Here is a 57,671-nt window from a genome sequence, read left to right on the forward strand (position 1 = left end):
AAGCGACAGCAGCCCGGACACGATAAATGGAAGTCCGGCCTGCGCGGTCAGCAGCGCGGCTCCGAGCAGCGGACCGACGATGCGGCCGAGGCTGTCCATGGACGAGCTGAGCCCGGAGGCGACGCCTTGGGATACGGTCGTCTTTTGGGTAATCAGCGAAGTTACGCAAGGCTTGATAAGCGAATTGCCGATGCCGAAAATACAAAGGTAAACGGAAGCCGCAATCCAGTTCTGGGCGGTCAGCAGCAGGAAAAAGCCTGCCGCGGAGATGACGAGTCCGACCGCGATATAACGGCTCTCCTGTCCCTGCTTAACTCGCCGCCGCACGATCCCGCCTTGCACGAGCGCGCCGACCAATCCGCAGAAGAAGAACATGAGACCGATCTTGCGCGGCGTGACGTCGAACTTGTCGATGCCGTACAGCTGCAGCGTGCCTTCCAATATAGCCAGCGAGAACGTGACGAAAAAGGCGAGCACGTACAGCTGCTTAAGCGGACCTTGGAAGGCGGTCCATCGGGACTCGCGCCTCTGCAGTCTGGCCGCTTCGCGCTTGTCCGCCGTGAGCGATTCGGGCAGCTTGAGCCAGGCGGCGAAAAAAGTGAGCAGCGAGAGCGCCGCCGCGGCGAAAAACGGCGTATTCAAGGAGAAAGCATTGCTCAGCTCGCCGCCGATAAACGGACCGAACGTAAAGCCCATGCCGATGCTCATGCCGACGACGGCCATTCCCTTCGTCCGGTTCTCCTCGGATGTAATGTCCGCGACGTAAGCGACGATGCAAGCGGTGACCGCGCCGGAAAATAAGCCGCCGAGCAGCCGCGACGCATACATGATCCACAGATTGCCGTCCGCAAGTCCGAACATCAGGAAGCTGACGGCGAAGCCGAGCACGCCGATCATGATGACCGGCCTGCGTCCGATCCGTTCGGATACGCCGCCCCATACGGGGGACAGCAGGAACGATACGAACGAATAAAGCGACAGCATGCCGCCCGTATGCCAGTTCGCCGACTCAGGGCTGGCGTCCGTGACCAGCTGCGGCAGGATCGGTATAATGATGCCGAATCCCACGAAAACGGTGAACAACATAAGTCCTACGATGATCAGCCTGCTTTTCACGTTTTTTTCTCCTTTAACCCTATTAAAGACCCGCGCCCGAATCGATCGGGAGCCGGCCTTCATCTTTAACTCATATGGTAGCACAACGCCCGGGCCGTTCCAAATGAAAGCGCATGACGTTTTGGTGACAGCTTAACGCGCCCGCCCGGCAGGCGCGGAGGGCCACGACGGCGCGTTTCCACGGCTTGTTTCAACGGTTGCAATCCCCCGCGGTTTTGCTATACTCATGCTTGTTCGCAATCTATGTTCGGCATTGAAAGGCAGTGAGGCAAAAGTGGACCACTCCCGCACGCCCTTGTTCGATGCGCTGCTGCGCCACAAGGAACGCAACCCCGTCCAGTTCCACATTCCCGGCCACAAGAAGGGTGCGGGCATGGATCCCGAATTCCGCAGCTTCGTCGGCCAGAACGTTCTGGACATCGACCTGATCAATATCGCGCCGCTCGACGACCTTCACCAGCCGGTGAGCGTCATTCTCGATGCGCAGCGGCTCGCCGCCGACGCCTTCGGCGCCGATGCGACGTTCTTCTCCGTCCAGGGCACCAGCACGGCGATCATGGCGATGATTCTGTCCGTCTGCGGCCATGGCGACAAGATCATCGTCCCGCGCAACGTCCACAAATCGATTTTGTCGGCGATCATCTTCGCCGGCGCGCGGCCCGTCTTTCTGTCGCCTGCGCGCGACCGCAATCTGGGAATCGATCACGGCGTGACGACCCAGTCGGTCCGCAGGGCGCTCGAGCGCCATCCCGACGCGGTCGCGGTGCTCGTCATCAATCCTACTTATTATGGCGTATGCGCCAACCTGAAGGAGATCGTGGATCTCGTGCACGAGTATGACATTCCGGTACTCGTCGACGAAGCGCACGGCGCGCTGATTCACTTCTCGGAGGAGCTGCCGTTGTCCGCGATGGCGGCCGGCGCCGATATGGCCGCGACGAGCATGCACAAGCTCGGCGGTTCGATGACACAGAGCTCGGTGCTTAACGTCAGAGGCGCGCTCGTCAACGTCAAGCGCGTGCAGACGATTTTGAGCCTGCTGACGACGACGTCGACCTCCTACCCGCTGCTCGCCTCGCTCGATGCCGCGCGGCGTCACCTGGCGATGAACGGCCGCGAGCTGGCTGCCGTCGCCGTGGCCAGAGCCGAGCGCGCAAGAGCGGAGATCAACGGGATTCCCGGCCTGTACTGCTTCGGCGAGGATATTCTGGGCGAGGAAGCGACCTTCGATTACGACCAGACCAAGCTGACGATTCACGTTCGCCACCTGGGCATCACCGGCTACGACGCGGAGAACTGGCTGCGGGACAAGCATAGCATCGAGGTCGAGCTGAGCGACATGTACAATATCCTGTGTCTCGTGACGCCCGGCGACGACGATACGACGATGGGCATTCTGCTCTCCGCGCTGCGCGAGCTGTCAGACAGCTATATGGGCAAAGGCGAGATCAAGGAGCTGGTCGTCGAGATCCCGCAGATTCCGCATCTTTCCCTGACGCCTCGAGACGCTTTCTACGGCGAGACGGAGATCGTGCCTTTTCGCGCGTCTGCGGGCCGGATCATCGCCGAATTCATTTACGTATATCCGCCGGGCATTCCGATCCTGCTGCCGGGCGAAGTCATCTCCCAGGACAATATCGACTACATCGTCGACCACCTCGAGGTCGGGCTGCCCGTCAAGGGTCCCGAAGACCGCAACGTCGAGTTCGTCAAAGTTATCGTCGAGGAGACCGCGATCTCTTAAGCGGACATAAAAAGAGCCAATCCTTCAAATGACGGCTTCGTCGCCCATTTGAACCGGATTGGCTTTTTTGTGCGAGTGTCAGTCCGCTTCCTGCGCGGCCAGCTCCTCGTACACCTTCATAACGCGTTCCCATTCTTCGTCGTCTTCGATGTTGACCAGAACTTCGTCCTCGCCGTCTTCCTCGATCCGGAAGATGACGCCGTCGTCGTCCGGATCGTTGCGGTCGAGGAGCACAGCGTATGCTTGGTCCCCGCTCTCGAACGTATACACCAGCACCATCTCGTGCTCGTTGCCATCCTCGTCGGTCACGACGAATACGGCTTCATCGTGCTCGTGATCGCAGTTTTCGTCATGAACATGATCGCTCATCGGAGAACCTCCGTTCATCGGTTAAATTAGTCTTCGCCCTATCCTATCACTAACCCGATACCGGGTCAAACGACGCGCCAAAAGCCGCGATCGCGATCGCGGCCCTTGCACAATTCCGCGCCGGGCGCGGCTTACTTGGCAAATACGGTCTTCTCCGACACGACCTGATACGAACCGCCGTCGGCCGACCTCATCCAGAAGCGGATCGTATACTTGCCTACGCTGCTGAAGTTATAGGTGAATTCCCCGCTCGTGAACCAGAAGTTGTCCTTGTCCGTCGGGAAGTCGTTTTCCTTGCTCGTGTGCGTCTCGATTTCTTTTTCGTCCCCGTAAGGATCCGCGATCGTAACCTTGAACGCATTGATCGACACCGTAAGATTGTCCACCTGCGAAAATACTTTAAAGCTCTTCTTTCCGCGTTCCACGCCACCGAACGGCTTGCTGCCGTCCATTAAAAACATATGCACGTTCGGCTTGACGATCGACACCTTCTTCGCCGAGTCGTCCCAAATGACAAGCGCCTTCATCAGGTCGGCCAGACTGCGGACGCCTACGTAAGCCTTGCCTTCCTCAAGCATGCCCTGGTCATCCAGCTCCTGCTTGTTGATGACGATCCGCACCTTTTGCACGACCGTGTCCGCGTATATCGCGGAGCCGCCGACCAAGGAGAGCGCGACAGTCAATATCAGAAGCCTGCGCAGCTTCATTACCTATCCCTCCGCTTTCGCCGCAAGTTGACAAACGATAATTTTGTTGTATGTAAACGTATATACCGCTGCGCTGCGCAAAAGTTGCGGTAAGGGGAGAGATTAAAGTTTCGGGACGATTCGACCGATATTCCGAAGTGTCGGCAGGACGGCTCGGAATATGCGGTTGCCCGGGAAATGCTCTCCCCTTCCGTTTATTTCCCCGTTCGCTTTACCCTTTTTTGGGCAGCGTAAGGATGCAGGGGATGCCCTTGCCGAGCGCGCCCGGCTTCGACATCCGTTCGAGGTACGCGATGCCCCGCGCGCAAGGCGTCTTGCATACGGCGCATACGTCGGACAAGACGACCTTCATCTGAGGCTGGACATGCTCGGCGTGCGCCTTTTTTTTGGCTCCGCCTTTAGCGCTTTTGCTCTGGCTGGCTGGCTTGCTCATCTCGCGCTTCTCCCCCGGCGTCCGTGTGCGGAGCGCCAGAATAATTTATGCATGCAAAAGCCCGGACGCCACCGCCGGTCCGGTATGGGATTTGACATCTTCTGCAACCTCATAAATTATGGTACAGTAATTTAGAATTTACGGTCGGGGGCTCGTAGGGGCTGGTCACGGGAGGCTGCTGATGGATATTCGGATGCTGGGTTGCGGAAGCGCGTTCGCCAAGGAGTTTTACAATAACAACGCCATCGTGTATGCGGGAGGCAAGAAGCTTCTGCTCGACTGCGGGACGACTGCGCATGTCGCCATGCGCAAACTCGGCATCTCCCTGCCCGAGCTCGACGGCGTGCTGGTTACCCATATTCACGCGGATCATGTAGGCGGACTGGAAGAGCTCGCTTTTCAAATGAAGTTCCAGTTCAAACGACGAATTCCGTTATATATCGCAGATACGCTTACGGGCATTTTGTGGGAGCATTCGCTTCGGGGCGGCTTGGAACAAGAAGGCTTGCTCTCGCTCTCCGATTATTTCGACGTCCGGCCGCTGCAGGAAGGCAGACCTTACGAGGTGCTCCCGGGACTGACTGCCGAGCTATTGCGAACGCCTCATATTCCGGGGAAGCTAAGCTACTCCATTTTATTCGGACCGTCTTTTTTCTACTCGTCCGACATGGTTTTCGAGCCCGACCTGCTCCGGCAGCTTGTTGCGGAGCGCGGCGTCAAGACGATTTTTCACGACTGCCAGCTCGAACCGCCCGGCGTCGTACATACTTGTCTTCCGCAGCTGCTGACGCTGCCCGAAGATCTGCAGCGCAAGATTTATCTGATGCATTACGGAGACGACCAGCCTGCGTATGCAGGCCGCAGCGGCGAGATGAGATTCGTCGAACAGCATCGTCTGTACAGCTTTTGACTTTAGAATCCGGTTAAAACAAGGAGGCGAACGTATTGACAGGCTTGTGGATCGGAGCTGCAATCATCGTAGCCGTCATCATCTGGCTAACGATCTGGGTAACGAAAAAGGCCTATTCCAAAAAATGGGAAGGCGATAACGACGAATAAACGTCCTCTTCTACGGACGGCGCGTACACGGTCGTTAACACGGGAGCCGTATCGTCGGGCTTGGGAAACAGGCCGCAGCCGGCAAGCGTTGCGGACGCTCCTGCGATCATCAACCATTTGGCCGTACAACGAGCGCGGCCCTGCTTGCGAACGTTCATCGGGGATTCCTCTTTTCTTCTATCGGATATCCCCAGTCTGTACCGATTGTACCGCTTCTATCCTTCGCGATCGAGCAGCCTTACGACCGCAAGCAGCACCGCGCCGATGAGTCCGAACAGCAAGACGAGCCATAACGTCAACAACGGGATATTGTCCATTCCCGGGAAGCGCCTCCGATTCTGTCCATACTAGCCTTAGATACCGGTATCACCAGTTTACGCGGCGATTGGGCGTATCATCCACGAACCGGCCAAAATTTTATTGAAATCAGTTGTTGACTTCGATCGCTTGTCTTGCTATTATATAAAAGTCCTTCCGATACGATCTGATAGCTCAGCTGGGAGAGCACTACCTTGACAGGGTAGGGGTCACAGGTTCGATCCCTGTTCAGATCACCATACTTATCCATGACAGAAGTCTAGCAGCCGCTAGGCTTCTTTTATTTCGTTCGACATCTCCAGCTGTTTTGTTCGTTACTCCTTCGCTCCCGCACACCTCCCCCGGATTCAATTTTCCTGTCATTTCTTTTCACCCCGTTTAAAGTCAGCCTCCCCTGCTCACAATAACAACCGAAGGAGGGAATTCACCATGTTAAAAACTTCTCGACGCAACGCGCTGCTCGCAGCGACGCTGCTGCTGGCGCTAGCCTCTCCCGCAATGGTCGGCAAGGCCAGCGCCGAGACACCAACCGGAGACGAGCCGTCGGTCTCCCGACAGGTTCAGACGCCGGCTTCAGCCGCGCCGATGCCTGGCGCAGAACGCGTCCATCGCGAGGGCCATCACCACGGCCGCAAGCATCAGCGCAGACTGAACGATATGGCCGAAGTGCTGGGCATGACGCCGCCGCAGCTGATCGACGAGCTCAAGAAAGGCAAGTCGATCGCTCAAATCGGCAAAAGCAAAGGCATGAGCGAGGATCAGCTGATCGGCAAGCTGCTCGATAAAGAACGCGTCCATCTCAAGGAACAAATCAACCGTACCTGGACGGCCGAAGCCAAAAAAAATACGTAACTTGGCCGGTTCCAAATCGCGGGTCGGCGCAAAGCCGACTCGCCGATTTTGGCCCTCGAATTTTTTTTTGAATAAACACTTTACACGACGTTAATCTTCCTCTATAATCAATCAAGTCGCCACCAAACATGATCTGATAGCTCAGCTGGGAGAGCACTACCTTGACAGGGTAGGGGTCACAGGTTCGATCCCTGTTCAGATCACCATACTTAACGACAACAGAGCTCTCGATTTCATCGAAAGCTCTTTTTTATTTTGAGTCGCAGGCCCGTATTGACAATCTCCGGAAAATGATACATTATGTATCCATCAACTTCCCGGAGGAGCTCGCCCGATGAAAAACCGATATCTGCAATTGGATGCGCTGAGGGGATTAGCCGCAGCGATCGTTGTGCTAGGACATGTGTACGCGGTTCATGCAGAGCATTCGGCAATGGCAGCTCTATTGTTCGAGTCCTCCTTCTCCCCTTTCGTTTTTCTCGTGAACGGCCATGCGGCTGTCATCTTTTTCTTTGTACTCAGCGGTTTCGTCCTCTCCCTCCCCATTCTCGGCAGCCGAAAGGTCGCCTACGGGGGCTATATCGTGAAGCGCTTTTTTAGAATCTATGTGCCTTACATCATAAGCATCGCGATAGCCATTCCTTTGCTGGCTTACGCCCCTAAGTTTCAAAGCGAGCTGTTCCCGCCCGCATACAATGCCAATTGGACGCATTCGCTCAACGTCAAAGAGATCGTCAGTCATGTGATCGCGATCGGCCCCTTCAGGACCGTCGATCTGAACGGCGTTATTTGGACGCTTGTACATGAAATGCGGATCTCGATCGTCTTCCCTTTCGTCGTCTTGATCCTGTTGGCCCGCAAATGGGGTACAACGTTGATCTTGCTGCCTGCGCTATCCGCAATGTCCGCCATGGCGATCTCTTACGCTCACATCGACGCAGCAGACACGCTTCATTATTTGTCTTTTTTTATACTGGGCATGCTCATCGCCAAATACAAAAGCGAGCTAATCGGATTCATCGGCGAACGTCTCGCACATATCCGTTGGGTTTTTTGGATCGCAGGTTTTTTCGTTTTTAATTACGGTTCCTTCATCGAAAAAAGTTTGGCGGGCACTCAAACGGCGTTTCCTTTCGGGTGGATGGCCGGAGACTACACATACGCAATCGGCGTGTGCGCCATTCTTGTTTTGTCCCTCTCGTCGCCCCGGGCGACCTATTGGCTTACGCGCAAACCGCCTGTTTTTCTCGGAAAAATATCGTTCAGCTTGTATTTGTACCACTTCCTGATCCTGCTTTCTTTCATGCATTATTTCTACGGCCGCGCCTCTTTTTATCTGCTGCTGCCTTCGGCAGTCGCCCTTTCCTTGGCCGTAGGTTACCTGGGCTATAAATATATCGAGCTGCCGTCCATCGCGCTTGGCAGACGAATTGCAGGCAAGCTGAACCGCGAGCCGAAGAACAGGGTCCGGCTTCGCAACGACGGAAAGGAAAATCAAGCGGCCGTCTGAGACCGTTGGAAATACGACACCATTTCAATAGGGCCGCTCGACGAAGGAAGCTCTCAAGGCTTCCTTTTTTGTTTGCTGCAACCTTTCTGCGCAACCTTACGTTTTAGTGGTTGACCGATCGGGAAAAACAATCCATACAAGGAGGACACGATCATGAAAAAATCGTACAAGAGCTTGTTTGTTCTACTCGCCGTCTTGCTGTTCACCCTGAGCGCAAGCGGCTCCGCGTTCGCCTTCAACGATATCGACAAGGATGCCGGCAAAAGCTACATCGAACAGCTTCAAAAGAAAGGCCTGATCAAAGGCGACGGCAGTGGGATGTTCAAGCCGAAAAGCGCGCTTACGGCGCAATCGGCCGTCCTGCTCATCGTGAACGGATTCGGACTCAACATCGACAACATCCGGTTTATCAAGGAGCCCAAGGCGAGCGACTTCTTTACGAAGGTCAAGGACGATGCGTATTATGCCAAAGCCTTCATCGTCGCGAACCTGAACGGCCTCGAGATCCCGCGCGACATCGACCCGAACGGCAAAGTCACGCGCGAGCAATTCGCGCACTGGATCTTCAAGGCGATCAGCAAAAAGGGCGACTATGCCTGGATCGAAATGTACCAAACGTTCAAAGACGAGGATAAAGTCACGAAAGGCTACATGGACAGCGTCCAAAAGCTGCTCGTCGGCAAAATCGCTTCGCTCGACAACGGGAAATTCCGTCCGAAGGATGCAATCACGCGCAGCGAAGCCGCGGTCATCCTCGCCAAGGCGCTCGCGTTCGTGAAAAACACGCAGCCCGTGCCTCCGGCAGAGCCCGAGCAGCCCGCTTCTCCGCTGACTGAAGTCAAGCTGACGAGCGAGGCTTACGGCAGCGAAGCGCTGAAAGTCACGATATCCGCCCAAGCTCCGCATCCGGGCTATGGCATCGAAATCGCGAACGTCGCTTTTAAGGATAAGCAAGCGATCGTCACCTATCGAATCGTCAAGCCCGACCCGGCGGCGCTTTACCCGCAAGTGATCACGACGGTCAAAGCGACCGTTTACGTAAGCAACGCCTACACCCCGGTTCTTGGCGGCGAGGCAAAATAATTGACGCAAAAAAAGAGCCGCCGGGAACATCTCCGGCGGCTCTTTTTTTTGCGTGCACAGCTTCAGCCGCGGCCGCCCGTATCGGCTTCCTCAGCGGACGCCGCAGTCTCCTGCCGCATGCGCTCCGTCTCCCCTGCCGTCAATTCGGGCACGCACCAATCGATCGGCTTAAGGCCGGCTTGCCGAAGGTAGTCGTTCGCCTTGGAGAACGGCCGGCTGCCAAGAAAGCCGTTGTGCGCGGACAAGGGGCTCGGATGCGCAGATGCGATTACGAAGTGCTTGCTTTTATCGATAAAAGCCGCTTTCTTCTGCGCATGGCTGCCCCACAGGATGAACACGAGCGGCTCTTGCCGCTCGTTCAGCGCCGCTACGACGGCGTCCGTGAACCTTTCCCAGCCTAGTCCCTTGTGAGAGTTGGCCTCCCCTTCCCGTACCGTCAGCACTGCATTTAGCAGCAGCACGCCCTGCTTCGCCCAATGCGATAGATTGCCATGGCTTGGAACCGGGCAGCCGAGATCGCTCTGAAGCTCCTTGAAAATATTGCGAAGCGACGGCGGCTGCCGCACGCCAGGCAGTACGGAAAAGCTGAGACCGTGCGCCTGTCCCGCGCCATGATACGGATCCTGGCCAAGGATGACGACCTTCGCATTCCGATAGGAAGTCAGATGAAGCGCCTCGAAAATATGGTGCATGTCCGGAAAGACCGTCCGCTCGCGGTATTCGGCCGCCAATTGCGTTCGGAGCGTCTTATAATAGGGTTTGTCCAGTTCGGGTTGCAGCAGGGGCTCCCAATCGTTCTTGAACACCGCTGGCATAGGCACGCCTCCTGATTTATGATAGCTATGAAGCGATTCTATTATATCAGAATCGATCTGTTCGCCCAAAAGGCAAAGGAGACGCGTCCCATGACTTCAATCTGCTGGTACGACAACGCATTCCTGCCCGAGGAGGAAGTGCGGATCTCGCCGTATGACCGCGGCTATAACTTCGGGGACGGCATCTACGAGGTATTCCGCGTCTATGGCGGCCGATTGTTCGAAGCAGAAGCGCACTTCGAACGGCTGCGGCTTAGCGCAGAAGGGCTTAAGCTCGCATTGCCCTGGGGAATCGAGGGACTGCGCGCGGCAATGAGCGAATTGGTGGAGCGGAACGCGCTGTCCGAAGGCACCGTGTATCTGCAAATTACGCGCGGAGTCGCGCCTCGCAATCATCTCTTCCCTGCCGGCGCCGCCCCCGTCGCGCTTGCGTATACGCGCGAAGTAGCGCGCCCCGTTCAAGCGATGGATCAAGGCATATCGGCCATCACGCTCGAGGATATCCGCTGGCTGCACTGTAATTACAAGACGCTGAACCTGCTTGCCAACGTGCTCGCAAAGCAAGAAGCGGCGGAACGCGGCGCCGCGGATGCCGTCCTGCACCGGAACAGCACCGTGACCGAAAGCAGCGCGTCCAACGTCATGATCGTCAAAGACGGCGTACTTGTCACGCATCCGGCGAACAACCTGATTTTGCACGGCGTCACGCGCGCCGTAACGCTTCGACTGGCACGCGCCGCGGAGATCCCTGCCGAAGAGCGCCCCTTCTCTCTGGACGAGCTGTACGGCGCCGATGAGGCGTTCGTGACGGGCACGACCGTGGAGATCACGCCGATCGTGTCCGTGGACGGCCGCAAGATCGGCGATGGCAGGCCCGGCCCGCTCACGCGCAGGCTGCAGCGCGAATTTTCGGCCGCCATTGGGCTGGAGCAATAATAAAAACGGCTCCGCCGCGCTTCCAGCGCGAACGGAGCCGTTCCAATATCGTTAACCGACCTCGATGCTGAACACGACATAACGGTTCAGTTGTTTTTCTTCCTTCTCCGCTTTGTCTACGACTCTGTAAGAATCCGCGCCCTCTTCCTGAACGACGAAGTACGATCGCTCATGCTCTCTGTACAATTTTTTGGCCAGATCGATCGCGTACTGCTTCATCATGCCGTAACACTCCATTCTTTCGGCGCTTCGCGCGCTTTCCCCGTTTTCCTGTCATTTTGAATTCAACGCCCATCCCCCGATTTCCTGCCAAAGCGGAAGGATATTTGGACAACCGAAAACGGCTGATTTCGTAATTCTTGTATTGCAATATACCCTAATGGGGTATAGTATAACAAGGTGGAAGGAGGTTCAAAATAATGAAAAAGACACTACTCATTCTCGGAGTTACTGCCACGCTCATGCTTAACGGTTGCGCGAGAGGCGCTAACGTGGAAGGCATGCAGGCCATGGACCATCAAGCGCACGCTCTTTCAACGGCCACGTTCGAGGGATTAAAGAAAGCATCCGCCCCTGCATTTCCTGTCGGAAGCAAGGTTACGATTCATTCGGATCACATGGAAGGGATGAACGGCGCCGAGGGTACGGTATCCGGGGCATTCGATACGACCCTTTACGCAGTAACTTACAAACCCGCAACGGGCGGCAAGACTGTCCATGATCACAAGTGGGTGATCCAGGAGGAGTTAAAAGATGCGGGCGAAGCGCGCTACGCGCCGGGCGACTCCGTCACGCTGAATGCGGACCATATGGAAGGCATGATGGGGGCCGCGGCCACAATCGATCTCGTCGTGAAAGGCACCGTCTATTCCGTAGACTACGATCCGACTACCGGCGGAGATACGGTTAAAAACCATCGATGGGTATCCGAAGACGAGTTGTCCGCCAGATAACCCGTCCCTGTTGTCATTTTAGTCCGAACGTTTTTCGTATCACGGAAAATAGCAAAGCGCCGAATGCGGCGGCCGCATTCAGCGCTTTGCAGTAACGCTATTTTACGATTGCTGGCATCCATTCGCAATGGATTCTACGATCAGGAGCGACCGCCCTTGCGGCCTGCCTCTTCGCGGCTCATGCCGTTCCGATCGTCGCTTTGGCTGCGGTTGTTGCTGCCGCCTCGGGCTTCGCCGCCCTTTTCGCCGATTTCTTGGTAAAATTCCTTGTCATGCGTCCTTGCTGTCGCTTCTCCACCCATACGTCCTGCTTCTTCGCGGCTCATCGTGTTGTTGTCGTCGTTGCGTGCCATTCAGAATCACTCCTTTGGGTTTGTCGGGCTTGCCTGCCCACGGTATATGTACCCGTACCCGATGAGTGTAAACGATAATGAGAGCTTTCTCAAAATAACAACGGCGATCGCTGTCGGTTAAACGAAAACGCTCCGCCTCAGCATTCGCGGGATTCGCGAACAACGAGACAGAGCGTGTTAGAAGTCTTAATGTAAAATTGCAATCGTACCGAAGACTTTCGTTGTCGACAACGTCAACCCAGTAGTCGGCGAAAAGCTTAATGCAGAGGACAGGGGTCGAACCCGTACGATGGTCACCCATCGCAGGATTAAGTCCTGAAACGGGCTTATTGGCTTATCCCTGTTCTTGTTTTGCTCCTCGACGGCTTCAAGCGCCAGGAGTCCCATTGTCATAGAAAACCACATGGCGTTTCGCCTTCTTAATACATGTCAAATTTCAAGCCTCCAATGCTAGATTAGTATCGATATCTAAGAATGGAGGACCATTTAAATGAAAAAATCGATCTATCGGCAGTTCACCATTGCAGCACTTGCGCTGATAATGGCATTCTCGAGCCTTCCTCTGGCCGCGAAACCGGCATCCGCCGCGCAAGCAGGACCACCGATGTTCCAGGATGATTTCGAAGGAACGAATGCTGCGGCTTGGACGATAGGCAGCGGCAGCTGGGTCACGGAGGAAGGCAATAACGAACCGTTGTTCTCGGACGACTTCGAAAATGGAAACGCTGCCAAATGGACAAACAACGGCGGCTCCTGGTCTGCGGTTCAGAACGGCACATCTATCTCGTACAGGCAAAGCGCCGGAGGAGCCTCCGAGTTGATCGCAGGGGACTCTTCATGGACGAATTACGTATACGAGGCGGACGTCAAGCTAGTAAACGGCGCTGGGGCGATGATGGATTTCCGCTATCAAGACAGCCTGCATTTTTACTATTTGTACATGAGCGAGACCTACATCAGACTCATGAAGCAGAACGGAAGCGCTCAAGACTGGATTTCAGCCTACGACGGCCCGTCGCTTCAGACGTCGGCAACCGTTGGGATTAAAGTCGAGGCTATCGGCAATCAATTCAAGATATACCGTGACGGAGAGCTTGTTCTCTCGACCGCGGACAACTCTGATCCATACCTATCGGGAAAAATCGGACTAGCCACATGGGCGACCTCGGTGGAATACGATAACGTATCGGTGTTGGATACGACGGCCAACCATGTATTCGTTCAATCCGACGACAACGGCGGTGAAGCCGTCTCGGGAGAACTCTCTTGGTCTAACTATTCCGTTCAGACGCGCCTCGCGCTCTCGTCGCTCAGCTCTGACGGTTCGGCGGGCATCCGCCTGCGACAACAAGATTCCGGCGACGGATATGACATGCGCTATTTATCCGACAGCGACGGCGGTAAGCTGCAGATCTTGAAGATAATAAACGGAGAAGAGACGATTGTCGCGGAAGCTCCGTTCTCCATGCAAACGGGGCGGTCCTATGTTTGGAAAGGCGTCGCGGCCGGCAAATATCTTGACCTTTACATCGATGGAAATAAATATCTTTCCGTGGTGGATTCGACCTATACCACCGGTAAAATCGCTTTAATGCTATTGAACGCAACGGCAAGCTACGACAATGTGATCGTTGAGCAAGTGTCCGTACCGATTATCTCCGACGGCAATACGACGTTCTACGTCAGCTCCAGCTTGGGCGACGACAACAACGATGGATTAAGCGAAGCGACTGCCTGGAGGACGCTGGAGAAGGCAAACGAAGCCGAGTTCCATGCCGGAGACAACCTCCTGTTAAAGTCGGGAGATCGTTGGAACGAACCGCTTATTCTGCAAGGCTCGGGCACGGCTGAATATCCGATTAAGGTTAGCTCTTATGGCACGGGAGATAAACCTGTAATCGCCTGGAATGCCCCTCATGGAGGAAGTGTCCTATCAGGACGCAACTTAAGCAACTGGGTGATTCAAGGATTGGCCTTGCAGATTATCCCCTCCTCGACCCAATCGTGGAGCAATATCACGGCGGGCATTCAACTCTATTACGATAACTCGAACGGTCACGGGAACGTACTTATCGACGGGAATGATGTGTACAGCTCTACCTATGACAGCAACACGAACGGCATCGTCATCTCGGCCTCTGTTCCGGGAACGGACAACAAGGAAGTAGCAAGAGACCTAACGATCTCCAATAACACGGTTCATGATATTGGCTGGTACGCGATAACGACGACAGGCTGGGATACGGAGAAGAACGAAGAATTGCGTTCGCAGCTTATGTACGGCAATGTCAAAGTTTCCGGAAACGAAGTGTACAACACGGCCAGCCAAGGTATCGTCGTGCAGAATGCGCACAACTCGGTCATCGAACGGAACGTCGTACACGACGGAGGACTCGGCACGGATACTTGGGGACCGGGAGGATTATGGTTTATCGCCTCTCGGGATTCGGTCATCAAGTTCAATGAAATTTATAACATGAAAGACGCCAATTCCGGATTTGACGGAGCTGGCCTTAACATAGATTGGTATTGCGACAACATCACCGTGCAATACAACTATTCGCACGATAATAAAGGCAACGGCATCACGACCATGAGCAATTACGGCACCAAAATCATCAACAACAAAGTCAAAGGCAACAAAGCGCAGCAATCGAACGGGAACGGCCAGATTGCCCTCGGCAACTTCACGGGAAGACCGGATCTCTCTTCCGGCCTGCACAACGTAGAAGTCGCGAGCAACACGATTCTCGTGGACGTCGACGGTACTTCGGCGATCAACAGCGCATCCAATCCCTACGGGACTTGGACAGGAATAACGATTCATAACAACAACGTTGTTATCGGACAAGGAATGCCGGATAACGAAGTGTTCAGCATCGCGCCGAATACGAGCATAAGCGCTATTGACGGGAACCGGATATACAGCGATTCTGCCGCATTCCGCTCGATCCTGCACGGGACAGAATATACCGACTTAGCCTTATGGCAAGCGGGTACGGGATACGATCTGAATAGCCAAGTGCTTCCGCAGGACCAAACCGCTCCTTCTTCCGTCAGCAACGTAGCCGCAGTAGCGGACGGATATGTGCAGCTTACTTGGGAGCTCGCGGAGGATCAAGGTTCAGGGATCGCACACTATAATATTTATAGAAGCGTGACGCCTCAGTTCGAACTGACTTACGCCAACATGGTAGGCGAATCTGCATCCGCTTCATTCGAGGATCGGGAGGATGTGCAAACGAACACAACTTATTATTATCGGGTAGAAGCGGAAGACCGGAACGGCAACGTCGGCGTCGCATCGGATACGGTTGGCATTACGACCGGGGCGACCGTCCTCACGCCCGAACAGCCGAAGTTGGTCGACTTCATGGCTCCTCGCGATCAAGATATCATCAGCTTAGCCAGCTTGATCGCGAAGCCTTACCTGTCGGGCATCCCGAATGTTCGCAGCGTTCAATTGTTCGTAGACGATCGACTGGCGCAAGAATCGGACTCGTTCCCTTACTCCTTCCTCCTTGAGGGATTAAAGAACGGCAAGCATCGGTTGCAGTACAAAGTGCATGATACGAACGGCGGAGTCATTGAGTCGGCACCGATTACTATTGACAAGCAAGTCGTCGCCCTCCGAAGTCTCTACGCGACAACGGCTCCGATCATTGACGGCGATCTATCGGATTGGGAAACCGCGGATTTCCGCATAGATCAACTCTCACAGGTTAATAACATCGACAGCGCGTTCTCCGATAACTGGACGCCTCAGAAGCTAAAAGCCGCAGGGAATACTCGCTGGGACGATACGAATTTATACGTGGCTGTTTCGGTAACCGAAGATGAGCACCATCTGTCCATTACGAACGCTGCCGATCTGTGGAAAGGCTCCAGCATTCAGATCGCGATCGATCCCGACCGGGGCAGCGCCCCTGGAAGCAAGGGCTATACCGAGTTCGCGTTCGGGCTAACGGACGACGGAAGCGCACTCGCCTATCGCTACCATGCGATCGGCGGCAAAGTTGCCGGAGCTTACTCTTCGGGGCAACTCTCGATCGTGCGCAACGAGTCGACCAAACTTACCGACTATGAAATCGCCATCCCTTGGAGCGAGATCATTCCTTCCGGCACTCCGATCGGAGACGGTTCTTCGCTCGGCATCTCCGTGCTGGCCAATTATAGCGACGGCACCCATGTGAATCCGGCTTCCGGCGACGCGCGCAACGGGTGGATCGAATATAATAGCGGAATCGGTGCTGGGAAGGCCCCCGGATTGTTCGGCTATTTATTACTCGGCCACCAGCTTCTTACGGCTCCTGCGATCGGCGGAACCGCGATGCCGGGAGGCAAAGTATCCTTGATATGGCCCGAAGTCGCCGGCGCAACCGGGTATACGCTGAAATACGGCACGGCCAGCGGCACTTACACCCATACACTCGAACTCGGCAACTCGACAGCCTCCGAGATTGAAGGACTGTCCATCGGAACGACCTATTTCTTCGCGGTCGAGGCTTACGATGCATACGGAGTCAGCGAACTCTCCAATGAGCTGCGTCTTACGCTTCATGCCGACGACATTACGATTCCGTCCGGAAACCCAGGGAGCACTGACCATTCCGATCCGACGGTTGCCGTCATTCCGGTGTCCACGATCGGAGATACTCCCCTTACTCTCGAAATCGGACAAGCGACGATCACCTTGTCGCCGTCCTTGCTGAAGGCGTGGATCGGACAATCGGATCAGTTGGAAGGAGCGACCATCGAAGTAAGAGCCGTACCCGTAACCGATTCTAAGAAGGCAAGCATCCCCACTTCCGATGGCCGAGCCATGCTCCGAGCCGCAAGTCAAATGATCGATATCCGTGTTAGCCTATTCACCTCCGAGGGAAAGCAAGCTGCTGTTGAACCCTACAAGGGCGGACTCTCTCTCTCGCTCTCGTACGATATAGATGCGAACGATGAGCTGCTCGGCATCTATGGGTACGACGAAGCCGCGAAACAGTGGGAATACATCGGCGGCGATATCGATCCGTCGCAGCATCGAATTACCGTCGATTTGCCGTATCTCGGTCTATACTCCGTCATTGAGTACAAGTTGACCTTCGAGGACGTCTCTTCGGGTCATTGGGCCGCACGTGCGTTGCAAGCGCTAGCCGCCAAGCATATCGTGAAAGGCGTGACCGATGCGAGATTCAATCCGTCAAGCGTTACGACCCGTGCCGAATTCGTCACGCTTCTCGTCCGCGCGCTGCATCTGCAAGCAACCAATGCGGATACCGTTTTCACCGATGTAAGATCGGATGCCTGGTACGCGGACGCCATCGCGGCAGCCGTGGAAGCCGGCATCGTGTTAGGCAAGGCTGATAATCGATTCGCCCCGCAAGAGCCGATCACCCGCATGGAGATGGCGGCCATGATCGTACGCGCGATCGGCCTCCCGACGACAAATGGCGAAGCCAAATACGCTGACGTTAACGACATCCCGCAATGTTCAATTCCATTTGTCGTCGCCGTATCGGAAGCCAAGCTCATGCAAGGCAAGGGAGACAACCGGTTCGCGCCGGGGCACGAAGCCACTCGTGCAGAGGCTGCTCAACTCCTCTACAACTTGTTGAACGACCATCGCAAATAAACAAAAACCTTCTCCAACCTCTTATGGTTGGAGAAGGTTTTTCTATTTTTAGGAAGTCGACTATTCTTTGATAACCCCGCAAGCCTTCAGCCAATTCATAGCCATGAACCAGTTGCCGGTCGAGTTCATGTGCACCTGATCGACGGTAAGCGTTCTCCTCCGTTGCTCTCGCAGGTAAGACGTGAATAATCGATTCTGCGGTACGAGTATCGCCCCGAACTGTTGCGCGACTTCCCTGATCGCTTGATTATAAGGCAGTAAACGCTCGTTTTTGCCATCGTCCGGATCCTCCGAGATAATCGTCGTCTCCATCAAGATGAACGATGCGTCCGTCCGTTTCTTCGTCTCCTCTAGCAGTTCGCAATACGTGTCCCGATACTTCGTTAAGCCGACTTCCTTCCATTCGTCGTTAATGCCGATCGATATCGTTAACCAATCGGGCTTCAACGCGATCACATCCTCTTGCCAGCGTGCATGCAGATCAAGTATCGTTTCCCCGCTTACGCCCCTGTTCTCGATCTGTAAGAAAACCGCCGGATGAGCGATCGAGAGATAATCCCTCGCCATCCGAACATACCCTCCTCCGAGCCCGTCGGGATCGTCCTTCCGTCCGCTATCCGTAATGCTGTCTCCGATAAATAAGAGCTTCTGTCCATCCTGAAAGTTCATCTGTATATCCTCCTCCTATGTCAAAAGTAAGGGACTATCCGCAGAATCTTGCGTCTGGAATAGTCCCTCGATAACGATACTCGTTGGCGTTCGATTAACGCCCTTCCGCTACGGCTTCTTTATTCGTTTCTTCGATCACCTTCGTGCCGCCTTTAGACAACCAAGCATCCTTGAATTTCACGAAATCCACATTGACGTCCTTGGATTCAACAATGAGCTTGATGATTTCTTCGTTAACGTAGTCATTCAACTGATTAGGAATGCTTGGATCCAACGCATCCTCGCTAATATTCAAGTAAGCCAACGGATTAGGTACGGCATAATCGCCTGTGGATTTAGACAAGGCCACGATGTCTTCCTTATTCGGCGTACTGTCGGGTAAATAATCCGTGTTCCAAGAAACGAGCGCCTTCAGGCTGAATGCCTTGTCCTTGGACTTCTCTTCATCCGACAGCAAAGGAACGATCTTGTCTCCTTCTTTCTTGTAATGCACGCCTTCGACGCCGTTGAGCATCAGATTCTGGCCTTCATCGGAGAGCAAGTAATCGAGAAGCTCCAGCGCTTTCTTTTGTTTCTCTTCGGAGATGCCGGCATTGATAGATGTTTCGCACCAGAAGTTATTGAAGCCGTCCATCCGTTGAATGCCCGATTTCCCCTTTAACGTGCCGACCCAGGTGAAAATGGATTTCGGATCCGCATCCGGACTTGCCTTTAAAAATTTATTGTAGATATCGTTGTAGAACGTTGCATTGGCATTGTGAATGATCATGCCGACTTTGCCCGTCACGAATTTCTCGATTTTCTTGTCATCCGTATTCAGCATGAATTCGGGATCGAGGATCTTCTCATTATACATTCCATTCAAGAACGTTACGGCATCCTTCGTTTCATCGGATATGACTTCCGGTGTCCATTGTCCTTCTTCCTTCTCCCAACGCTCCGTGCTCGTGTCGAACGCATTAAAGATCGGGTATTGCCACCATACGCCGCCGGAGCTGGACGTATAACCGTAAGTATCCTTCTTGCCGTTGCCGTCCGGATCGTTCTCTGAGAATGCCTTGGCGACGGCGTAAAATTCATCAATCGTCGTCGGCACTTGAAGGTTTAGCTTGTCCAGCCAATCTTTGCGAATCAGGATGTTATGCCCGCTGACCGCATCTTTGCCGCTGCCCGCTTCGTTATAAATCGGCAGTGAGTATTGCTTATTTCCCGTCGTCTTGGCCAATACTTCGAAGTTGGCTAACGAATTCTTGATATTCGGATATTGGTCGGCATAATCGGATATCGGAAGCACCATGCCTTCTTTAATCCACTGGCGGTATTGAACCGGACGGTCGATCCCATAGGAGACAAAGACGTCGGGCATTTCCCCGGAGGCAATCATGACGTTCAGTTTCTCTTCCCAGTCGTTCCAAGAAGCCGTAATCGGCTTGATTCGAATGTTCAGCTTCTCCTGAAGCTGCTTGTAAATAACCGAATCCGGCGCGTCCGCCCCCTCGAACATCCAACTGAACACGCTCAGTTCGACCGGCTCCGCCGACTCGCTTGGCGCGTTCACCGCGCTGCCGCTTGCCGTCGCGGCGCTTGGCGCCGATGAGGCCGCACCGTTGTTGTTGTTGCCGCAACCCGAGAGAACGCTTCCAAGCGCGAATGCAGCCATTACTGCGAATACGAGTTTGTTTCTTCTGTTAAACATGCGTACCAACTCCCCTAGTTATAATTAGATTACGGATTTCCAGTGAAAGGTTCAACTCTTGATCGAACCGATCATCACCCCTTTCACGAAGTGCTTCTGGATGAAGGGATACACGACAATAATCGGAACGACGGATACGATGACGACCGCGTTCTTGATCGTGTCGCCGAGCATGAATTCCTCGCTGACGAAGCTGCCTCCGCGGGTGAGCTCCATATTGTTGTTGATAAGGATATCCCTCAATACCATCGCTAAAGGCCAAATCTCCTTATCGTTCAGGAACAGCATCGGAGTATACCAGTTATTCCATTGTCCTACCGCAATGAACAAGGCGATCGTCGCCAGAGCGGGGACAGACAACGGCAGAATGATTCGAAAGAATATTTTCATATATCCTGCGCCGTCCATCTTCGCCGATTCCTCCAGTTCGATCGGAATGTTCTGGAAGAACGTCTTCAGGACGATCATGTTATACGTGCTGATCGCCGCGGGGATAATCATTACCGCAAGACTATTCACCAATCCCAGATTCTTGATCAGCAGGTAATAAGGAATCAATCCTCCGCCGAAAAACATGGTGAAGATGATAAACAGGAAAATCGCGGACCTGCCGGGAAGATCGTGTTTGATCAGCGGATAAGCCGTGATCGCCGTAACGAATAGTTGGTACAAGGTTCCCGCGACCGTCACAAACAAGGAGACAAGAAGGGATCTCATGATCGTATCCTTGGAGAATACGAATTCGTAAGCCTCGAAAGATATTCTCCTAGGGAACAAATGCAAGGTGGATCGAATCGATTCCTCGTAAGGCATGATCGAACCTACCAGCACGTGCCAGAAGGGATACAGCGTAATCAGCACCATGAATACGAGAAACAGGATGTTCAAAGAATCGAATATTTTCCCGGATAGGCTTGTCGACTTTACGATGGTTGCTCACCGCCTTTAATAAATTCCTTGTCCGCTCATTTTCTTGGAGGCGCTATTTACGACGATAAGCAGGACGAAATTGATGACATTCAGAAACAGACCGATTGCCGTTGCCATGCTGTATTTCCCTTGGGTCAATCCGATCCGGTACACGTAAGTGTCGATGACATCGCCGCTTTCGTATACCATCGTGTTATACAGGTTGAATACTTGGTCGAACCCGCCGGTCATCATACTTCCAAAGTTCAATATAAGAAGAATAGAGATAATAGGAAGCAAGCTCGGCAGTGTAATATGAACGATTTGTTTGAACCGGTTCGCCCCGTCCACGGTAGCCGCTTCGTACAGATCCGGATTAACGCCCGATAAAGCGGCCAAAAAAATGATCGTACCCCAGCCGATTTCTTTCCATATGCCGGAGAGAACGAGAAGGGGACGGAACATGCCGTTGCTCGTCAGGAAGTTGACGCTGTCTCCCCCGAAAGCCGTAATGACTTTATTAACCAGCCCTTCATTGGAGAGCAGCGAGAAAATAATGCCCGAGATGGTAACCCAGGAGATGAAGTGCGGCAAGTACACGATCGTTTGGATCGAACGTTTGAACCATTTAAGGCGCACCTCATTTAATAAGATGGCTAGGAAGATCGGAGCCGGAAATCCGAATACGAGTCGCAGCAGGTTGATCTCGATCGTATTGCGGAACACTTGCCAGAACTTATCGGTCTTGAACAACTGCTCGAAATGATCGAACCCGACCCACGGGCTTCCCAGAATCCCTTTCGTGATCCAGAAATCTTTGAAAGCGATCGACGCACCGTACATCGGAATGTAATTAAATACGAATAAGAACACGATTGCCGGCAGCAGCATGACGTATAGCATTTTGTATTTCATCATTCGCTTCGTCATGTCGGCGGTCACCTGTCTTCTTCGGCGAATCCGATATTATCGCGCAAAGTAACGCTTCGACTCGTATTCGGTTCGATGTAGATATGACTCTCCATCGTCGGAATGATCGATAGCCTTCGGTTATTCTCGATGTAGACGTCGTTGCAATGACTAGCCATCAGACTGCCACGATAATATTCGCGGTTCGCGACGCAATTCTCATCTCCGTCTTGCGCCGTCTTCAACGGCCCGGCATTCGGGTTCACCAACGCATTATTCCGAAGGAATACGCGCTCGCAGGAAGACACGTAAATCGCTTGCTGCGGACAATTCACGATCGTGTTGTTCTCGATCCGGATATCCTGGAAGATAGGATAGTCCGTTCTGCCTTGGTCCAGATACACCCCCATATAGATGACGGCCATGTTCCAATGGTTCACGTCGCTGCTCTCGATCCAATTATCGCGAATCACTAGATTGCGTACGCCGAAACCTTCCGCCCAGCGCTCTTCCGCGCCGCATTCGATTTGTATAGCGGACCCCTGATTCCTATAGAAACGGTTATTTTCCACTAGACCCTCGCCGGCATGGAGCAGGATGCCTCTGGCCCGATTCTGATGGAAGAAATTATGGCGCACGACGTAGTGTCCGGAATCGTATCTTCGATTAAAAAGAATGGATCGGTCGTTAAGCTCGGCGGGAAGCTCGCTTGCGAATTCAAGCACGCATTGCTCTCGCCCTTCGTCCCAGCTTACGGCGGCAACATTCGCCGCAATTCCGGCCGGCGACAAATCCGCATGGCGGAACTCGACCGAATCCCCCGGGCCGAACGGATTGCGCCACCTTTGCACGCGGCTTAACCTTATCGTCTTGGCATCGATTCTCCGGAACCCTTGAACGGAATTGTCATGAATATTCAAGCAATCGTCGCCGTTGTAGCTGAAATCGCAACTATCGATGATAAAGTAGCCTTGCGAATTGCTAATGTGGCATCCGTCTGCCGTTGCGGTAATGCAGCGGGTCGTTCCGGGTCGCTTCACGATCCTGCATCGCTCCAACTTCCAATGATGCTGGTCCCCTGTCGATATGAACGCATGGCCCGGAGCGGAATATATCGTCACGTTCGATAGGGTCAAGTGCGCGTTGCCGTGCAGCTCTATCGCATTCGTGTCGTATACGTAGTGACGCACAATATAGGCTTGATCTTGCTTCAGGAAGCGGTACGATTCGGGCCTCGGGAGCTCGACGCGTAAGACGTTGCCTCCCATGGCGCTCGCCTTGCCCAGATGGATCCCGTTAAACTCGTGCCCCAGTTCGCAGCCCGGTGTGAGCGTAGCCGGGTTCATAGGGTTAAATGTACGAAGAGGGAACTCCTCGGGAACCGTATCGTATTCGGGAAAGACAAGGTCAAATGACGTCCCGTCTTCGGCAACTCCCCGAACGAGCCCAATGCTTGCGAGTTGCTTAACCTCCCAATCCCAGTCGACTGCAAAATGGCGGAATTCGACCCGCTCGCAGTTCCGAATATCGACAAACGCCTTCAAGGTAGAAAAGATAAATTCGGAGTCTCCTCCATCGAAGCGAAAATCGCTTAGGCCATCGAAAGTCGGATGATTTCCATCGCGGAAATAGTACACCCCTTTAGGCACGGTTAGTTCCGAGATTCCTTCGCTCTTACAATATTCGATTGCACGCTGGAATGCCGCTCCGTTGCAACGCTTCCCCCCGGCTCTAGCCCCGAATTCCGTCACGCTGACTTTCTTGTATTCCTTCCAGGAAGGACTCGTAATTTCGATGTCCATGCTATCTCTCCTTCTATAACGCCGCGTTAACCTAATGGCTACTATTATTGTGCCACAGCGTGTTTCGGGGTCACATGTGCTCAGTTCGGAAGAATGATTGTCGTTTGTTACGATGTTGGATCGCAAGCAAAAACGCCTCGCGCGCGGCTAGGCGTTTTTCGATCTGTGCTAAAGCTCGATCACCTGAACGTTATCGAACAAGACGGTTGCTTGATAGGTTTCCAATCCGATCTGTCCTTTGGTGAACGTAACCGCTCCGTCTGCCGCGCTTAGTTGAAGAATGTTGTCGACATAGAGCTCGATTTGATTGCCGCTTACGACGACTTCGACGTGATAGGTCGTGTTTAAGCCGATCGCAACAGCTTTGGATGCCAGCTCGGTCTGAACGCCGGCGACCGTCTTCTTAATGGCCAGCCCCTGCGTATCGCTCAGATAAACGAAGTATTTGTTATTCGCATCCTTTAACCGGAAAATCAAGTTCGCGAACCCTCCTCCGCTACCTGAGCTCGTTATCTTTACATCGCTTATCATCCTATAATTGCTCCATGAGGCACTTCCGGCCGTTGATAAACCTGCCGCATTCCCAGTCTGCTTCAATTTCTGACTGGCGCCGTCGGTCACGACGGACCAACTTCCCGATAGGGCCGACCATCTTCCTGCCGCACCGAGTTCAAAATCATCATGCAGAAGATTGGTTTGCAGATACTGCACGGAAGGATCCCATAACACCGTATCATATAACCCGTTGCCGTTCTGATTCGCCACGAAGCGGATTTTATCGCCTTTGACGACGTTAAGCGTCATATTCGGCGACGATACGGGAGCACCGTAAACAACCGTTTGCCAGCCGCTTGAAGGCCATATTTGGGTATTGTTCTTCATGACTTTTACCCGTACGCCGTCCGCCCCGGAACCCGAATTGAATATTTGTATGGCACTGGCCGCATTAAGAGCAATTTGCCCGTCTTCAGGAGCGATCCACGTTCGGATAGCATCGTTGCCATCCGGCGCTTGGACGTTCTCCCCTACTCCCAAATAAGCGGTTCCATCCCTCCACATTCTCCAAGGCGCATAAGTACCGTTCAGCTTCGTGTACGTGCTTCCGGCTCCCTTCTCGTACTCCCATACCGGCCCTTGGGCGATGATTCCGAAATCCTTGGAAGCATCGTATTTCTTTGGCGCGACGACTACTGTGCCGCTTGTTGCATTAGCGGTGGCATACCCCGTGCTCCCGTTACCGTTCCTATCCTCAGCCTCGATCTTATAGTAATAAGTCGTTCCGCTCTGAAGCTCTTGCTTATCGACGAAGCTTGCCGTCTCCGCCTCGCCGACCATATTGCGATAAGAGGGAACGAAGGACGAGCTCGTCGAACGATAGATATTGTAGTGGCTTAATCCCGATCCTGAATCCGTTGCCCCGCTCCAGTTAAGGGAGATCCCGTTAAGCCCGCCGTTCCAAGCCGCGGCTCCCCCGGAAGGTGCCGTCGGGGCTGTCGTATCCAGAACGGAGAGAACGGTATCCATGTCCAATCCCGTCGCGGTTCGCCAAGCCGCAAGAGAGGAATACCCCGTACCAAACCTCGAAGCCTCGAATGCTGTGCCGCTTCCGCTGTATATTCGGTTCGAATTAATCGTATCTATTCCGGCTCCCGTACCGATCACATACGATTTCGTGCCGGCTACTCCGTTCGCAAGAACGATCTGATTATTGCGAACAATGTTGCCCGACCAGTCATCGCCTGTCGAAGAGTCGCTGCTGTTAATTGCGCTTGTATTCCCTTTATTTACGACGATTAAATTATTCTCTACTACCAAATTTTTTGTGCCCGAATATCTGCCCGTATCGACCGTAAAATCGCTTATTGCGATTTGTCCGACTCCGATCGAACTTTCCCCCCGGTTCCCCTTCACGATGTTGTTCGTTATGCGAGAGTTGATGTTTGCCATCGTCGTAATTCCGTTGCCTTTATTATCGTGAGCGTAATTATATTGCAGATTGATATACTCGTTCGACCAATCGATGTTTAATCCCGATCCGTCAAACCCCGTGTTGCTATCGGACATGTTATAGACTTCATTAAACATGACATCCATGTAAGAGCTCGCCACGGGCCAAATTCCTCCCGGCCCCCATGTAACTCCCGTTCCCGTGTACTGCCCTCCGTCGTGAACGACATTCCATTTAATCGAGCCATGATTGCTGTTACCGATGACGATCCCTTGATTGCCGAGCTGATAGGCCGTATTGTTCAATACTTTCACGTTGTAAAATAAAGCTGAACTCTTTAAGTTATCGGACAGGGCGGTATCCCATCCCCCCGTACCGATTGCTCTCCAGCCCAGATTATAAATCTCGTTATCGCGGATCACGATATTCCTCGCAACCTCGTTATGCTTCCCGGTCGGATACTCCGCGGAGATCAATATTCCTTCCGAGTTGCTGTTAATCCCCGGTCCGCGCACCCGATTCCCCTCGATGACCAGGTTAGACCAGGTGCCCTCGCTGTTATAGGAGACGACAATACCGCGGTTGATCGGCTGCGAATTTACTAACGGATTCGTCGTCGTGCACTCGATATCCAAGCCGGAGATTATCCATCCGCCTTCATTCTGCAGGCTAACAACGGCTTGCGCTGAGGATCGAATCAATGGCTTGTTCCCGCTTCCATAAGAAGAAATCATAATCGGCTGGAGCGATGTTCCCGAACCGTGCAAATAAATATTCTCATTCCAAGTATCCCCTGACTTCAACAGGATCTGATCGCCGGGATTAAACGTAAAAGTCGATACTTTGTCCAACGTCTTCCACGGCGATGCGGAGCTCGTGCCGTTATTGCTATCGCTGCCGGAAGAGAAACTGACGTAATAGGTCGTTGCCGTCGAGGCATACGATTTCTCTGAGGAGAAGAATGAACTACAGACAAGCGCCAAAGAAAGGAGAATCAAACCATATCTTTGCAACAAATGAATTCCTCCCTTAAATGAGTAAGCTGGATTCGAATATATTGGAACCGCTTACACAAATCGTGCCATACTCTCTTTTCATTTTCGATGTGTTAATCCGCTTTTGCTGCATGTCGTAACTTGCGTTGTTTGTAATCGACTGGGGATTGTCCGACATGCTTCTTGAACAATTTGCTGAAGTGGGCATAATCGTCGTAACCGACCATCCGCGCCACTTCATAGAGCGAGATGTCTTTCTCAAGTAAAGCAATGGCCGCGTCCAGCCTTTTTTGAATCAAATAATTAATAAAACTTAATCCTTTCTCCTGCTTAAACAGATGGCTCAAATAATTCGGACTGATAAAGTATTTCTGCGCCAGATCCCTCAGGGAGATGCGATGAGCATAGAGGCGGTCCAATTCTCTCGTAATCTCCTCGACGATTAGCTGTGCATTCGAATCGTCCGGCTTCTTCTTTTGCTCCGCGATCATCATCGCGATATCTTCCAGCAAATCGTGCGGATTCCCGTAATTGAGAACGAGGTCTTGCGTCGTATTAGAATCCATGGAATCAACATCGCGCGAAGACAAGTTCGCAATTACCGAGACGAAGAGATTATAGAGCTCGGCAAGCCCGCTGAGATGAACGCGTCCCGCATCGATCCCTCTATGGACGTCAATTAATGCCGCCTCCAAATGCTCCAACCTCGATGCCTTGCCAATCCGCTCTCTCAGCGCCGGCACGTCGGCATTTACTTGGACGCGATAACGGTATAGGCCGATTTTGTTATTCAATGTCGACGTATCGGCCATCATATTCGATTGATGATACAATCGGCCAGCCCTTCCGTTCGAATCGCTCCATGAACTTAATCCGACATCCCATCCGCGCTCTTTAAAAACGCGCACGATATCCTTGTATATGCTTTTATAAACGTTTGGAGTAACCTTCGGAACGCCTACTAAATAACTCCATTTGGATGGACTGAATCGCCCGCTCCAGTAGGAGTAGCCGTAATTTCGAAGCATAGAATGAAAAGGATTAAGCTCTTCGTCCCCTATTGCGGAACTGCTCTTTACAGTCGCGAACATAAAGCGAGAATGCTCTTTAAACGGCAATCCGAATGGCTCGAACGTGTCGACCATGCACCGAATCGTCGAATCCCTTTCGATTCCTTCCAGGAACTTCATCGTCTGATCGGCGACCCTTCGGGCATTCCGTTCTTTATCCTTCTCTGCCAGCCGCAGCTGACATCTGTCTAACGTCATCTGAAGCTCTCCGACGTTAACCGGCTTGAGCAAATAGTGAAAACAGCCCTTCTCGAGCGCTTGCTTCGCATAAGAAAACTCGCTATAGGCGCTCATGAACACAACTAACGTGTCGGGAGATACCCGGTTGACGAACCCCAAGAGATCAAGCCCGCTCTTACCCGGCATTCGGATATCGCTGATCAAGACGTCTATACGTTGGCGTTTTATCAGACTCTCGGCCGCGTTTGCGTCATTAACCTTCGCTACTATACGGAACCCGGATTCGTCCCAATCGATAATTCTTTCCATGTCTTTCAATATCCAAGGTTCGTCGTCTACAAGTAATACGTTATGCATGACTGTCATCCTCCCTGATGCTGAGCGGAACTTTAATCGTCACGACGGTCCCTCTGTCTTGCCAACTCTTTATCGTTAAACCGTATGTCTCGCCGTAATAGATTTGGATTCTCTTATGAATATTGACTAAACCGATTCCTTGCCCCAGATTGCCGCTCTCGGACGTTGAAGTCGATTCGCCGGCAAGCGTGGCATTCAAACTCGCCAGTTTCTCCTCGTTCATTCCCAACCCGTTATCCATTACCTTGATCAGAATTTCGTCATCCGCATCCGTCCTATTGGCGTGAATCTTAATCATCCATCGCCCGCTTTTTCCCTCAAGACCATGGAATAACGAGTTCTCTACAAGAGGTTGCAAAATCAGCTTCACGATGTATTGACTCTTGAGCGCGGGATCCATGGATATTTTGAATTGCAGCCGTTCGCCGAACCTGATTTTCTGAATGTCGATGTACGTATCCAGATGCTCCAGCTCTTTGAACAGAAGTACATATTCGTCGGTACGGGTAATGTATCGGAAATAAGAAACGAGATTGTCGATTGCCGCGGCCACTTCTCTTTTGGCATTGGACAAAGACATTCCCCGAATCGAATGAAGGACGTTATATAGAAAATGAGCATTGATCTGACTCTGCAGGCCATTTAGTTGATAGAGTTGCTTGTCCATCTCCGTCTCGTGAAGTTGCTGCTGCGACTGTAGTAAATGCTCCGTCAGCTTCTTGATCTGATCCAGCATGTTATTGTAGTGGTCTTGGATGACGGTGATCTCGTTCTTATAACCGAATCTCAACTTTGCGTCGAAGTCGCCGCTCGCCGCGCTATCGAACGCATCCGCCATTTTGGTAATCGGATGCGTCAATCGGAAATTAAACGATACGACGACAAGAATCACGATAAAGATCATCAAGACGATCGCCGCGATTAAGGTATAGGGGATAACCGTCGCTCTTTCAACTAGCTTATCCGTATTGATCAGGGCAATGAACTTCCAGCCTAAACTCTGGATTGGAATCGATCTATACAAGTATTTCGTTTGATCGATTCGGATATTGGAAACTTTCTCGTCCTTTATTAACGCGGAGAGAGCTTGGATCTTCGAATATTCAAGCTGGTTCGTCGAGGAACCGATCAAATCTCCGTTCTCATTCACGATATAAAGATACGCTTTATCATTCCAATTCCCCGTTTGCAGAATTTGACGTATCCATTCGATATCAAGCTGCATGACCCCGATGTATAGACCTTGCAAATAACTGTTCTGCTGGACGGATTTGATTTGCCTGAAAGCGAGCAACCTCTTCTCTTCTTTTATCGTTTCGAGAGGAGGCGAGATTTGGATCTGGGACTTTACCAGGTTGGATTGCTGCTTCCTCCGAATATAATTCAGCATCTCTTCGGTCATGAGCTGCCCCGTAGAGACAATTCGAAAATCTTCGAAGTTGATCATACCGACGCCCTTGATCGTCGGGTCCAATGACATGTACGCGTTTAAGTTTCTAAGCAGAGCATCGGATTCCTGCCAAGATAGGTTCTCCAGCATGATTTGCTGCACGTTTCGATTATAGAAGATGGACTTAGACAGCAGATCCATCCGGCCAAAATACTCGTCAAATCGATTGTTGGTTTGAATAACGAACCGATCAATTCCGTCGAGCGCATTCTGTTTCATCATGTGGATGTACGAAAAATAACCCACCGATCCTAACAGGATAATGGGCAATACGGCGATGCAAATATTCGTCACGATCATACGGTAACTCAATCTATATTTCTGGGTGTAGGAGATGATCTGCCTGAACACGATTGCCTCCGCCTATCAGTCATGAGGTAAGAACCGAACCATTTATCGCCTCCATCCTATCATATTTATGTTGGGTCTCCCATGTATAATTTAGCTGAGAACGCTTGTGATTATGTGTCGAAAATAAAAGGTTCCGAGAACGGGGAGTGGGCGATCCCCGAGCGGTGACTCAACTCCCTCTTCCGAAGACTTAGCTTTAAATACGCTCCGCATTAATTCAATACTATATTCATTAAAATATGCACTATCTTCTGTTGAGGGAAAATTGTCGGAAGTCTATCGCTTTATACGGGGTGAAATATATGGTCTGAATTGGTTTTATAGCAAAATGTTGTCAATACAGCTCCGTAAACGAAAAAAGATTCCAGCCGCTAGAGCTGAAATCCCTTGATATTCTTGATGTTAGTGGTGCCGAGGACGGGGGTCGAACCCGTACGATGGTCACCCATCGCAGGATTTTAAGTCCTGTGCGTCTGCCAATTCCGCCACCCCGGCATGGATGGATACGGGCGCTTGACCGTTCCTCGCTGTGGTGGGCCCTGAGGGACTCGAACCCCCGACCAATCGGTTATGAGCCGACAGCTCTAACCACTGAGCTAAGGGCCCTCGTCATGATCCTACGAGGAAGCTAAAATTGGTTGCGGGGGCAGGATTTGAACCTGCGGCCTTCGGGTTATGAGCCCGACGAGCTACCGGGCTGCTCCACCCCGCGTCGTTAAACGATCAAGTGTCCCTCAATGGCGACAAGAATTAATATACCGCATAGACGGATAAACCGTCAAGGAAAAATCGCTATTCTTTTTGTTTTTTTTCCTCATTTTCTTCTTGAGCAGCCTCCGCGGCGGCTCCGGCTTCTTTTTCCGCCATTTCCGCCAGCTTCTGAATCAAGATATGCTGCGGCATATGCATCAGATGCTCCAGCGGCACCTTCAAATGAGCGGCAAGCTTCTGCGCGGTATCCGCGGACAACGGCATTCTTCTCATCTGCTTCCCCTCCCGTCACAAATAGGATGTCGCAATAAGCGGTCGTCGGGCCGCTTATCTCCTCCGTCGACGATACCATAACAAGAGGACCCGCCGCAACCGTAGGCTGCTGCAGGTCCTTCTGAACACGATTACGGCATGTACCGGACGCCGAACTTCCCTTTTCTCGAACGGTACACTTCTACTTCCCGCGGCATCTCGACGCCGAACAGCCAGCCGTCGTTCTCGATGCGGCGGACGAGGCAACCCGCCTGGAATTTGCTATCGTAGAGCCGCGACCAGTACACCCATTTCATCCCTTATCCGTCCCTCCGGAATGTGGTCGTTATGGGTATAGGATGCTCGAATAGGAAACGATTTAACCCCGACGGCCGGGTCGGAAGGCACCTTCTTATTCTTCGATTGCCACTGCCTCCCCTGCGGCCGCCCGCAATCTATTTTTCATGCCGGATTGCGCCGCATCCCTGTAGGTCTGCAGCTCCGAGGACAAATCTCCCGTCGGATTCAACTTGATTTTCTGCAGCAGCTCGTTGCCCTTGCTGTCCCACTCGGCCAGCGCCTCGTCGACCGTCTTTTTGCCCTCGGCCGCCTCCTGGAACAGATAGCCGCCGAGCTCGGAGATGAGATTGAGATTCGGACGCTCGCGGTACAACGCTTGGTCGGCGTCGCCGAGCTCATCGGTATTTACTTTGACATTGGTAAACGCCTCGATCCGATAGTTCGCGCCATCCTTCGGCTGAATGAACTTCTGACGCACGCTGAGCTCTCCCTGGCTTCTTGCCTTGAACTTCGCCACTTCCTCGCTGTTCATGTGCTTGATAAAAGCCCAGGCATCGTCCGGATTGACGCTTTTCGCATTGATCGAAGCCAGATTGCCCAGATACACGCCGTTCGAGCCTCCGCTGTCGAGTTGCGGCATGGACACGACGTCCCATTCGAGCGCTTGGGCGTTTTTCATTTTGCTCACGTTTTTATTGAAGTTAATCAGCTCGTTCACCATATAATAGCCGCCGACGACCATCGCGATCTTGCCGCCGATGAATCCGTTCCCTTGATACGGGTTGTATGCGTAGCTTCCGTCGGATGACGCCATGGAAGCCGACTGCTGCATGTCTTCGGCATGCGGGATGACTTTGTCTTTATAGAGCTGGATCGGTTTGGACCATGCATCGGCCCATGTCTTCGTATGGACGGTCATCTTCTCCCCGGTCGTATCGAACATCCTCATTTGCGAGAAGCTCGCGACCGTGGATTGGGCGTCATACATGCTGAGCCCGCCGCCGTAGTTGTTAAAAGCGAATCCGTACACCGCATCCTTGTCTTTGCCGCTTTTCATCGACTGGGCCAAGGCAAACAGCTCGTTCCACGTCATGCCGTCTCTTGGCGGCTCTACCTTCGCATTCGCGAACAGCTTTTTGTTATAAAAGATAGCATTGCTTGAAAAAGTCGGCGACAGACCGTAAATGCGGCCCTCTCCCTGCGCCTTGATCGTGTCGATGACGGCCGGCAAAAAGTCGGATAAATCCATTTTGTCCTGCTTGATATAATCGTCGAGCGGTTTCAGCAAATTGTCCGACGCCAGCTTTTTCATCGAACCGATGTCGGTCATCACCACGTCCACGGGGTTATCGCCGGACATAACCGCGCGCAGGTTTTCTTGCGGATCCTGCTGCTGCTGCTTTTTGCGCTCCTCCTCCGTCGCGAACTGCATATCGGAATAATCGGTGCCGTATACGAACTCGATGTCGATATTGCCGTGCTCCACCTCGAACATATCGGTCATCTGCTGCCGATAATACGATTCGCTTTCCTTGCTCCCGTACAACATGCCGATTCGCAGCGTTCTGCGTTCCTTGTCTTGGCTCTCCGTACTGTCTGTGCAGGCGGCAAGCACGGGCACGGCGACCAAAAGCGATGCCAACACATAGCCCCAACTTTTGTTTAATTTATTCATCCTTGAATCGTCCCCCTTCCGTTTTCCTCAAGCGGTAATATCTTCCGCTTAAGGGCAAAAAAAAGCGCGATCAGCTCATGGATGACTGATCGCGCAAAGTTGGCAAATCATGATGGAAAGCGAAGTCGTAGTAAAAGATATTTTAGAAGTTCATATCAATCAGTCCAGCGGCCTGACCACGCCGCCGCCGCCGTAGACGTCGCCGCCGATGCCCGGATCGAACTGCCCCTTCGGGTTCAGTTTGATCTTTTGCAGCATGTCGTTCCCTTTTTCCTCGTATTCTTTGAGCGCTTGCTTGACGGACAGCTTACCGCTCAGCACCTGCTGGAATTCGCTGCTGCCCAGCTGATTGATGAAGTTCAGGTTCGGACGCTCCTGCAGCAGCTTGGCATCGGCAAGCGATTGCTGCGGTGCCGGCTGGAGCTGCGTGAACGCGTTGATGTTATAGTTCATGCCGTCGCGCGGCTTGATAAACGACTTGCGGGCCGTCATTTCGTAGCTGCTGCGGGACTTGAGCTTCGCCCAGTCTTCGCCGTTCATGAACTTGACGAACGCCCAGGCATCGTCCGGGTTGGCGGCCTTCGCGTTGATGCTCGTGAGCGCGCTCAGCGTAATGTTCGTGCCGATGCCCGGCGCTTCGTTGATAAATTGCGGCACCGTCACGACATCCCAGTCGAGCTTCGTCATCTTCAGCTTTTCATAGTTTTTGTTGTAGGTCTCAAGGTCGTTCAGCATGTAATACTGACCGAGCACCATCGCCATCTTGCCGGAGAAGAAGAGCTGGTTCTGGTACGGGTTGTAGACCTGGTTGCCGTCGCCGCCGGCGACTTCTTTGTTCTGGGCCTCGTAAATCTTCTGCATGTCTTCCTGGGTCGGTACGACGTGCTTTTTGTACAAATCGGAGATCGTCGTCCATACCTTTTCCCATTGCGGCGTGTTTACGAGCATTTTTTCGCCTTTCTCATCGTATACGCGCAGGCCCAGCGGCGCGGCATACTGCGTCATGTCGGAGAAGCCGTCGCTCGCTCCCCATTGGTTGAAGGAGAAGCCGAACGTCGCGTCCTTGCCCCCCTTGCCGTCTCCGAAGCGCTTGGCCAGCGTGATCACATCATCCCAGCTCATGCCGTCATGCGGCGGCTCTATGTTGTTTTTCTGGAACAGCGTCTTGTTGTAGAACAGCGCCGAAGGCACGAACGTCGGCGTCAGCGCATACAGTTGGTTGTCGCCGACCTGTTTGATGCCGTCGATGACCGATGGCACGTAATCGGTCAGATCGATCTTGTCTTCCTTGATGAGCGGATCGAGCGGCTTGAGCATGTTTTCCTGGACGAGCTGGCTCAGCATCGCCGTCGAGTCGACGATCATGACGTCGACCGGGTTCGCGCCCGTCATGATTTCTTTAACTTTTGCGAGCTGGTCGACGTTTTGCTGCTTGTCGGGCTGCTCGAATTGCTGCTCCGTCCAGTCGATCGCGGGAACGAGCTCGATATCGATATTTTTATGCGTATATTCGAAAAGATCGGTGTACTGCTGGCGATAATACGATTCGTCCTGCGAGCTGCCGTACATCATTCCGATACGCAGCGTACGGCGATTGTTCGGATCGTCCTCGTTCTTGTCGTTGCAAGCCGCCAGCAGCGGCACGAGCAAGCTTAGCGTCAGGCCGCCGGCCACGACACGTCTAACTGTTCTCTTTCTTTGGTCCATCATGCGGATTCCCCCTCGTTTGATTTGGGTGCGCGGATGACGATCTTGTCTCCGTCGAACTCCATCGTTGCCTTGTCGCCGATCTCAAGCTGCTTCAAATATTCCTTGGGCACCTGCAGCCGTCCGACGCGGTCGACGACGACGAACGCTTCGTGGACGTCGTCGTTCACGCCTACGCCGTTAAGCGGCGGCGCGCCGTCCAAATTCGGATTGCGCTTGATGAACTCGGTGCTCGTCAGTCCGTCGCGAATCGCGACGACGCGGTCGACCTTGCCGGCCAGCGACAGATCGTGCGTAACGATGACGATCGTCAGGCCCAGCTCGCGGTTGAACTTGCGGAAGATGTCCATGATGATATCGGACGTCCGCGAGTCGACCGAGCCCGTCGGCTCGTCGGCGAGCAGCATTTTCGGGCGATTGGACAGCGAGATCGCGATCGCGACCCGCTGCTGCTCCCCGCCCGAAAGCTGCGTCAGCTTGTTATGCATCCGGTCCTTGAGGCCGACCCACTCCAGCAGCTGCTTGGCGTAAACCCGGTCGACCTTGCCGTTAAACATCATCGGCATCTCCACGTTCTCGAGCGCCGACAAGTACGGCAGCAGATTGCGTGCGTTGTTCTGCCAGATGAAGCCGACCGTCTCGCGCTTGTACTTCACCAGATCATGGTCGGTAACCTTGAGCAGATCCCAGGGTCCAACCCGCACCTGGCCGGCGGACGGCCGGTCCAAGCCGCCCAGGATGTTGAGCAGCGTCGACTTCCCGCTGCCGCTGTTGCCGATGATCGCCATCATCTCGCCGTCCTTGACGGACAGGTTGAGCCCTTGCAGGGCGACGACCTCCAGATCGTCGGTCTTGTAAATTTTCACGAGTCCTTCGCAATCGATCATGGATTAGCGCTCCTCTCCCAGCTTGACGGCCTGATGGACGCGCAAGCGGCGGATATGGGTGACCAGCATCAGTACGCCGATCAGCATCATGAAGCCGACGACGATATACAGGCGATAGGTGTCCGTCTGCTCGAAAATGACGCGGAACGGCGGCACTTGTCCGGCCGTGTTGTCCGTTGTCTGCAGGAACGGCAGGAACAGCAGGCTCGCAAGCTTGCCGATGCCGATTCCGAGTCCGATCGACAATCCGGCCGTGAATACCTGCTCGAGCAGCAGCATGCCGGTCAGCTGGCGCCGGGACAATCCCATCGCGCGCAGGATGCCGATCTGCACGATCCGTCCCGACAGGTTAAAGAACCAGTACAGGATGTAACCGGACAGCGTGACGATGATCGTGACCATGAATCCGAGGCTGAGGATGCCGAACACGCCGCCCCGGGCCGGATGCTTGCTCTGCGCGATCAGGTCGCTGCGCGCGTCGGAGATCGACGCGATCTCCACGCCCTTCTCCTGCAGCGCCGGGATGAGCGGCGCCGTCTTGGCGTCGGGCTCCATCTTGAGCCAGACGTCGTAAGGCATGAGCGGCATATTGTCGTACAGGTAATCCAGGTTCGCGACCAGGAACGGGGATTCGTCCGGGTACTGCGCCGGCCAGTAGGGCAGCGACGCCGCGATGATGAACGGAATCTTCTGATCCTGCAGGATCGCGTCGATCTGGTCGCCAGGCTTCAGGTTGTACTTTTTGGCCAGGTTGCTGGAAACGAGCGCATAACCCGCCGATCTGCCCATGACGGCCAAGTACTTGTAGAAGCCTGCCGGATACAGGTCCTTGCGGAACCAGGCTACCCGGGCGAAATCGACGTTGTCGATGCCGACGACGGTTGCCTGGCCTGCGGTCCGATCCGCTACCGTCAGGCTCGCCTTCGCTTGCAGCACGCGGGCTGCATGGACCACGCCGGGCAGATGCCGGAATGTCTCGAACGGCGGCTCGTTGTAGTTGATCTTGGACGGCACCGGGCGCGATTGGCCGCCGCCAGAACCTCCGCCCGAACCTCCGCCGCCGGAACCGCCTCCCGAGCCACCGCCGCCGCTTCCTCCGCCGGAGCCGCCGCCAGAGCCGCCGGAGGGCTGAGACACTTCGGCGTTGCCTTCCCAGGCAGCCGAGACGACGACGTCCGCGCCGTGCTTGTAGAGGATGCGCTCCTCCGAATTGAGCCCGATCGTGCGGGCCGCCGATGCGTTGTATACGCCGAGGCCGAGCGTCAGAATGAGCAGGATCATGAGCGGGTAGTAAGACTTGGCGGACCGCGACAGCTGCGTCAGCGTCAAGTAGAGCGACACGGGCAGGAACGAGCGCCCCAGCCAGCCGAACAGCGCCAGCAGCAGCGGGAACAGCCTCAGGAATACGAGCCCCGCCGCGAATATGCTGATCGCCGGCACGAAAAACAAAAACGGCTGCACGTTCAGCTGGTCTGTCGTCATGCCCGTCTTGAACGAAATCATCTGCCGTTCGTTGAACAGGTACCAGCCGTAAGCCGCCACGCCGACGAGCACGACGTCGAGAAACCAGCGCTGCCAGAATGGCCTGCGGTCGCCTCGCGCCATCTTGCGCTTGTAGTCGACGATCGACGTGCGGGTGAAGACGAGCGCCGGGATGACGGCCGCCCCGATCGCGACGACGACGGCGGCCGCGCCAGCCAGCACGCTGTCGGTCGAGAAGCCGACCGGGATCGACTTGCGGTTGACGAATTCGAGGAATCCGCTCGCCGAGCCGATGCTTTTGGCCATGTACCAGCCGATGAACGGTCCCGCGACGAGCGCCACGACGCCAAGCAGGACGCCCTCGAGCAGGAAGAGCAGGAATATCTGCCGCGTTCCCGCCCCCCGGCTTCGCAGCACCGCGATGTCGGAGCGCTGCTTTTCGAGCGACTGCTGCGCGTTCATCGTAATGAAGTAGAACACCATCGCGATCATCGGCGCCGCGAGCGTGAACAGCATCGTCTGCAGCTGCACGCTCTGCTTGCGGAATTCGCTAAGCATGTCGGCGAATGAGATGACTACCTGGGTATCCTTGAGCAGCTGATTGGATTCGATGTCCGCACGCGAGAGCGTATGGGCGAGCGGCGTCAACTGACTCGTCTGGATATTCCGCAGGTCGTAGGCGGAATACCAGGCCGCGATTTGCAGCGGAATCTTCTGCTGCGCCACCAGATCCTCCAGCATGGCGGGCTCCGCGATGAACAGCGTGCCGAGCAGTGTATCGAGTCCCTGGTACCAATACGCGGCCGAATCCGCCTTCGGTTTGAAGCTGCCGACGATCTCGACGCGCAGCGTGACGTTCAGGCCGCCGTAGATCGGATACAGGAGCACGTCGCCGACGTGCAGGTCGAGCCGAAGCATCGCCTCCTCCATCATGACCGCCTGAAGCGTGCCGTCCGAACCGGCCCGGTCCGCGAACCACTTGCCGCCGGCCGTCTCGACTTGATCCTTGAGGCCGCTGAAAGCCGCGATCGTCATCTTGCGTGTGCGGCTCGCGTCGACCTTGCCCGGATCCTCGGGCTGCACCTCCGCCGAACGGATCGACAGGCTCCGCTGATCGGCATCCTTGGGGAAGCCCACGCGCGAAGGCACGTCTTCCTTAATATAGCGGTCGACCGCGGCGAAGTTCGCCGGGTCGGTCTTGCCGTCGCTCGATTGGTAGCGGAAAAGTAGCGACCCTGCCGGCAGTCCTTCGCTATTCTCCTTCAGCGAGCTCGCGACGACGCGCTTGAGCGCGCCGTCCGCGTACATCGGGATGCTGGTCGTGAAGGCGACGGCCACGAGCAGCCCCGCCAGCGTGCTGATCGTAAGCCAGCGGGTGTTCCACATTTTGCGAAATAAAAACCGGATGAGCGCCATAGCTTAAGAGCCTACGACTTTCTGTCCCGGCGTCAGACCTGACAGCACTTCGATATCGGTCGCCGTCTGCTGGCCGACCTCGATGTCCACCTCGCGCTTGCTGCCGTCGGCATCGGCGACCTGGACGTAAGTCCTGGCGCCGGCCGTATGCAGCGTCGAGCGCGGGATGACGACCGCGTCCACCTTGCGGTCGACGACGATGGAGAAGCTGAGCGGCGTGCCCCGCGTCGCCCCGGCCGGCAGCTTCGCGACGGATATCAGCAGATAGTCGCTGAGGTTCGTGACCTTGGGCCCTTGAGCGCCTCCGCCCCCGCCGCCGCCTTCGGCCTTCGGCACCGGGAGCGATTTGATCTTGCCCTTGACGGCGCCGGCGCTGTTGATGTCGACCGTCGCCTCCATGCCGACCGCGACCTGCTGCAGATCGTCGGAAGACATCTCGCCGGCGACGATCAGGCTGCTTGGATTCGCGATGACGCACAGCGGATCGTATACCTTGATCGCCGCGCCCTCCTGGACGTTGACCGACACGACTGTGCCGGCGAACGGCGCCGTCAGCACGGCGCTGCCGATGTCCGTCTCCAGGTCGCTGATTTTCTGGCGGGCCTCCTCGAAGGCAATCTGCTTCTGCTCGAACTCGATCGGGTCCATCTCGTCCTTGTCCCGCAGCGTCTGCTTCATCTGCAGCTCCTGCTGGCGGAACTGCAGCCGCTGGTCGCGCAATTGCTTTTTCATGTCCTCGACGTCGAGCTCCGCGATCGTTTGGCCGGCCTTCACGACGTCTCCTGGCTGTATGTACAGCTTTTTAAGACGCATGCCCTCCATTGCTTTGGCGGAATAGTACAGCGTCTTCTCTTGGGTCGATAAAATCTTGCCCGAACCGGACACCGTCGTCTCTAGCGTCTTGGTCGTCACTTCGTATTCGGGCTTCTTGGAAATCTCCGGAAGCTGGATCTGCGACAGATCCTCCTCCTCCGGCTCGTCGGGCAGCAGCGAGCAGCCCGCCACGGCCGTGGACAGGGCGATCGCGGCCAGGATGCCCGCGGCCCGGCGCATGCCGCTTTTCTTTTTAGCCTGCGACGAAGACGCCGTCCACCATTTCATAGACATGGTCTGCAACCTCCATAATCGTTGTATCGTGCGTGGTCATGCAGATCGTGACGTTCTCCGTTCGGACGATCTCCCGGAATACCGCCATGACCTGCGCGGCCATCTGCGAGTCGAGCTCCGCAGTCGGCTCGTCGGCCAGCAGCAAGCTTGGCCGATGCGCGATCGCCTTGGCGATCGCCACGCGCTGCTGCTCGCCCCCCGACATCTCGAACGGGCGGTGATGCATCCGCTTCGCAAGTCCGACGAGCTCGAGACAGGCGGTCACCCGGGACTTCCACTCGCTCCGCGGCTTTTTGGCCATCCGCATCGACAGCTCGACATTCTCGTAGGCGGATAACAAAGGCATGAGGGCGTAGGCTTGGAAAATAAAGCCGATATCCTTGCGGCGGATCTCCGTCCGCTTGTCGTCGTTCCAGGCGTGAAACGGCTTGCCTTGAAAAAAGATCTCTCCCTCTGTCGGCCTGTCGAGGCCCCCCATCAAATTCATCAGCGTCGTCTTCCCGGAGCCGGATCGGCCCTTCAGCATGATCAGCTGGTTCGGCTCGAGGGTCAGATTAATGCCCTTCAGCACGCGCAGCTTCTGACCGCCGACGTCGAAGGATCGTTCCACGTCCCTGACGCTGAGGAGCGGCTGCCTCTCGGGAACTTCCATTGCCTTTCCTCCCTCGCTCTACCATATTACAGTTCAACATTATAACGAGAGGTTTCGCGAAAAAGTTACGTCTTTAGATTAAATTTATGAGAAATCTGAAAAAATGCTGAAAGTTTTTTCGCTTTGACGTTTTCGCTCGGCCGGCCTTCGTTTTTTTGCCCCGGGACTTTATAAGGAAGGGTATAATTGTGTATCATGAAGAAATAACCTCGCAGCATAGAAAGGTCGGGTCGCCGTGGACAAAGCCGCCGATAATAAAACTTCTTCTTCCAACTTCATTAAGAACATCGTGATCGACGATCTGGCAGCGGGTCGCGTCAAGGAAATCGTCACCCGCTTCCCGCCGGAGCCTAACGGCTATCTGCATATCGGCCATGCCAAGTCGATCTGTCTGAACTTCGAGCTCGCGGACGAGTTCAAGGGCCGCACGAACCTGCGGTTCGACGACACCAATCCTGTCAAGGAGGACGTCGAATACGTCGAATCGATCAAGCAGGACGTCAAATGGCTCGGGTTCGATTGGGACGGCCTGTTCTTCGCGTCGGACTATTTCGGCGAAATGTACGAGCGCGCGCTCCTGCTGATCCGCAAGGGACTCGCTTATGTGGACGACCAGTCCGCCGACGAGATTCGCGAATCGCGCGGCACGCTGACCGAGCCCGGCAAACCAAGCCCTTACCGCGATCGCTCGCCCGAGGATAATCTTGCGCTGTTCGAGCGCATGAAGAACGGCGAGTTCGCGAACGGGGAAAAGGTGCTGCGCGCCAAGATCGACATGTCGTCGCCGAACGTCAACATGCGCGACCCGGTCATCTACCGGATCGTGCACGCGCACCATCACAATACGGGCGACGCCTGGGTGATCTATCCGATGTACGCCTTCGCGCACCCGCTCGAAGACGCGATCGAAGGCGTCACCCACTCGATCTGCACGCTCGAGTTCGAGGACCAGCGTCCGTTCTACGACTGGGTCGTCGCACAGTGCGAGATGCCGAGCGTGCCGCGCCAGTACGAGTTCAACCGCCTGAACCTGACCAACACCGTCATGAGCAAGCGCAAGCTTAAGCAGCTCGTGGACGAGAAGGTCGTGGACGGTTGGGACGATCCGCGCATGCCGACGATCTCGGGCCTTCGCCGCAAGGGCTATACGCCCGAAGCGATCCGCGCTTTTTGCCGCGAGATCGGGGTCGCCAAGAGCTACGGCGTCGTGGACGAGCGCATGCTCGAGCATTTTATCCGCGAGGACCTCAAGCTGAAGGCGCTGCGCACGATGGCGGTCCTGCGGCCGCTCAAGGTCGTCATTACGAACTATCCCGAAGGACAGACGGAATGGCTCGACGCGGAGAACAACTCGGAGAACGAAGAAATGGGCAGCCGCAGCATTCCGTTCTCCCGGGAGATTTACATCGAGCAGGACGACTTCATGGAGGTGCCGCCGGCCAAGTACTTCCGCTTGTTCCCGGGCAACGAGGTGCGCCTCAAGCACGCTTACTTCATCAAATGCGAGGAAGTCGTGAAAAACGAAGCGGGCGAAGTCGTCGAGCTGCGCTGCACATACGATCCCGAGACGAAGAGCGGCTCCGGCTTCACCGGCCGCAAGGTCAAGGGCACGATTCACTGGATCGAAGCGTCGCAGGCGGTGCCCGCCGATTTCCGGCTTTACGAGCCGCTCATCCTGGACGAATCGGACGAAGACGACGCCGAGGACAAATCCTTCCTCGAACGCATCAATCCGCATTCGCTCGAGACGCTGTCCGGGTTCGTCGAGCCGGGCATGAAGGAAGCGGCCGCCCAGGAGAAGTTCCAGTTTTTCCGTCATGGCTACTTCAACGTCGACCCGAAGGACAGCGCGCCGGGACGGCCCGCGTTCAACCGGATCGTGTCGCTCAAGAGCTCCTTCGACGCCGCCAAGGCTTGATCCGTTATGCGTTCTCTCGCCACTCAATAATCCGATCCAGCCCCTTCGCCGCACCTGCGGCGGGGGCTTTTTCACTCCGCCTGACCTATATCAAAAGGAGGTTCATTATGTCCCGCAACAAAGTCATCCGTACGCCGCTGTCTTTCCCGCTTCAATCGCTGCGCGCCGTCGCCATATCCGCCGCTGCGATCGCGCTTCTGGCCGGCTGCGGCGGCCCTTCCGGCTCCGCCGCAGAGACCGCGCCTGCGAGCCCGTCGGTCTCGGCGCCGGCGGCAACGCCCAGCGCGTCCCCGTCCGCCTCTCCTTCCGCGTCCGCTTCGTCTACCGCCAAGCCGACGGAGGGCTCCGCTTCTTCCGATCCGATCAAGGATCAGATCGCAAAAATGAGCCTCGAGGAGAAGATCGGACAGATGATTCTTGCCGGCTTCGAAGGCACCGCGGCGCCGGATGCCTCGACGCTGCGAATGATCCGGGAAGACCGCATCGGCGGCGTCATTCTGTACAAGGACAACATCGCCGACGCGTCGAAGACGGTCAAACTCATCAACGCGATTAAAGGAGCGAACGCCAAGGCTGGCAACGTGCCCATCTTCGTCAGCGTCGACCAGGAAGGCGGCAAGGTCAGCCGCCTGCCGTCCAGTTACAAAAAGATTCCCGAAGCGGCCGTCGTCGGGAAAACCGGCGACGAAAAGCTGGCGACGCGCATGGGCGAGCTGCTGGCGCGCGAGGTACGCTCGGCCGGTTTCAACGTCGACTTCGCGCCGGTGCTCGATATTAACAGCAATCCGGACAACCCGGTAATCGGCACCCGCTCGTTCGGCACCACGGCCGATATCGCAACCCGGATGGGTCTGGCGGCCATGCGCGGCCTGCGCGAGGAAGGCGTCGTTTCAGTCGTCAAGCACTTTCCCGGCCACGGCGATACGGCGGTCGATTCGCATCTGGACCTGCCCGTGTTGAACAAGACCGCCGAGCAGCTGGCAAAGCTGGAGTGGGTGCCGTTTCAGGCGGCGATCGGAGAGCAGGCGGACGCCGTGATGGTCGCGCATATTTTGTTCCCGAAGATCGATCCGGACGCGCCCGCTTCGTTTTCCAAGGTGATCATCGGAGATCAGCTGCGCGGCAAGCTCGGCTACAAAGGCGTCGTCATCACCGACGATATGACGATGGGCGCGATTGCCAAGCACTACGATCTGGCGGACGCCGCCGTCAAGAGCGTGTCGGCAGGCAGCGACATCCTGCTCGTCGCGCACGGCTACGAAGTCGAACGCAAAGTGTACAAGGCGCTGCTGAACGCAGTAAAGGGCGGAAAACTGACGGAGGCGCGAATCGACGAGAGCGTAACGCGTATCCTGACGCTAAAGTCGCGCTACAAATTAAGCGATGCGGCGACGGCGATGCCGGAGCTGCAAAAACTGAACGCGGACATCGGATCTTGGCTGGACGACGTGGCGAACGCGAACCGCTAGCGGAAGATGCCGTGCGACGGCTATAAGTAAATTAAACAATCCGATTCGACAAGGAGGCTCCGGCCGCATGTACCGCATCATGATCGTCGAGGACGACGAAAAAATCGGCGCGCTGCTGCGGGATTACATCGGAAGGTACGGCTTTGAGACACATGTCGCGAGCCGGTTCCGCGATCTCGCCGCCGAATTCGAAGACGTCCAGCCTCACCTGCTGCTGCTGGACATTAATCTGCCGTACTTTGACGGCTACTACTGGTGCAGACAGATTCGCCTGCGATCGAATATGCCGATCATTTTTCTGTCCGCGCGGTCCGGCGAGATGGACCAAGTGATGGCGATCGAAAACGGCGGCGACGACTACGTCGCGAAGCCGATCCCGCTCGATCTGCTCATGGCCAAAATCAAGAGCGCGCTGCGGCGCGCCTACGGCGAATACGCCGCAGGGCAGGCGCTGTCAAGCGGCGATACGGTCGCCGCCGGCAGCCTCGCGCTCGATATCGGCCGCAGCGAGCTGTCTTGGCGCGGCGCGCGCGTACCGCTCTCCAAAAACGAGCGGCAGCTCGCGCACGCCCTGCTCCGCCAGGCCGGCCACATCGTCTCGCGCGAGGAGCTGCTCGAGGCGCTGTGGGACGACGTCCAGTTCGTGGACGACAACACGCTCACGGTCAACGTCACCCGGCTTCGCCGAAAGCTGGAGGAGTTGGGCCTAAGAGACGCGATTGATACGATCCGGGGCCAGGGCTACCGCTTGCGGCCGGAGGCGGATTCGGACGATGACGCCGGATCGGCGGCCGCCCATGACTGAGCGCGGCGGAGACGACTTACGGCCTTATACGTTTCGGGACTATTTGATCGACCGTCTCCCCCACGTCGTCATCCTCGTCGTCGCGGTCCTCCTCGCCCTGACGTTCGTCCAGCTGCTGCTGTGGAACGTCGGCCTGCCGCTCTCCTGGGCCGACGCCGCCTACATCGCGCTGCTCGTCGCGCTCGTCGTCGCCGCTTGGCTGGCCGCCGGCTGGCTGCGGCGCAAGTCGTTCGCGCGCGAGCTGGCCGAAGCCTGGCGGCAGGCGGCGGCGGGCGATGCGGCGGCTTCGCTCTCGCTCGCTTCTCCCGTTACGCGCGAGCAACGGGCGATGGCCGCGCTTCTTGAGCGGCTGTACACGGTCCACGCGAACGAGCTGAGCGCCCTGCGCCGGCAGCAGGAGTTCCACCGCCATTTCACGGCGCGCTGGGTCCATCAGATGAAGACCCCGTTGTCCGTCATCGAGCTGCTCATGCAGCGGCATCCCGATCCGGCGGATGACGCGAGGCCCGGCGATACCGAACGCAGCGTCCTGGAAGAGACCGACCGGCTGCGGCACGGACTCGATACGATGCTGCATACGTCGAGGCTGGACAAGTTCGAGCTGGACGCGTCGTTTCGCACGGTCTCGTTGTCCGAGATCGTGCGCGCGGTGCTGGGCGAGTACAAGCGTCCTTTTATCCGGCGCTCGATCTTCCCTTCGCTCGAAGGCGAAGCCACGACGGAGACGGATGCCAAATGGCTTGCGTTCATCCTCGGCCAGCTCGTATCCAACGCGATCAAATACGCCAAAAAAAGCGAAGGCCCGCAACGGCTCCTGATCCGGATCGAAGGATACCCGGACGGATCGGCGCAACTTCGCGTGACCGACGAAGGAATCGGCATCGCGGCCGAGGATTTGCCTCGCCTGTTCGAGCCCTTTTTTACCGGGAGCAACGGCCGGCTGAACGGCGAATCGACGGGCATGGGACTCTACCTTGCCAAGCAAGCCTGCGCGCGGCTCGGCATTGGCCTCCGCATCGACTCCGAACTGGGCGCAGGCACGACGGCTACGCTTGACTTTCGACCGTCCGGCATCCACCGCCTGACAGACGAACGCAACCAAACGTGACAACTTTGTAAGGTAAAGTCGCCGGAATTGAAAGCTTATTCGATGGGCCGGCCCTCCCGACGCCGCTATACTTAAGGCATACAGACAACAGGCAGGAGGGTTCACCCGCATGCAAGTGCTCAAAACGCAAGGATTGTCCAAAGTATACGGCGCCAAGGGCGGCGTCGCCTACCACGCGCTCGAACAGATCGACCTTTCCGTCGACAAAGGCGAGTTCGTCGGCATCATGGGCCCGTCGGGGAGCGGCAAGACGACGCTGCTTAACCTGCTCGCCACGATCGACAAGCCGACGTCCGGGACGCTCGAGATCGGAGGTACGAATCCCGTAAGCTTAAGCGAGCGGGATATCGCGTTGTTCCGCCGGCGCGAGCTCGGCTTCGTCTTCCAGGACTTCAACCTGCTCGACACGCTTCCGATCAAAGAAAATATTATCCTGCCGCTCGTGCTCGAAGGCGCAAAGCCGGCGGTTATCGAGCAGAAGCTGCTCCCGATCGCCCAGTTGCTCGGCATCCAGGGCATTCTGAACAAGCGGACCTACGAAGTATCGGGCGGCCAGAAACAGCGTGCGGCGATCGCGCGGGCGATCATCCACGAGCCGTCGCTGCTGCTCGCGGACGAGCTCACGGGCAACCTCGACTCCAAGTCCGCCAAGGATGTCATGAACGCGCTGCAAGATTTGAATGAGCGCCTGTCCGCGACCGTGCTGCTCGTCACGCACGATCCTTTTTCCGCGAGCTACTGCAAGCGCGTCCTGTTCATCAAGGACGGCAAGCTGTTTTCAGAAATTCGCCGCGGCGTGAACAGGCAGGCGTTTTTCCAGCAAATCTTGGATGCTTTAAGCGTGCTGGGAGGGAACTTCGATGACATTCCGTTCGCTCGCGCTTAGCAACGTCCGCGGCAATTGGCGCGCGTACAGCGCCTTTATTTTAAGCAGCGTGTTTTCCGTGCTCATCTTTTACCTTTATGCGGCGTTTCTGCTTCATCCCGACGTCCAGAGCGGCGAGATCAAGGGCGCGCTCCAGGTGAAGCAAGGGATGCTGGCCTGCGAAATTCTCATCATCGTTTTCTCGTTTTTCTTTGTCCTCTACTCGAACTCGGCGTTTATGAAGACGCGCAAAAAGGAATTCGGGCTGTTCACGCTGTTCGGCATGACGCGCAGCCAAATCCGCAAAATGGTGCTGTACGAGAGCGCGTTCATCGCAGCGGTGTCCATCGCGGCCGGCATCGGTCTAGGCATGCTGTTCAGCAAGCTGTTTTTCCTGGCGCTCGGCGCGTTGCTGGATTCGGGCGAGACGATCCGCTTTGCGGTCCCTCCCGCTGCTTTATGGATGACGGCGGCCGGTTTCTTCGCCTTGTTCATGGTCATCACCCTGCTGACGCTCTTTCGGGTCGGCCGCTCGGAGATCGTAGAGCTGCTGCGCGAAGCGCGCAAGCCGAAGCCGGAACCGCGCCTGTCCGTCTGGGCTGCGGTCGCGGGCTTGCTGACGCTGTCGGGTGGCTACGCGCTCGCTTTATCGATGAACGCCCACACCTTCCTTATACTTACGCTACCGGTCGTGGGCCTTACGGTCATCGGCACCTATTTCTTATACGCCCAGGGAAGCGTCGCGATTTTGCGTCTGTTGATGCGCCGCAAGCGGTTTTACTACAACCGGACGAACATGCTGACCGTCTCGCAGCTCGTTTACAAAATGAAAGACAACGCGCGGCTCTTGTTCGTCATCACGGTCATGAGCGCCGTCGTCCTGTCCGCCTCGGGCACTGTCTACGTGCTGCAGCAGCTTCAAAAATCGCAAATCCTGAGCCATGCGCCCTTTGCGATCGGCTTCATCGAACGCGGCGAAGGCGCGCATCAAGTCATCGATCCCGCGGAGGTCGTTCGGATCGCCCGCGAGGACGGTCTGCATATCACCCGGCAGCAAAAGCTGTCCGGCTTGCTCGGCGAGCATCTCGCCAAGGAAGGCTCGACTGCCCAAAAAGACGAGTTCGATGCGATGATCGTGTCGGAGAGCGACTACAACCGCGAAGCCAAGCTGCTCGGCCGCAAGTCGGCAGCTCCGGCAGACGACGAGGCCGTGCTGGTACTGCCCTATCAAGAAATGGAGAGCTATCGCCCCATCCAGAACGGCGCGATTCGCCTTACGCTGGGCAATGAAAAGATCAAGCTGCATTTGACCGATCAATTGGCGGGCGCGGTGACAAGTCCTGTCTTGTTCGCGACCTACCTGCTCGTTGTGGACGACGCCCGCTATGCGCTGCTTAACGCATCTGCCGCTCCGGGGAGTCGGCTCGTCAGCTACGGCTACGACTGGTCGAACTGGGAGCATAGCGAGGACACGGTCGACAAAATCGTGAAGGCAATGGACCCGGACTTCGAATCGCAAGCGCAGACGTACCGTGTCCCGAGCTATGTCTCCACCAACCAATCGATCTCGCTGACGCTGTTCATCGGTCTGTTTATCTCCCTGCTCTTTTTTATTGCGATGGGCAGTCTCATCTACTTCAAGCTCTTTACGGAGCTGCAGGAGGATCAGGCGCAGTTCAAGGCGCTTTCCCGCATCGGCATGACAGCCGCCGAGATCAGGCGCATCGTCGTCACGCAGGTCGGGCTCGTCTTCCTCATCCCCTGCATTGTCGGAAGCGTCCACGCCCTGTTCGCCATTCAGGCGCTGGGCAACCTGCTCGGCAGTCCGATCCTCAAGTACGCAGCTGTGGTGTTCGCGATCTATCTGATCATGCAAGCCGTCTACTTCGCCGTTACCTGCGCCACTTATTTGCGGAGCATCCGCAGCGGAGGCCGCACGGCGACGGAATAACGCCGCCGGCGAAACCGACGCCCCTTTGGGTTATTATCCGAGGGGGCGCCTTTTTAATTCCGCATCGCCATCGCATTGCCGGAAGCGTATCGGGCAAGACCCGCGCGGAACAGGAATGCGCCAACGGCGAGGAAGATCGCGGATGCGCCGAAAGCGGCGGCGGCAAATGCCGGATTAAAATCGCGCATGAGACCGATCGGCATATAACCGATGAAACCGGCGGGAATGACCGTGAACAAAATGATCTTGGCGGCGCCGCGGAAGATGCCCGTCGGATAAATCGTCAATGAAATAAAGCTGCCGAATACCTGGCTTGCAATGCCCTCCGCATTGCCGATCCAAAAGGCCAGCGAGCCCGCGATCACCATGACGCCGATAAACAAAACGCCGGAAATGAGCAGCGCGCAGGCGAACAGCAAGCAGCCTCTTGGACTTAGATCGCCGGCCCACATAAAGACGATCAGGCCGAAGACGAAATCGCCCGAGCCGGTCACGGACATCCGGCTCGTCAGCACGTTCAGCAGCACCGGCTTCGGCTGCGACAAATAGACGTCCAGTTGACCCGAAGAAACGATCGTGGCGATGCGCGGAAAGTTGCCGAACAGCACGCTCGCCCATCCGAAGCCGCCTGCGGAAACCGCCCACAGGAGCATGACGTCGCCCATCTCCCAGCCGCTGACGACGGGAAACCTTCCAAAAAACAAATACCAAAAAAACAGCCATATCATATTGTTGACGAACATCATGCCCGCCAGCAACAAGAAACTGAGCCGGTATTCGAGCGCCGATGCGAGATTGACCTTCCAGCTTGCCAGCAGAAAGCGGAACGTACCCGACCTGCGTCTATCCTCCGTTGACATGGAGTTTACTCACTCCTCTTCTGAAAATAAAAGCGACAAGCAGGGCGAGCGCGGCGATCCATGCGAGCTGAAGCGAGCAGGCGCGAAGCAGCTCCTGGCTGTCGAACCGGACGCCGAGGCGCGCCGGCAAGTACAGCGCCGCCTGAAACGGCAGCCACGCGCATACCCGCTGCAGCCACTCGGGCATGAGATCGATCGGGATCAGCAAGCCGCCCGCCGTAAACGTCAGCTTCTGCAGCACGAACTCCAGCCCGCGCGTTTCCTCTACCCAGAACGCGCACAAGCCGACGGCCGCCGTCATCAAAAAAGATAGTGTCAAGCCGAGCAAAGCAAGCGGCAGATAGGCGAACAAGCCGTAGCCCGGCGCAAGAGGCCCGACCGAGAGCCAGGCGACCAGCGCACCTGCCGCCAGCAATACGAAAAACCGGAGGGCGCCTTCTCCGACATAAGCGCCGTAATGATAGCCGACGTAGGATAGCGGCCTCGTCAGACGAACGGCAATATCCCCGTTTTTGACTTCCTCCTCGATTCTTACGCCGACGGGCGGCCCCGCCAGCGTGATCGCTTCCGTGAAGACAAGATACCAGACGATCTGCCGAAGCGTGAAGCCGCCGATCGCCAGGTGGTAATCGCCCGCGTACGCGGCTCCGTAAAGCTGGCCAAGCACGTATAGTATGAGCAGCAGAAAACTGGAACGAAGCACAAAGTCCGCCTTATACGCCCACTGCTGGCGAAAGGCGATCCGTACGACCGCAAGCTGCTTGCGCCCGATGCCTAATAAAGTGCGTGCGGCTTGGTTCAAGTCGAAACGCCTCCTTTCGCCCTCTCCATGCCGTAAATGTGCTTGATGATGTCCTCGAGCGACGGATCCTCCACGGTCAAATCCGCAATGCGCGCCGCTTGCGTCAGCGAGGCGAGCAGCTCGTTCAGGTTCGTCTGCGACAGATTTGCCGTCAGGCGAATGCGCCTTCCCTCGACCGACGCTAGCTCGACGCCTTCGGGCAGCGGTGCCGAGACGCGCAGGCCGAACCATTTCGCGACCGCAGCCGGTTCCTCGTCGTCCGCCAGCGTGACCGTGACGATCTTGCCGCTAAGCACTTCCCGCCGCAGCAGCGGCACCGGCCGATCGATCAGCACGCCGCCGTGATGGATAACGATCGCGCGCGCGCAGAGCTGCTCCACGTCTCCGGCATCGTGCGAGGTGAGAAAAACCGTCGTCTCTTCCTCGCGGTTGCGCTCGCGAATGATCTCGCGAATACGCTGTTTGACGACGACGTCGAGCCCGATCGTCGGTTCGTCGAGGAACAAAATCTGCGGACGGTGGAGAAAAGAAGCGGCGATCTCGCAGCGCATGCGCTCGCCAAGCGACAGCTTGCGGACAGGCGTATGCAAATAAGGCCCAAGCTCAAACCGTTCCACCAATCGGTCCCGCCGCTTCGTGTAATCTCCGCGGTCGAGCTCGTAGACCCGGCTGATCAACTCGAACGTATCGATCGGCGGCAGATGATACCACAGCTGCGACTTTTGCCCGAACACGGTGCCGATCCGGTAGGCCAGCTTCGTACGCTCGCGCCACGGCACAAGTCCCGCCACGGTCGCTTCTCCGGCGGACGGATGCAAGATGCCCGTCAACATTTTGATCGTCGTCGACTTGCCTGCGCCGTTCGGGCCGAGCAGCGCGACCGTCTCCCCCGCCTCGACCGACAGATCGATACGGTCGACAGCCATTTTTTCTTTCCATTCCGGCGCAAAAAGCGACCGCAGGCTGCCGCGCAATCCCGCCTGCTTTTCCTTCACTCTGAACGTTTTGCCGAGCGCCCTTGTCTCAAGTGCCAGCTTCATTTCGGTACCCCCTTTTTCCGAATCGCACATAAAGCGTTCCAACCAAAAAAGACCCGCGGCAAATCCGCCTTGTGGCGGAACTTGCCGAAGGTCTTTTATCCCTACGGTGTAAGGAGGCTATCGCCTCATCGGTCTCGCTCGGTTCGACCGCCAGGCTGGCAGCTTGGCGTCGGCTCCCTAGAAACCCTTCCGTTTGATGATAGATATTACCAGCCATCCGGTTGCCGAACAACCGTTTTCGTCGTTTTTTCGAATGAACGGTATCGATAGCGGGCATCGACTATTTTCATCGAAGTTGATGCCCCCCAGCGAACGGCGACATGCAAAAAACCTTCGGTTCTCGCCCGCTGTCGCAGCGGCCAAGCCGAAGGTCTTTTCCTAAATTCGCTTCTTAAGCGGTGAACAGCAGATCCTCCATCATCGTCATCAAACGGTGACGCATGCGGATGAGCTTCTCGATCGCCTTGGTGCGGAACATCTCGCTCTCGCTCATCCAGCGCAGGCTGCCGATCATCTCATGCGTCCGGTCCATCTCGATAATCTCGTCGGTGTGAACCATGTCGCGGTCGTAAATGCGTACGCGGTAAAGCAGATCTTCGGTTTCGGTCAGCAATTGTTGGTAGATGTCGGTGTTCATGATTATTATCAACCTCTCTTTGTCGTTGTTATCTATTCGTTCCAGCGTCTCGTTTGCACCTTATTGATCTTCATTAACCCGGTGAGCGCGAATTGAATCAACGACAAGGAAAGCAGCGCATTAACAATTTGTCATCTGAGGTTCCATGATCCGATTGATGCCGAAAAGCCCGGCTTCACGTCCGATCGGACGAGAGGCCGGGCTTATTTTGTTGCGCGGGGATTAAGCCCAGACGAACGCCTTAGGGTCCTTGCGCCACTCCTGCAGCAGCGCTACGTCCTGCTCGCGGACCGCGCCGCGCGCGAGTGCGACGTCAATCAGCGCGCTATAGCTCGACAGCGTGTCGAGCGGCACCGACTCGGCAGCGAACGCGTCCAGCGCATTCTGGAACTGATAGGTGAAAATCGCGATGACGCCCTGCACCTCGCAGCCCGCGTCGCGAACCGCGACGGCCGCCTTCAGCGAGCTGCCGCCGGTCGAGATGAGGTCCTCGATCAGCACGACCTTTTGTCCCGGCTTGAAGTGGCCTTCGATCTGGTTCGTCTTGCCGTGGCCCTTGGCCTTGTCGCGCACGTAGAGCATCGGCAAGCCGAGGATGTCGGCGATCCACGCCGCATGGGGAATGCCACCGGTAGCGATGCCGGCGACGGCCTCGCAGTCCGGGTACTTGTCGCGGATAACGGCTGCGAAGCCCTCCGCGATCGTGCGGCGGATCGCTGGGTAGGACATCGTCAGCCGGTTATCGCAGTAGATCGGCGACTTGATGCCGCTCGTCCAGGTAAACGGGTCTTGCGGGCGCAGCGATACGGCGCCGATGTCGAGCAGCGCGCCCGCGATGACGGACGGCAGCTGCGCAAGGTTAACGGATTCGCTCATGCTTCGGTCAGCTCCTTTAAAATGGATTCGAAAGCCTGCGCCGGATCCGGCGCGGCGACGATGGGACGGCCGATGACAAGGTAGTCCGTGCCGCCGTCGACCGCTTCGCGCGGGGTCGTCACGCGCGACTGGTCGCCGAGCGCCGCGCCGGCCGGGCGGATGCCCGGCGTCACGGTGAGGAAGCCCTCGCCGCAGGCGGCCTTGATCGCCTCGACCTCGAGCGGCGAGGCGACGACGCCCTGCAGCCCGGCATGCTTCGCCAACACGGCATAGCGCACGACCGCTTCCTCTACGCTGCCCCCGATGCCGATCTCGCCGTTCAGCGTCTCCCGGCTCGTGCTCGTCAGCTGCGTGACGGCGATTACGAGCGGCGCCGCCTGCGCTTCGCCGGCCGCCACCGCGTCGTTCACGCCCTGCATCGCAGCCTGCATCATCGCGCTGCCGCCAGCCGCGTGAACGTTGAACATATCGACGCCCATACGCGCGATGCTGCGCGCGCCGCCGCGCACCGTGTTCGGGATGTCGTGCATTTTCAGGTCGAGGAAGATCTTGAAGCCGCGCTTTTTCAGCTCCCGCACGATCTCGTGCCCGGCGGCGTAGAACAGCTCCATGCCGACCTTGACCCAGCAGCCCGTACCCTCGAGCCTTGCCGCGACCTCAAGCGCTGCCTGCGCGTCGGGCTTGTCCAGCCCGACCATGATCTTGGCCGCCGCTTCCTTGCGGTTCAGCGTTAACGTCATCGTCTTTTTCCGCCTCCCGTTTCGGTTTTAAACGCGTTAAAATGCGTTTTTGTGGCTTTTCGCCCATATAGAAGCCCGATCCGCCGCCGATGAAACTGGCGGAAGACCGGGCATGGCGCGCTTTTTATTAATAAACCGGCATCGGCTCGCTGGAGAAGCGCAGCGCCTGCAGCATGTGCAGCAGCGCGCTTACCGTATCGAGCGACGTGAGGCACACGACGCCGTTCTCGACCGCCTCGCGGCGGATGCGGAAGCCGTCGCGCTCAGGCGTCTTGCCCTTCGTCAGCGTGTTGACGACGAACTGCGCCTGGCCTGTGCGGATCAGGTCGACGATGTTCGGCGAGCCCTCGCTCAGCTTGTTGCAGCGCTTGACGCGCATGCCGGCCGCTTCGAGCGCGTCGGCCGTGCCGCCCGTGGCGATCAGCTTGTAGCCGAGGTTGTAGAACCCGCGCAGGATGGCGATCGCTTCTTCCTTGTCCTTGTCGGCGACCGTCGCGATAATCGAGCCCGACTGCGGGATTTTCATGCCCGAGCCGATGAGCCCCTTGAACAGCGCCTTGGCGAAGTGGCGGTCGCGGCCCATGACCTCGCCCGTCGACTTCATCTCCGGCGTCAGCGTCGGGTCGACGCGGCGCAGCTTGGCGAACGAGAACACCGGTACCTTGACCGAAACGTGCTCGTCTTCCGGCCACAGACCGTCCTTGTAGCCGAGGTCGGCCAGCTTTTCGCCGAGAATCGCGCGGGTCGCCAGGTTCGCCATCGGGATGTTCGTGACCTTGGACAGGAACGGCACCGTACGCGAGGAGCGAGGATTGACTTCGATTACGTAAACTTTCTCCTGCCAGACGACGAACTGGATGTTGACCAGGCCGACCGTCTTCAGCGCTTTGGCGATGCGGATCGTGATGTCGACCGCCTGCTGTTTGATGTCGTCCGACAGCGTCTGCGGCGGATATACCGCGATCGAGTCGCCGGAGTGGACGCCAGCGCGTTCGACATGCTCCATGATGCCCGGGATGAGCACGGTCTCGCCGTCGCAGATCGCGTCGACTTCGATCTCCTTGCCCAGCATGTAGCGGTCGATCAGTACCGGATGCTCCGGATTGATCTTAACCGCGACCTTCATGTAGCTCAGAAGCTCTTCGTCGGAGTAGACGATCTCCATCGCGCGTCCGCCGAGGACGTACGAAGGACGTACGAGCACCGGATAGCCGAGCTCCTGCGCCGTGCCGACCGCCTCGTCGACGGAAGTGACGGTGCTGCCCTTCGGCTGCGCGATCTCGAGTCCGCGCAGCAGCGCTTCGAACCGCTTGCGGTCTTCGGCTTCGTCGATGCTGTCGAGCGAGGTGCCGAGGATGCGCACGCCGGCCTTGGACAACGGACCCGCCAGGTTGATGGCCGTCTGGCCGCCGAACTGGACGATGACGCCGAGCGGCTGCTCCTGCTCGATGACGTTCATGACGTCTTCGAAGAAGAGCGGTTCGAAGTATAGGCGGTCCGACGTGTTGAAGTCGGTCGATACCGTCTCGGGATTGTTATTGATGATGACGGCTTCGTAGCCCGCGTTGCGGAGCGCCCATACGGCGTGCACGGTCGAGTAGTCGAACTCGATGCCCTGGCCGATGCGGATCGGGCCGGAGCCGAGCACGATGACCTTTTGCTTGTCGCTCGGAATCACTTCGTTCTCGGTCTCGTAAGTCGAGTAGTAATAAGGCGTCGTCGCTTCAAATTCGGCCGCGCAGGTGTCGACCATTTTGTACACCGGCTTGAGGCCTTGGGCGAGACGATGCGCGCGAATGTCGGCTTCGACCGTCAGCGCTGCGGACGCGCCTTGGCCCTCGCGGCGCAGCTCGGCGATCGCGCGGTCCGTGAAGCCCATGCGTTTCGCCTGGTACAGCGTCTCGGGCGTCAGACCCGGCTCGCGGCGAATGACGTCCTCGAACGAAACGATCCGTTCGATCTTGTCCAGGAACCACCAGTCGATGCTCGTCGTGTCCTGGATCTTCTGCAGGCTCCAGCCGCGGCGGAACGCTTCGGCGATCAGGAACAGGCGTTCGTCGTCGGCCTTGGCCAGACGCGTCGTCAGCGTTTCTTCGTCCAGCTCGTCCGCGCCCTTAAGGAACAGACGGTGAACGCCGATCTCAAGCGAGCGCACCGCTTTGTGGATCGACTCCTCGAAGGTGCGGCCGATCGCCATCACTTCGCCGGTCGCCTTCATTTGCGTGCCCAGCTTGCGGTTGGCGTCCGTGAATTTGTCGAACGGCCAGCGTGGAATCTTGCTCACGATATAGTCCAGCGTCGGTTCGAAGCAAGCGTACGTCTGGCCCGTAACCGGGTTGACGATCTCGTCGAGCGTGTAGCCGACCGCGATCTTCGCCGCCATCTTGGCGATCGGGTAGCCCGTCGCCTTGGAAGCGAGCGCCGAGGAACGGCTGACGCGCGGGTTAACCTCGATAACGTAGTATTGATAGCTGTGCGGATCGAGCGCGAACTGCACGTTGCAGCCGCCTTCGATGTTCAGCGCGCGGATGATCTTGAGCGAAGCCGAGCGCAGCATCTGGTACTCGCGGTCGGACAGCGTCTGGCTCGGCGCCACGACGATCGAGTCGCCTGTGTGGACGCCGACCGGATCGAAGTTTTCCATGTTGCAGACGACGATGCAGTTGTCGTTCGCGTCGCGCATGACTTCGTATTCGACTTCCTTCATGCCGGCGATCGACTTCTCGATCAGGCACTGGCCGATCGGGCTGTAGCGCAGACCGTTCGCCACGATCTCGCGCAGCTCCTCTTCGCTGCCGGCGATGCCGCCGCCGGTGCCGCCCAGCGTATAGGCCGGGCGTACGATGACCGGATAACCGATCGTATCGGCGAAGTCGACCGCTCCCTGCACGGTCGTGACGATCTCGCTCTCCGGCACCGGCTGCTCCAGCTCGCGCATCAGCTCGCGGAACAGATCGCGGTCCTCCGCCTTCTCGATCGCAGTCAGCTGGGTGCCGAGCAGCTTGACGCCTTCGGCTTCAAGCACGCCAGCGCGCGCCAGCTCGACGGCCATATTGAGGCCGGTCTGGCCGCCGAGCGTCGGCAGCAAGCCGTCCGGACGCTCTTGGCGGATGATCTGGGAGACAAATTCGAGGTTGATCGGTTCGATATATACCTTGTCCGCCATGTTCGTATCGGTCATGATCGTTGCCGGGTTGCTGTTGATCAAGACGACCTCAAGGCCTTCTTCCTTCAACGCTTGGCAAGCTTGCGTGCCGGCGTAGTCGAACTCGGCCGCCTGGCCGATGACGATCGGACCGGAGCCGATGACGAGAATCTTTTTGAGTTCATTATTTTTGGGCATACTGCAGTTCTCCTCTCAGCATCTCCGACAGTTGCGCTTGCCGCGGGCGTTCGGGGTTTTTCAGCTTGTGCTCGCGGATCATATCCAGGAACTGGTCGAACAGATAGCTGCTGTCGAACGGTCCGGGAGCGGCTTCCGGATGGTACTGGACGCTGAAGGCCGGGAATGTGGCGTGCTTCAGGCCTTCGATCGTCTTATCGTTGTTGTTGATATGCGTCACGACCAGGTCGGTGCCCGCTACGGACTCTTCCTTGACCGTGTAGCCGTGGTTCTGCGAAGTGATGTAGCAGCGGCCGGAGGCGAGCTCCTTGACCGGGTGATTGCCGCCGCGGTGGCCGAACTTCAGCTTGTCGGTATCGGCGCCGCAAGCGAGCGCGAACAGCTGGTGGCCCAGGCAGATGCCGAAGATCGGGTATTCGCCGAGCAATTGGCGCACCGTCTCCACCGACTCCGGCACGTCCTTGGGATCGCCGGGGCCGTTGGACAGCTGGATACCGTCCGGATGCAGGCGGCGGATCTCGTCGGCCGTCGTGTTGTGCGGCACGACGATGACGTCGCAGCCGCGCTGCGTCAGCTCGCGCAGGATGCCGCTTTTCGCGCCGTAGTCGATCAGCACGATGCGCTCCTTGGTGCCCGGGCTCGAGAAAATGTTTTTCGTGGACGTCCAGGCGACCTGGTTGCGCGGCAGCGGCGTCGTACCCATGCGCTCTTGCAGCTCTTCGACGCGCTCGCTTCCCGTGGTCAGAATGCCCTTCATGACGCCGTGGCGGCGAATGATCCGCGTCAGCATGCGGGTGTCGACTTCGCTGATGCCGATGATGCCGTACTCTTTAAGCAGATGGCCGAGGGAATCCTGGG

The 57,671-nt window shown here is 56.3% G+C and carries 46 protein-coding genes and 5 tRNA genes (2 of these 51 running past the window's edge); 16 read left to right on the plus strand and 35 right to left on the minus strand.

Annotated elements, in window-relative coordinates; genetic code table 11:
- Positions 1-1,116, minus strand: partial view of an MFS transporter gene (locus KB449_RS16015; protein WP_282909335.1) — the 5' portion only. Its footprint begins 69 nt before the window's first position; 1,116 of the gene's 1,185 nt are visible here — the first part of the coding sequence; it begins with the start codon at positions 1,114-1,116; its stop codon lies off the left edge, out of view.
- A gap of 274 nt (positions 1,117-1,390) precedes the next feature.
- On the opposite strand from KB449_RS16015, the gene KB449_RS16020 reads away from it, so the two are divergent.
- A complete protein-coding gene (locus tag KB449_RS16020) occupies positions 1,391-2,860 on the plus strand; it encodes an aminotransferase class I/II-fold pyridoxal phosphate-dependent enzyme (RefSeq protein WP_282909336.1) in 1,470 nt (489 codons plus the stop codon).
- A 78-nt stretch (positions 2,861-2,938) separates the two neighbouring features.
- On the opposite strand, the gene KB449_RS16025 is transcribed toward KB449_RS16020, so the two are convergent.
- From KB449_RS16025 to KB449_RS16035, 3 genes are all read right to left on the minus strand, one after another.
- Entirely contained in the window at positions 2,939-3,229 is a 291-nt protein-coding gene (locus KB449_RS16025; RefSeq protein WP_090115327.1) for a DUF1292 domain-containing protein, read from the minus strand.
- Between the two features lie 131 nt (positions 3,230-3,360).
- Positions 3,361-3,936, minus strand: coding sequence for a stalk domain-containing protein (locus KB449_RS16030; protein WP_282909337.1), 576 nt, complete (start codon positions 3,934-3,936; stop codon positions 3,361-3,363).
- A 211-nt stretch (positions 3,937-4,147) separates the two neighbouring features.
- The gene (locus KB449_RS16035) at positions 4,148-4,369 is read right to left on the minus strand and encodes a hypothetical protein (RefSeq protein ID WP_282909338.1); all 222 of its coding nucleotides are present in this window, start codon (positions 4,367-4,369) and stop codon (positions 4,148-4,150) included.
- 175 nt (positions 4,370-4,544) lie between these two features.
- Between KB449_RS16035 and KB449_RS16040 the strand changes: the two genes are divergently transcribed.
- Entirely contained in the window at positions 4,545-5,279 is a 735-nt protein-coding gene (locus tag KB449_RS16040; RefSeq protein ID WP_282912831.1) for an MBL fold metallo-hydrolase, read from the plus strand.
- 112 nt (positions 5,280-5,391) lie between these two features.
- Here KB449_RS16040 and KB449_RS16045 read toward each other — a convergent pair whose 3' ends face one another.
- Positions 5,392-5,586: a hypothetical protein gene (locus tag KB449_RS16045; protein WP_282909339.1), complete on the minus strand. Its 195-nt coding sequence runs from the start codon at positions 5,584-5,586 to the stop codon at positions 5,392-5,394.
- 323 nt (positions 5,587-5,909) lie between these two features.
- Between KB449_RS16045 and KB449_RS16050 the strand changes: the two genes are divergently transcribed.
- The 5 genes from KB449_RS16050 to KB449_RS16070 all read left to right on the plus strand — a co-directional run bounded on the left by KB449_RS16050 (position 5,910) and on the right by KB449_RS16070 (position 9,191).
- Positions 5,910-5,985, plus strand: a tRNA-Val gene (locus tag KB449_RS16050).
- Between the two features lie 190 nt (positions 5,986-6,175).
- Positions 6,176-6,598 carry a hypothetical protein gene (locus tag KB449_RS16055; protein ID WP_282909340.1) on the plus strand — a complete coding sequence of 141 codons (423 nt, stop codon included), beginning with the start codon at positions 6,176-6,178 and terminating at the stop codon, positions 6,596-6,598.
- A 130-nt stretch (positions 6,599-6,728) separates the two neighbouring features.
- Positions 6,729-6,804, plus strand: a tRNA-Val gene (locus KB449_RS16060).
- Between the two features lie 128 nt (positions 6,805-6,932).
- Complete coding sequence (locus KB449_RS16065; protein WP_282909341.1) at positions 6,933-8,108, plus strand: acyltransferase family protein; 1,176 nt, start codon at positions 6,933-6,935, stop codon at positions 8,106-8,108.
- A 153-nt stretch (positions 8,109-8,261) separates the two neighbouring features.
- Entirely contained in the window at positions 8,262-9,191 is a 930-nt protein-coding gene (locus KB449_RS16070; protein ID WP_282909342.1) for an S-layer homology domain-containing protein, read from the plus strand.
- 62 nt (positions 9,192-9,253) lie between these two features.
- Here KB449_RS16070 and KB449_RS16075 read toward each other — a convergent pair whose 3' ends face one another.
- The gene (locus KB449_RS16075; protein ID WP_282909343.1) at positions 9,254-10,006 is read right to left on the minus strand and encodes a uracil-DNA glycosylase; all 753 of its coding nucleotides are present in this window, start codon (positions 10,004-10,006) and stop codon (positions 9,254-9,256) included.
- 90 nt (positions 10,007-10,096) lie between these two features.
- Between KB449_RS16075 and dat the strand changes: the two genes are divergently transcribed.
- On the plus strand, positions 10,097-10,942 hold the full coding sequence (gene dat, locus KB449_RS16080) for a D-amino-acid transaminase (protein WP_282909344.1): 846 nt from the start codon (positions 10,097-10,099) through the stop codon (positions 10,940-10,942).
- Between the two features lie 51 nt (positions 10,943-10,993).
- Here dat and KB449_RS16085 read toward each other — a convergent pair whose 3' ends face one another.
- Positions 10,994-11,164, minus strand: a complete 171-nt coding sequence (locus KB449_RS16085; protein ID WP_282909345.1) for a hypothetical protein — start codon at positions 11,162-11,164, stop codon at positions 10,994-10,996.
- 197 nt (positions 11,165-11,361) lie between these two features.
- Here KB449_RS16085 and KB449_RS16090 point away from each other — a divergent pair, with 197 nt between their 5' ends.
- Entirely contained in the window at positions 11,362-11,895 is a 534-nt protein-coding gene (locus tag KB449_RS16090; RefSeq protein ID WP_282909346.1) for a YdhK family protein, read from the plus strand.
- A 140-nt stretch (positions 11,896-12,035) separates the two neighbouring features.
- Here KB449_RS16090 and KB449_RS16095 read toward each other — a convergent pair whose 3' ends face one another.
- Positions 12,036-12,248 carry a KGG domain-containing protein gene (locus KB449_RS16095; RefSeq protein ID WP_282909347.1) on the minus strand — a complete coding sequence of 71 codons (213 nt, stop codon included), beginning with the start codon at positions 12,246-12,248 and terminating at the stop codon, positions 12,036-12,038.
- 490 nt (positions 12,249-12,738) lie between these two features.
- On the opposite strand from KB449_RS16095, the gene KB449_RS16100 reads away from it, so the two are divergent.
- Positions 12,739-17,874 (plus strand): S-layer homology domain-containing protein, encoded by a 5,136-nt coding sequence (locus KB449_RS16100; RefSeq protein WP_282909348.1) that lies wholly within the window; start codon positions 12,739-12,741, stop codon positions 17,872-17,874.
- Between the two features lie 60 nt (positions 17,875-17,934).
- Here KB449_RS16100 and KB449_RS16105 read toward each other — a convergent pair whose 3' ends face one another.
- The 19 genes from KB449_RS16105 to KB449_RS16195 all read right to left on the minus strand — a co-directional run bounded on the left by KB449_RS16105 (position 17,935) and on the right by KB449_RS16195 (position 40,399).
- Positions 17,935-18,543 carry an SGNH/GDSL hydrolase family protein gene (locus KB449_RS16105; RefSeq protein ID WP_282909349.1) on the minus strand — a complete coding sequence of 203 codons (609 nt, stop codon included), beginning with the start codon at positions 18,541-18,543 and terminating at the stop codon, positions 17,935-17,937.
- Positions 18,544-18,637: 94 nt separating this feature from the next.
- Positions 18,638-20,239 carry an extracellular solute-binding protein gene (locus KB449_RS16110; RefSeq protein WP_282909350.1) on the minus strand — a complete coding sequence of 534 codons (1,602 nt, stop codon included), beginning with the start codon at positions 20,237-20,239 and terminating at the stop codon, positions 18,638-18,640.
- A gap of 51 nt (positions 20,240-20,290) precedes the next feature.
- Positions 20,291-21,127, minus strand: a complete 837-nt coding sequence (locus KB449_RS16115) for a carbohydrate ABC transporter permease (RefSeq protein ID WP_282909351.1) — start codon at positions 21,125-21,127, stop codon at positions 20,291-20,293.
- Between the two features lie 57 nt (positions 21,128-21,184).
- Positions 21,185-22,078, minus strand: a complete 894-nt coding sequence (locus KB449_RS16120) for an ABC transporter permease (protein WP_282909352.1) — start codon at positions 22,076-22,078, stop codon at positions 21,185-21,187.
- An 8-nt stretch (positions 22,079-22,086) separates the two neighbouring features.
- A complete protein-coding gene (locus KB449_RS16125) occupies positions 22,087-23,859 on the minus strand; it encodes a right-handed parallel beta-helix repeat-containing protein (protein WP_282909353.1) in 1,773 nt (590 codons plus the stop codon).
- Positions 23,860-24,027: 168 nt separating this feature from the next.
- Positions 24,028-26,823, minus strand: a complete 2,796-nt coding sequence (locus KB449_RS16130; protein ID WP_282909354.1) for a 3-keto-alpha-glucoside-1,2-lyase-like domain-containing protein — start codon at positions 26,821-26,823, stop codon at positions 24,028-24,030.
- A 92-nt stretch (positions 26,824-26,915) separates the two neighbouring features.
- Positions 26,916-28,418: a response regulator transcription factor gene (locus tag KB449_RS16135; RefSeq protein WP_282909355.1), complete on the minus strand. Its 1,503-nt coding sequence runs from the start codon at positions 28,416-28,418 to the stop codon at positions 26,916-26,918.
- Complete coding sequence (locus KB449_RS36510; protein WP_282909356.1) at positions 28,402-30,210, minus strand: sensor histidine kinase; 1,809 nt, start codon at positions 30,208-30,210, stop codon at positions 28,402-28,404. Before KB449_RS36510 ends, KB449_RS16135 begins: the two co-directional genes overlap by 17 nt.
- A 406-nt stretch (positions 30,211-30,616) precedes the next feature.
- Positions 30,617-30,705: transfer RNA gene (locus tag KB449_RS16145), tRNA-Leu, on the minus strand.
- A 35-nt stretch (positions 30,706-30,740) separates the two neighbouring features.
- Positions 30,741-30,816, minus strand: a tRNA-Ile gene (locus tag KB449_RS16150).
- 29 nt (positions 30,817-30,845) lie between these two features.
- A tRNA-Met gene (locus KB449_RS16155) sits at positions 30,846-30,922 on the minus strand.
- 80 nt (positions 30,923-31,002) lie between these two features.
- A complete protein-coding gene (locus KB449_RS16160; RefSeq protein WP_282909357.1) occupies positions 31,003-31,194 on the minus strand; it encodes a YycC family protein in 192 nt (63 codons plus the stop codon).
- Between the two features lie 131 nt (positions 31,195-31,325).
- The gene (locus tag KB449_RS16165) at positions 31,326-31,490 is read right to left on the minus strand and encodes a hypothetical protein (protein WP_177244241.1); all 165 of its coding nucleotides are present in this window, start codon (positions 31,488-31,490) and stop codon (positions 31,326-31,328) included.
- 95 nt (positions 31,491-31,585) lie between these two features.
- Positions 31,586-33,148, minus strand: a complete 1,563-nt coding sequence (locus KB449_RS16170; protein WP_282909358.1) for an ABC transporter substrate-binding protein — start codon at positions 33,146-33,148, stop codon at positions 31,586-31,588.
- A 159-nt stretch (positions 33,149-33,307) separates the two neighbouring features.
- Positions 33,308-34,858 (minus strand): extracellular solute-binding protein, encoded by a 1,551-nt coding sequence (locus KB449_RS16175; RefSeq protein ID WP_282909359.1) that lies wholly within the window; start codon positions 34,856-34,858, stop codon positions 33,308-33,310.
- Complete coding sequence (locus KB449_RS16180; protein ID WP_282909360.1) at positions 34,855-35,742, minus strand: ABC transporter ATP-binding protein; 888 nt, start codon at positions 35,740-35,742, stop codon at positions 34,855-34,857. The genes KB449_RS16175 and KB449_RS16180 overlap by 4 nt, the downstream gene beginning before the upstream one ends.
- Before the next feature lie 3 nt (positions 35,743-35,745).
- On the minus strand, positions 35,746-38,640 hold the full coding sequence (locus KB449_RS16185) for an ABC transporter permease (protein ID WP_282909361.1): 2,895 nt from the start codon (positions 38,638-38,640) through the stop codon (positions 35,746-35,748).
- A 3-nt stretch (positions 38,641-38,643) separates the two neighbouring features.
- Positions 38,644-39,747 (minus strand): efflux RND transporter periplasmic adaptor subunit, encoded by a 1,104-nt coding sequence (locus KB449_RS16190; protein ID WP_282909362.1) that lies wholly within the window; start codon positions 39,745-39,747, stop codon positions 38,644-38,646.
- Positions 39,707-40,399: an ABC transporter ATP-binding protein gene (locus KB449_RS16195; RefSeq protein WP_282909363.1), complete on the minus strand. Its 693-nt coding sequence runs from the start codon at positions 40,397-40,399 to the stop codon at positions 39,707-39,709. The genes KB449_RS16190 and KB449_RS16195 overlap by 41 nt, the downstream gene beginning before the upstream one ends.
- Before the next feature lie 235 nt (positions 40,400-40,634).
- Here KB449_RS16195 and KB449_RS16200 point away from each other — a divergent pair, with 235 nt between their 5' ends.
- The 6 genes from KB449_RS16200 to KB449_RS16225 all read left to right on the plus strand — a co-directional run bounded on the left by KB449_RS16200 (position 40,635) and on the right by KB449_RS16225 (position 48,515).
- Positions 40,635-42,317, plus strand: a complete 1,683-nt coding sequence (locus KB449_RS16200; RefSeq protein ID WP_282909364.1) for a glutamine--tRNA ligase/YqeY domain fusion protein — start codon at positions 40,635-40,637, stop codon at positions 42,315-42,317.
- Between the two features lie 107 nt (positions 42,318-42,424).
- Positions 42,425-43,786 (plus strand): beta-N-acetylhexosaminidase, encoded by a 1,362-nt coding sequence (nagZ, locus tag KB449_RS16205; protein ID WP_282909365.1) that lies wholly within the window; start codon positions 42,425-42,427, stop codon positions 43,784-43,786.
- Between the two features lie 67 nt (positions 43,787-43,853).
- The gene (locus tag KB449_RS16210) at positions 43,854-44,591 is read left to right on the plus strand and encodes a response regulator transcription factor (protein ID WP_282909366.1); all 738 of its coding nucleotides are present in this window, start codon (positions 43,854-43,856) and stop codon (positions 44,589-44,591) included.
- A complete protein-coding gene (locus KB449_RS16215; RefSeq protein WP_282909367.1) occupies positions 44,560-45,699 on the plus strand; it encodes a sensor histidine kinase in 1,140 nt (379 codons plus the stop codon). The genes KB449_RS16210 and KB449_RS16215 overlap by 32 nt, the downstream gene beginning before the upstream one ends.
- Positions 45,700-45,808: 109 nt before the next feature.
- Positions 45,809-46,585, plus strand: a complete 777-nt coding sequence (locus KB449_RS16220; RefSeq protein WP_282909368.1) for an ABC transporter ATP-binding protein — start codon at positions 45,809-45,811, stop codon at positions 46,583-46,585.
- Positions 46,560-48,515, plus strand: a complete 1,956-nt coding sequence (locus KB449_RS16225; protein WP_282909369.1) for an ABC transporter permease — start codon at positions 46,560-46,562, stop codon at positions 48,513-48,515. Before KB449_RS16220 ends, KB449_RS16225 begins: the two co-directional genes overlap by 26 nt.
- 53 nt (positions 48,516-48,568) lie before the next feature.
- Here the strand turns inward: KB449_RS16225 and KB449_RS16230 are convergent, their stop codons facing one another.
- From KB449_RS16230 to carA, 8 genes are all read right to left on the minus strand, one after another.
- Positions 48,569-49,375, minus strand: coding sequence for an ABC transporter permease (locus KB449_RS16230; protein ID WP_282909370.1), 807 nt, complete (start codon positions 49,373-49,375; stop codon positions 48,569-48,571).
- The gene (locus tag KB449_RS16235; RefSeq protein WP_282909371.1) at positions 49,359-50,177 is read right to left on the minus strand and encodes an ABC transporter permease; all 819 of its coding nucleotides are present in this window, start codon (positions 50,175-50,177) and stop codon (positions 49,359-49,361) included. The genes KB449_RS16230 and KB449_RS16235 overlap by 17 nt, the downstream gene beginning before the upstream one ends.
- The gene (locus KB449_RS16240) at positions 50,174-51,217 is read right to left on the minus strand and encodes an ABC transporter ATP-binding protein (protein ID WP_282909372.1); all 1,044 of its coding nucleotides are present in this window, start codon (positions 51,215-51,217) and stop codon (positions 50,174-50,176) included. The genes KB449_RS16235 and KB449_RS16240 overlap by 4 nt, the downstream gene beginning before the upstream one ends.
- A 391-nt stretch (positions 51,218-51,608) precedes the next feature.
- Positions 51,609-51,854 (minus strand): hypothetical protein, encoded by a 246-nt coding sequence (locus KB449_RS16245; RefSeq protein WP_282909373.1) that lies wholly within the window; start codon positions 51,852-51,854, stop codon positions 51,609-51,611.
- A gap of 222 nt (positions 51,855-52,076) precedes the next feature.
- Entirely contained in the window at positions 52,077-52,730 is a 654-nt protein-coding gene (gene pyrE / locus KB449_RS16250; RefSeq protein WP_282909374.1) for an orotate phosphoribosyltransferase, read from the minus strand.
- Positions 52,727-53,470, minus strand: a complete 744-nt coding sequence (gene pyrF / locus KB449_RS16255) for an orotidine-5'-phosphate decarboxylase (RefSeq protein ID WP_282909375.1) — start codon at positions 53,468-53,470, stop codon at positions 52,727-52,729. The genes pyrE and pyrF overlap by 4 nt, the downstream gene beginning before the upstream one ends.
- A gap of 127 nt (positions 53,471-53,597) precedes the next feature.
- Positions 53,598-56,813, minus strand: coding sequence for a carbamoyl-phosphate synthase large subunit (carB, locus tag KB449_RS16260; RefSeq protein ID WP_282909376.1), 3,216 nt, complete (start codon positions 56,811-56,813; stop codon positions 53,598-53,600).
- On the minus strand, positions 56,800-57,671 hold the 3' portion of the coding sequence (gene carA, locus KB449_RS16265; RefSeq protein ID WP_282909377.1) for a glutamine-hydrolyzing carbamoyl-phosphate synthase small subunit. 274 nt of this gene lie beyond the right edge of the window; 872 of the gene's 1,146 nt are visible here — the last part of the coding sequence; the start codon falls outside the window, past its right edge; it ends in the stop codon at positions 56,800-56,802. The genes carB and carA overlap by 14 nt, the downstream gene beginning before the upstream one ends.

Source organism: Cohnella hashimotonis, assembly GCF_030014955.1.
Lineage (GTDB): Bacteria > Bacillota > Bacilli > Paenibacillales > Paenibacillaceae > Cohnella > Cohnella hashimotonis.

Coding starts and splice junctions, on each gene's coding strand:
- KB449_RS16025 (WP_090115327.1), bottom strand. CDS start 3,229: ATGAGCGATCATGTTCATGACGAAAACTGCGATCACGAGCACGATGAA.
- KB449_RS16030 (WP_282909337.1), bottom strand. CDS start 3,936: ATGAAGCTGCGCAGGCTTCTGATATTGACTGTCGCGCTCTCCTTGGTC.
- KB449_RS16035 (WP_282909338.1), bottom strand. CDS start 4,369: ATGAGCAAGCCAGCCAGCCAGAGCAAAAGCGCTAAAGGCGGAGCCAAA.
- KB449_RS16045 (WP_282909339.1), bottom strand. CDS start 5,586: ATGAACGTTCGCAAGCAGGGCCGCGCTCGTTGTACGGCCAAATGGTTG.
- KB449_RS16055 (WP_282909340.1), top strand. CDS start 6,176: ATGTTAAAAACTTCTCGACGCAACGCGCTGCTCGCAGCGACGCTGCTG.
- KB449_RS16065 (WP_282909341.1), top strand. CDS start 6,933: ATGAAAAACCGATATCTGCAATTGGATGCGCTGAGGGGATTAGCCGCA.
- KB449_RS16070 (WP_282909342.1), top strand. CDS start 8,262: ATGAAAAAATCGTACAAGAGCTTGTTTGTTCTACTCGCCGTCTTGCTG.
- KB449_RS16075 (WP_282909343.1), bottom strand. CDS start 10,006: ATGCCAGCGGTGTTCAAGAACGATTGGGAGCCCCTGCTGCAACCCGAA.
- dat (WP_282909344.1), top strand. CDS start 10,097: ATGACTTCAATCTGCTGGTACGACAACGCATTCCTGCCCGAGGAGGAA.
- KB449_RS16085 (WP_282909345.1), bottom strand. CDS start 11,164: ATGATGAAGCAGTACGCGATCGATCTGGCCAAAAAATTGTACAGAGAG.
- KB449_RS16090 (WP_282909346.1), top strand. CDS start 11,362: ATGAAAAAGACACTACTCATTCTCGGAGTTACTGCCACGCTCATGCTT.
- KB449_RS16095 (WP_282909347.1), bottom strand. CDS start 12,248: ATGGCACGCAACGACGACAACAACACGATGAGCCGCGAAGAAGCAGGA.
- KB449_RS16100 (WP_282909348.1), top strand. CDS start 12,739: ATGAAAAAATCGATCTATCGGCAGTTCACCATTGCAGCACTTGCGCTG.
- KB449_RS16105 (WP_282909349.1), bottom strand. CDS start 18,543: ATGAACTTTCAGGATGGACAGAAGCTCTTATTTATCGGAGACAGCATT.
- KB449_RS16110 (WP_282909350.1), bottom strand. CDS start 20,239: ATGTTTAACAGAAGAAACAAACTCGTATTCGCAGTAATGGCTGCATTC.
- KB449_RS16120 (WP_282909352.1), bottom strand. CDS start 22,078: ATGACGAAGCGAATGATGAAATACAAAATGCTATACGTCATGCTGCTG.
- KB449_RS16125 (WP_282909353.1), bottom strand. CDS start 23,859: ATGGACATCGAAATTACGAGTCCTTCCTGGAAGGAATACAAGAAAGTC.
- KB449_RS16135 (WP_282909355.1), bottom strand. CDS start 28,418: ATGACAGTCATGCATAACGTATTACTTGTAGACGACGAACCTTGGATA.
- KB449_RS16160 (WP_282909357.1), bottom strand. CDS start 31,194: ATGAGAAGAATGCCGTTGTCCGCGGATACCGCGCAGAAGCTTGCCGCT.
- KB449_RS16165 (WP_177244241.1), bottom strand. CDS start 31,490: ATGAAATGGGTGTACTGGTCGCGGCTCTACGATAGCAAATTCCAGGCG.
- KB449_RS16170 (WP_282909358.1), bottom strand. CDS start 33,148: ATGAATAAATTAAACAAAAGTTGGGGCTATGTGTTGGCATCGCTTTTG.
- KB449_RS16175 (WP_282909359.1), bottom strand. CDS start 34,858: ATGATGGACCAAAGAAAGAGAACAGTTAGACGTGTCGTGGCCGGCGGC.
- KB449_RS16180 (WP_282909360.1), bottom strand. CDS start 35,742: ATGATCGATTGCGAAGGACTCGTGAAAATTTACAAGACCGACGATCTG.
- KB449_RS16185 (WP_282909361.1), bottom strand. CDS start 38,640: ATGGCGCTCATCCGGTTTTTATTTCGCAAAATGTGGAACACCCGCTGG.
- KB449_RS16190 (WP_282909362.1), bottom strand. CDS start 39,747: ATGTCTATGAAATGGTGGACGGCGTCTTCGTCGCAGGCTAAAAAGAAA.
- KB449_RS16195 (WP_282909363.1), bottom strand. CDS start 40,399: ATGGAAGTTCCCGAGAGGCAGCCGCTCCTCAGCGTCAGGGACGTGGAA.
- nagZ (WP_282909365.1), top strand. CDS start 42,425: ATGTCCCGCAACAAAGTCATCCGTACGCCGCTGTCTTTCCCGCTTCAA.
- KB449_RS16210 (WP_282909366.1), top strand. CDS start 43,854: ATGTACCGCATCATGATCGTCGAGGACGACGAAAAAATCGGCGCGCTG.
- KB449_RS16215 (WP_282909367.1), top strand. CDS start 44,560: ATGACGCCGGATCGGCGGCCGCCCATGACTGAGCGCGGCGGAGACGAC.
- KB449_RS16220 (WP_282909368.1), top strand. CDS start 45,809: ATGCAAGTGCTCAAAACGCAAGGATTGTCCAAAGTATACGGCGCCAAG.
- KB449_RS16225 (WP_282909369.1), top strand. CDS start 46,560: ATGACATTCCGTTCGCTCGCGCTTAGCAACGTCCGCGGCAATTGGCGC.
- KB449_RS16230 (WP_282909370.1), bottom strand. CDS start 49,375: ATGTCAACGGAGGATAGACGCAGGTCGGGTACGTTCCGCTTTCTGCTG.
- KB449_RS16240 (WP_282909372.1), bottom strand. CDS start 51,217: ATGAAGCTGGCACTTGAGACAAGGGCGCTCGGCAAAACGTTCAGAGTG.
- KB449_RS16245 (WP_282909373.1), bottom strand. CDS start 51,854: ATGAACACCGACATCTACCAACAATTGCTGACCGAAACCGAAGATCTG.
- pyrE (WP_282909374.1), bottom strand. CDS start 52,730: ATGAGCGAATCCGTTAACCTTGCGCAGCTGCCGTCCGTCATCGCGGGC.
- pyrF (WP_282909375.1), bottom strand. CDS start 53,470: ATGACGTTAACGCTGAACCGCAAGGAAGCGGCGGCCAAGATCATGGTC.
- carB (WP_282909376.1), bottom strand. CDS start 56,813: ATGCCCAAAAATAATGAACTCAAAAAGATTCTCGTCATCGGCTCCGGT.